At 60.4% G+C, this 47,750-nt stretch carries 46 protein-coding genes and 1 pseudogene; 22 read left to right on the plus strand and 25 right to left on the minus strand.

Annotation, left to right across the window (positions count from 1 at the left end):
• Positions 1 to 90 precede the first annotated feature (90 nt).
• Together VGU61_RS11975 and VGU61_RS11980 are read left to right on the plus strand one after the other, a co-directional pair.
• Positions 91 to 636, plus strand: coding sequence for an SRPBCC family protein (locus VGU61_RS11975; protein ID WP_326859357.1), 546 nt, complete (start codon positions 91 to 93; stop codon positions 634 to 636).
• A 165-nt stretch (positions 637 to 801) separates the two neighbouring features.
• Entirely contained in the window at positions 802 to 1,548 is a 747-nt protein-coding gene (locus VGU61_RS11980; RefSeq protein WP_326859358.1) for a type 1 glutamine amidotransferase domain-containing protein, read from the plus strand.
• A gap of 52 nt (positions 1,549 to 1,600) precedes the next feature.
• Here VGU61_RS11980 and VGU61_RS11985 read toward each other — a convergent pair whose 3' ends face one another.
• Positions 1,601 to 2,221, minus strand: a complete 621-nt coding sequence (locus VGU61_RS11985; protein ID WP_326859359.1) for an LON peptidase substrate-binding domain-containing protein — start codon at positions 2,219 to 2,221, stop codon at positions 1,601 to 1,603.
• Positions 2,222 to 2,275: 54 nt separating this feature from the next.
• Positions 2,276 to 2,809, minus strand: a complete 534-nt coding sequence (locus VGU61_RS11990; RefSeq protein ID WP_326859360.1) for a PadR family transcriptional regulator — start codon at positions 2,807 to 2,809, stop codon at positions 2,276 to 2,278.
• A gap of 139 nt (positions 2,810 to 2,948) precedes the next feature.
• Between VGU61_RS11990 and VGU61_RS11995 the strand changes: the two genes are divergently transcribed.
• The 6 genes from VGU61_RS11995 to VGU61_RS12020 all read left to right on the plus strand — a co-directional run bounded on the left by VGU61_RS11995 (position 2,949) and on the right by VGU61_RS12020 (position 8,402).
• Positions 2,949 to 3,797, plus strand: coding sequence for an NAD(P)-dependent oxidoreductase (locus VGU61_RS11995; RefSeq protein WP_326859361.1), 849 nt, complete (start codon positions 2,949 to 2,951; stop codon positions 3,795 to 3,797).
• Positions 3,798 to 3,828: 31 nt separating this feature from the next.
• The gene (locus VGU61_RS12000; protein WP_326859362.1) at positions 3,829 to 4,251 is read left to right on the plus strand and encodes a nuclear transport factor 2 family protein; all 423 of its coding nucleotides are present in this window, start codon (positions 3,829 to 3,831) and stop codon (positions 4,249 to 4,251) included.
• Positions 4,252 to 4,312: 61 nt separating this feature from the next.
• Entirely contained in the window at positions 4,313 to 4,702 is a 390-nt protein-coding gene (locus tag VGU61_RS12005; RefSeq protein WP_326859363.1) for a hypothetical protein, read from the plus strand.
• On the plus strand, positions 4,699 to 5,568 hold the full coding sequence (locus VGU61_RS12010) for an alpha/beta hydrolase (protein ID WP_326859364.1): 870 nt from the start codon (positions 4,699 to 4,701) through the stop codon (positions 5,566 to 5,568). The genes VGU61_RS12005 and VGU61_RS12010 overlap by 4 nt, the downstream gene beginning before the upstream one ends.
• Before the next feature lie 469 nt (positions 5,569 to 6,037).
• Complete coding sequence (locus VGU61_RS12015) at positions 6,038 to 7,639, plus strand: sensor histidine kinase (RefSeq protein ID WP_326859365.1); 1,602 nt, start codon at positions 6,038 to 6,040, stop codon at positions 7,637 to 7,639.
• Between the two features lie 16 nt (positions 7,640 to 7,655).
• Entirely contained in the window at positions 7,656 to 8,402 is a 747-nt protein-coding gene (locus VGU61_RS12020; RefSeq protein WP_326859366.1) for a response regulator transcription factor, read from the plus strand.
• A 75-nt stretch (positions 8,403 to 8,477) separates the two neighbouring features.
• Here VGU61_RS12020 and VGU61_RS12025 read toward each other — a convergent pair whose 3' ends face one another.
• The 20 genes from VGU61_RS12025 to uraH all read right to left on the minus strand — a co-directional run bounded on the left by VGU61_RS12025 (position 8,478) and on the right by uraH (position 23,809).
• Positions 8,478 to 9,404 carry a type II secretion system F family protein gene (locus tag VGU61_RS12025; RefSeq protein WP_326859367.1) on the minus strand — a complete coding sequence of 309 codons (927 nt, stop codon included), beginning with the start codon at positions 9,402 to 9,404 and terminating at the stop codon, positions 8,478 to 8,480.
• 12 nt (positions 9,405 to 9,416) lie between these two features.
• On the minus strand, positions 9,417 to 10,409 hold the full coding sequence (locus VGU61_RS12030; protein WP_326859368.1) for a type II secretion system F family protein: 993 nt from the start codon (positions 10,407 to 10,409) through the stop codon (positions 9,417 to 9,419).
• 10 nt (positions 10,410 to 10,419) lie between these two features.
• Complete coding sequence (locus VGU61_RS12035; protein ID WP_326859369.1) at positions 10,420 to 11,766, minus strand: CpaF family protein; 1,347 nt, start codon at positions 11,764 to 11,766, stop codon at positions 10,420 to 10,422.
• 64 nt (positions 11,767 to 11,830) lie between these two features.
• Positions 11,831 to 12,982, minus strand: coding sequence for an AAA family ATPase (locus tag VGU61_RS12040; protein ID WP_326859370.1), 1,152 nt, complete (start codon positions 12,980 to 12,982; stop codon positions 11,831 to 11,833).
• Positions 12,983 to 13,001: 19 nt separating this feature from the next.
• Entirely contained in the window at positions 13,002 to 13,436 is a 435-nt protein-coding gene (locus VGU61_RS12045; RefSeq protein WP_414691630.1) for a TadE/TadG family type IV pilus assembly protein, read from the minus strand.
• 11 nt (positions 13,437 to 13,447) lie between these two features.
• On the minus strand, positions 13,448 to 13,918 hold the full coding sequence (locus VGU61_RS12050; RefSeq protein ID WP_326859372.1) for a TadE/TadG family type IV pilus assembly protein: 471 nt from the start codon (positions 13,916 to 13,918) through the stop codon (positions 13,448 to 13,450).
• Between the two features lie 8 nt (positions 13,919 to 13,926).
• Positions 13,927 to 15,273, minus strand: a complete 1,347-nt coding sequence (locus VGU61_RS12055) for a Tad domain-containing protein (RefSeq protein WP_326859373.1) — start codon at positions 15,271 to 15,273, stop codon at positions 13,927 to 13,929.
• Positions 15,274 to 15,333: 60 nt separating this feature from the next.
• The gene (locus tag VGU61_RS12060; RefSeq protein ID WP_326859401.1) at positions 15,334 to 15,510 is read right to left on the minus strand and encodes a Flp family type IVb pilin; all 177 of its coding nucleotides are present in this window, start codon (positions 15,508 to 15,510) and stop codon (positions 15,334 to 15,336) included.
• A 152-nt stretch (positions 15,511 to 15,662) separates the two neighbouring features.
• Entirely contained in the window at positions 15,663 to 15,890 is a 228-nt protein-coding gene (locus VGU61_RS12065; protein ID WP_326859374.1) for a Flp family type IVb pilin, read from the minus strand.
• Between the two features lie 163 nt (positions 15,891 to 16,053).
• Positions 16,054 to 16,326 (minus strand): hypothetical protein, encoded by a 273-nt coding sequence (locus tag VGU61_RS12070; protein WP_326859375.1) that lies wholly within the window; start codon positions 16,324 to 16,326, stop codon positions 16,054 to 16,056.
• A gap of 12 nt (positions 16,327 to 16,338) precedes the next feature.
• Positions 16,339 to 17,874, minus strand: a complete 1,536-nt coding sequence (locus VGU61_RS12075; RefSeq protein WP_326859402.1) for a type II and III secretion system protein family protein — start codon at positions 17,872 to 17,874, stop codon at positions 16,339 to 16,341.
• Positions 17,875 to 17,930: 56 nt separating this feature from the next.
• Complete coding sequence (cpaB, locus tag VGU61_RS12080) at positions 17,931 to 18,806, minus strand: Flp pilus assembly protein CpaB (RefSeq protein WP_326859376.1); 876 nt, start codon at positions 18,804 to 18,806, stop codon at positions 17,931 to 17,933.
• Between the two features lie 30 nt (positions 18,807 to 18,836).
• Positions 18,837 to 19,424 carry an A24 family peptidase gene (locus VGU61_RS12085; RefSeq protein WP_326859377.1) on the minus strand — a complete coding sequence of 196 codons (588 nt, stop codon included), beginning with the start codon at positions 19,422 to 19,424 and terminating at the stop codon, positions 18,837 to 18,839.
• A gap of 62 nt (positions 19,425 to 19,486) precedes the next feature.
• Complete coding sequence (locus VGU61_RS12090; RefSeq protein ID WP_326859378.1) at positions 19,487 to 19,633, minus strand: hypothetical protein; 147 nt, start codon at positions 19,631 to 19,633, stop codon at positions 19,487 to 19,489.
• A gap of 426 nt (positions 19,634 to 20,059) precedes the next feature.
• Positions 20,060 to 20,590 carry an ATP-binding cassette domain-containing protein gene (locus VGU61_RS12095; RefSeq protein WP_326859379.1) on the minus strand — a complete coding sequence of 177 codons (531 nt, stop codon included), beginning with the start codon at positions 20,588 to 20,590 and terminating at the stop codon, positions 20,060 to 20,062.
• Positions 20,591 to 20,597: 7 nt separating this feature from the next.
• Positions 20,598 to 20,969 (minus strand): hypothetical protein, encoded by a 372-nt coding sequence (locus VGU61_RS12100; RefSeq protein WP_326859380.1) that lies wholly within the window; start codon positions 20,967 to 20,969, stop codon positions 20,598 to 20,600.
• A 223-nt stretch (positions 20,970 to 21,192) separates the two neighbouring features.
• The gene (locus tag VGU61_RS12105) at positions 21,193 to 21,489 is read right to left on the minus strand and encodes an AraC family ligand binding domain-containing protein (RefSeq protein WP_326859381.1); all 297 of its coding nucleotides are present in this window, start codon (positions 21,487 to 21,489) and stop codon (positions 21,193 to 21,195) included.
• A 149-nt stretch (positions 21,490 to 21,638) separates the two neighbouring features.
• Positions 21,639 to 22,763, minus strand: coding sequence for a DUF3616 domain-containing protein (locus VGU61_RS12110; RefSeq protein WP_326859382.1), 1,125 nt, complete (start codon positions 22,761 to 22,763; stop codon positions 21,639 to 21,641).
• 14 nt (positions 22,764 to 22,777) lie between these two features.
• Positions 22,778 to 23,431, minus strand: a complete 654-nt coding sequence (locus VGU61_RS12115; RefSeq protein WP_326859383.1) for a Coq4 family protein — start codon at positions 23,429 to 23,431, stop codon at positions 22,778 to 22,780.
• Between the two features lie 24 nt (positions 23,432 to 23,455).
• A complete protein-coding gene (gene uraH / locus VGU61_RS12120) occupies positions 23,456 to 23,809 on the minus strand; it encodes a hydroxyisourate hydrolase (protein ID WP_326859384.1) in 354 nt (117 codons plus the stop codon).
• Positions 23,810 to 24,133: 324 nt separating this feature from the next.
• Between uraH and xdhA the strand changes: the two genes are divergently transcribed.
• Genes xdhA through guaD form a run of 4 tightly spaced genes read left to right on the plus strand, consistent with a single transcriptional unit; the run spans position 24,134 to position 30,312 of the window.
• Entirely contained in the window at positions 24,134 to 25,609 is a 1,476-nt protein-coding gene (gene xdhA, locus VGU61_RS12125) for a xanthine dehydrogenase small subunit (RefSeq protein WP_326859385.1), read from the plus strand.
• Positions 25,610 to 25,625: 16 nt separating this feature from the next.
• Positions 25,626 to 27,989, plus strand: a complete 2,364-nt coding sequence (xdhB, locus tag VGU61_RS12130) for a xanthine dehydrogenase molybdopterin binding subunit (RefSeq protein ID WP_326859386.1) — start codon at positions 25,626 to 25,628, stop codon at positions 27,987 to 27,989.
• A complete protein-coding gene (xdhC, locus tag VGU61_RS12135) occupies positions 27,986 to 29,005 on the plus strand; it encodes a xanthine dehydrogenase accessory protein XdhC (RefSeq protein WP_326859387.1) in 1,020 nt (339 codons plus the stop codon). The genes xdhB and xdhC overlap by 4 nt, the downstream gene beginning before the upstream one ends.
• The gene (gene guaD, locus VGU61_RS12140; protein WP_326859388.1) at positions 29,002 to 30,312 is read left to right on the plus strand and encodes a guanine deaminase; all 1,311 of its coding nucleotides are present in this window, start codon (positions 29,002 to 29,004) and stop codon (positions 30,310 to 30,312) included. The genes xdhC and guaD overlap by 4 nt, the downstream gene beginning before the upstream one ends.
• Positions 30,313 to 30,336: 24 nt before the next feature.
• Here guaD and VGU61_RS12145 read toward each other — a convergent pair whose 3' ends face one another.
• Both VGU61_RS12145 and VGU61_RS12150 read right to left on the minus strand, forming a co-directional pair.
• On the minus strand, positions 30,337 to 31,965 hold the full coding sequence (locus VGU61_RS12145) for an aromatic amino acid ammonia-lyase (RefSeq protein WP_326859389.1): 1,629 nt from the start codon (positions 31,963 to 31,965) through the stop codon (positions 30,337 to 30,339).
• A 161-nt stretch (positions 31,966 to 32,126) separates the two neighbouring features.
• Positions 32,127 to 33,335, minus strand: a complete 1,209-nt coding sequence (locus tag VGU61_RS12150) for a urate hydroxylase PuuD (RefSeq protein ID WP_326859390.1) — start codon at positions 33,333 to 33,335, stop codon at positions 32,127 to 32,129.
• Positions 33,336 to 33,519: 184 nt separating this feature from the next.
• Between VGU61_RS12150 and VGU61_RS12155 the strand changes: the two genes are divergently transcribed.
• The 5 genes from VGU61_RS12155 to VGU61_RS12175 all read left to right on the plus strand — a co-directional run bounded on the left by VGU61_RS12155 (position 33,520) and on the right by VGU61_RS12175 (position 39,902).
• On the plus strand, positions 33,520 to 34,452 hold the full coding sequence (locus VGU61_RS12155) for a LysR family transcriptional regulator (protein ID WP_326859391.1): 933 nt from the start codon (positions 33,520 to 33,522) through the stop codon (positions 34,450 to 34,452).
• A gap of 558 nt (positions 34,453 to 35,010) precedes the next feature.
• Positions 35,011 to 35,979: an allantoinase PuuE gene (gene puuE / locus VGU61_RS12160; protein WP_326859392.1), complete on the plus strand. Its 969-nt coding sequence runs from the start codon at positions 35,011 to 35,013 to the stop codon at positions 35,977 to 35,979.
• Positions 35,976 to 37,751: an allantoate amidohydrolase gene (locus VGU61_RS12165; protein WP_326859393.1), complete on the plus strand. Its 1,776-nt coding sequence runs from the start codon at positions 35,976 to 35,978 to the stop codon at positions 37,749 to 37,751. The genes puuE and VGU61_RS12165 overlap by 4 nt, the downstream gene beginning before the upstream one ends.
• Before the next feature lie 267 nt (positions 37,752 to 38,018).
• Positions 38,019 to 38,951 carry a triacylglycerol lipase gene (locus VGU61_RS12170; RefSeq protein WP_326859394.1) on the plus strand — a complete coding sequence of 311 codons (933 nt, stop codon included), beginning with the start codon at positions 38,019 to 38,021 and terminating at the stop codon, positions 38,949 to 38,951.
• A gap of 9 nt (positions 38,952 to 38,960) precedes the next feature.
• Positions 38,961 to 39,902: a lipase secretion chaperone gene (locus VGU61_RS12175; protein WP_326859395.1), complete on the plus strand. Its 942-nt coding sequence runs from the start codon at positions 38,961 to 38,963 to the stop codon at positions 39,900 to 39,902.
• A gap of 458 nt (positions 39,903 to 40,360) precedes the next feature.
• Here the strand turns inward: VGU61_RS12175 and VGU61_RS12180 are convergent, their stop codons facing one another.
• Entirely contained in the window at positions 40,361 to 41,257 is an 897-nt protein-coding gene (locus tag VGU61_RS12180) for a DMT family transporter (RefSeq protein ID WP_326859396.1), read from the minus strand.
• A gap of 222 nt (positions 41,258 to 41,479) precedes the next feature.
• Here VGU61_RS12180 and VGU61_RS12185 point away from each other — a divergent pair, with 222 nt between their 5' ends.
• From VGU61_RS12185 to VGU61_RS12205, 5 genes and pseudogenes are all read left to right on the plus strand, one after another.
• Positions 41,480 to 42,196: an ABC transporter ATP-binding protein gene (locus VGU61_RS12185; protein ID WP_326859397.1), complete on the plus strand. Its 717-nt coding sequence runs from the start codon at positions 41,480 to 41,482 to the stop codon at positions 42,194 to 42,196.
• Between the two features lie 67 nt (positions 42,197 to 42,263).
• Positions 42,264 to 43,766 (plus strand): ExeA family protein, encoded by a 1,503-nt coding sequence (locus VGU61_RS12190; RefSeq protein WP_326859398.1) that lies wholly within the window; start codon positions 42,264 to 42,266, stop codon positions 43,764 to 43,766.
• 216 nt (positions 43,767 to 43,982) lie between these two features.
• Positions 43,983 to 45,698, plus strand: coding sequence for a type II and III secretion system protein (locus VGU61_RS12195; RefSeq protein WP_326859399.1), 1,716 nt, complete (start codon positions 43,983 to 43,985; stop codon positions 45,696 to 45,698).
• The gene (locus VGU61_RS12200; protein ID WP_326859400.1) at positions 45,698 to 47,293 is read left to right on the plus strand and encodes a tetratricopeptide repeat protein; all 1,596 of its coding nucleotides are present in this window, start codon (positions 45,698 to 45,700) and stop codon (positions 47,291 to 47,293) included. Before VGU61_RS12195 ends, VGU61_RS12200 begins: the two co-directional genes overlap by 1 nt.
• 30 nt (positions 47,294 to 47,323) lie before the next feature.
• A pseudogene (locus VGU61_RS12205) lies at positions 47,324 to 47,750 on the plus strand (secretion system protein E); the annotation flags it as partial.

Here is a 47,750-nt window from a genome sequence, read left to right on the forward strand (position 1 = left end):
GTTTTTGGCAATAACAAAATGGTGGTGATGTACCGAAACATTCAGCTTGTTTCAGCTTGTTTAACCAGCACTTATACCAAGGAGAACTACATGAATAGATTTGTTAGCGTTGCCGCGCTTGCTGTAGGCGGTTTCCTCTTGTCGAAGACGCTCAAGAAGAACCGTAACGCATCCGGCTTATCGTCATCCGTGATCGAATCGATCGAACTCAATGTGCCGGTTAGCACTGCCTACAATCAATTCACGCAATTTGAAGAGTTCCCGCAATTCATGACCAGCGTGAAGGAGATTCGGCAACTGACGGATACACGTTTGCACTGGCGTGCCAACGTCGCCGGCGAAGAAAAGGAATGGGATTCCGAGATCACCGAGCAGATTCCTGACGAGCGTATCGCATGGCGCAGCACCACCGGCGTGAAGAATGCCGGCGTCGCGACCTTCCATCGCATTTCCGATACCGCATCGCGCATCACGCTGCAGATGGACTATGAACCGGAAAACATCGCCGAGCAGGTCGGTGACGCCATCGGCGCCGTCCGCATGGAACTGCGCGGCAATCTGCAGAAGTTCAAGGAACTGGTCGAAGCTCGCGGCAAGGAGACAGGCGCCTGGCGCGGCTCCGTCGCACAGCACTGATCCTGCTCCGGCATTGGAGGCGATGCCTCCATTCGCCTGTCCGGTTGTGCCGGCCCGCGCGGCAGCACGACCGGATTCCATTTGCTCCCTTGCATGCATGAACAAGGCGACGCAACGGTATCGTCACCTTCTCGCTTTTTCCTCATTTTCCTAGAAGGCAGCAGCATGAATATTTTGATGGTAATGACGTCGCACGACCAGCTCGGCGACACCGGCAAGAAGACCGGCCTGTGGCTGGAGGAATTCGCCGCTCCCTATTTCCTGTTCAAGGATGCCGGCGCGGAGGTCACGCTGGTGTCGCCCAAGGGCGGCCAGGTACCTCTCGATCCGAAGAGCGATGACCCTTCGTCGCAAACCGAAGCGATCAAGCGCTTCAAGCAGGATCCCGAGGCGCAGGAGGCACTGGCCAATACCCTGCCGCTCTCGTCCATTCATCCGGATGTCTACGATGGCGTGTTCTATCCCGGCGGGCATGGCCCGCTCTGGGATCTGGCCGACAACCGCGATTCCATCCTCGTCATCGAAACGATCTACAACCAGGACAAACCGGTCGCGGCGGTATGCCATGGCCCGGCCGTATTCAAGAATGCGCATCGCAATGACGGCAAGCCGCTGGTCGACGGCAAGCGCGTAACGGGCTTTTCCAACACCGAGGAAGAAGCCGCGCAGCTGACCAACGTCGTACCTTTCCTGGTCGAGGACGTGCTGAAGCAGAACGGCGGCCAATACTCGAAAGGTGCGGATTGGTCGGAGTACATTGTCGAAGACGGCAACCTGATCACCGGCCAGAATCCGGCATCCTCGGAAGCGGCGGCAAGAGCGGTGCTGGAACGCCTGCGGAACGAATCGGGCATCTCCATGCCGCATGCAGCCGGTGCAGAATCGCACCGCGGCGCGCCGCAGCGGCTCTGACGGCATTCGGGGACGGGTTTCGACCCGTTCTCCGGCAAGGCCATAAGGCGGGTCAGGTGAGCAATCCCTGCTCGCCGAGGATGTCCTGCACCAGTTCCAGGCGCAGCACGGGATTGTCGAGACTGAGAAGGCGCTGCTTCTGCGGCGCCGGTATCGGCAGCAATTCGCACCAGCGGTTGGCGACCCAGCCGCATTCGTCCAGCCGGTAGGGAGGTACGACCGGCATTTCATCCGCCGGAACACCCTCGTTGCGCAGCGACGTCAGCAGGTTGTCCAATGCAGTCGCGGTATTCTTCAATTCCTCCGGCACCGCGACGACCCGGTCATTGTCCAGCAGCGTGACCGACGCCACCCATAGTCCATGTTTCAATCGTTCGCTCGCATCGATGCGAAAGCGCGTCGTGCCCGTGCATCGGATCTGCAGCAAACCGGTCTGGGGCGCATGCCACTCGGTGATCGAAGCCAGCGTGCCGACGGGCGCGATGTTTTCCTCCACATCGGGCCGCCGCACTTCATGCCCATGCGTGAGCAGCACCACGCCGAACAGCGTGCCGTTGGCGATGCATTTGTTGACCATGTCGAGATACCGGACTTCGAAGATCTGCAGCGGCAGCAAGCCGCCTGGGAAGAGTACGGTATTGAGCGGAAACAGGGGTATGGATTGATCGGCCATGCGTCATGATGACATGAAGAGATGATGCTTGCAGGCTGCCCTGTTTGATTGCCTCTATGGAGCAAGCAGCTTGAGACTTTCATCGCACCATTTCACCCATCCTCGCTCATAGACGATGCCGGCGGCCAGGCTCAGGTACCTGCCGAGCGCGGCATCGTGCAGGCGGTCGGGATCGGGAAACACGCGCTCTTTTATTTTCAGAAAAAGGTCGAGCTTGGCCCTGTGAGCATTGCGCCGCTCGACGATCTGCGCATGCAGGGCCTCGCGGGGAACGACGCCGAGCGCACAGCATTTCACCAGCAGATCTTCCTTGATCTGGCCCGGCGCGGACGGTACCACGGCCCAGTCCAGCAGGTGCCGTCGTCCGGCCTCGGTAACGCTGTAGAGGATGCGGTTCGGCCTCGCCTGCTGCTCCACCACGGTCGGCCTGATGCTTCCCTGGGCATCGAGCCTGGCCAGCTCCTGGTAGATCTGCTGATGGGTGGCGCGCCAGAAATGGCCAATTGAAATATCGAATTGTTTCGCGAGGTCGTAGCCGGTCATCGGCTGCTCCAGCAGGGAGACGAGGATCGCGTGGGAGAGTGCCATGTTGAAATGATTTCCTGTTGGGTCGACGGATGGAATAGTAAAAGATTCTGCGGACGAAGCGTACTGCTTGACTTTTCACCCACGCTGCATGAATATGCAAATTCTTGCATATGACTCGAAACCAACCAAGGAGCTTCAGATGAGCCTCAAAGGAAAAACCCTGTTCATTTCCGGCGGCAGCCGCGGCATCGGCCTGGCGATCGCACTGCGCGCCGCCCGCGACGGCGCCAACGTCGCAATCGCCGCCAAGACCGCCGAACCGAACCCGCGTCTCGAAGGCACGATCTACACTGCCGCCGCGGCGATCGAAGAAGCCGGCGGCAAGGCACTGCCGCTGGTGGTCGACATTCGAGATGAGAAACGGGTTGCCGAGGCGGTGGCGGAAACGGCGGCTGCCTTCGGCGGCATCGACATTCTGATCAACAACGCCAGCGCGATCCGTCTCACCGGCACGCTCGACACGCCGGTCAACCGCTATGACCTGATGCACGGCGTCAACGGCCGCGGCACCTTTGTCTGCGCGCAGGCGTGCCTTCCATACCTGCTTAAAGCCGAAAACCCGCACATCCTCACGCTTTCGCCGCCGCTGGTGCAGGACGCGAAATGGTTCAAGGCATGGCCGCCCTACACGATCGCGAAGTACACCATGAGCCTCTTCACCCTCGCCTTCGCAGCCGAGTTCCGCGAACAGGGCGTGGCCGCCAATTCGCTATGGCCGCGTACCGCGATCGCCACCGCCGCCGTTGCCAACGAGATCGGCGGACAGGACATGATGAATGCATCCCGCAAGCCGGAGATCATGGCGGATGCGGCGCACTGGATCCTGTCGCAGCCGGCCAAGCGCTGCACCGGCAAATTCTTCATCGACGACGAGGTGCTGCTGGCAGCCGGCACGCGTGACTTCGCGCAATACGATGTGCAGCCTGGCGCGAAACTGCAGGCCGATTTCTTCATCGAAGCCTTGCCGGGCATGCTGCCTTCCGCCTGAAAATTGCCCATTCATTTCCAAGGAGATCAAGATGCAACTCGCACCGGCGGTACAAGCATCGCTCGACAAGTGGCACCACATGGTATCGATCGCCGACATGCGGTCGCTGAACGAGATCATTCATCCGGACGCCGTATTCCGGTCGCCGATGGCATTTCATCCGTATGCCGGCGGCGACACGCTCGCGACCGCGCTGCGGACGGTGCTCACCGTCTTCGAGGATTTTCGCTACCACCGGCAATTCAGCGCCGACCAGCATAACGTCGCGCTCGAATTCAGCGCCCGTGTCGGCACGCGCGATGTGAAAGGTATCGACCTCATCCGATTCAATGACGATGGCCTGATCACGGATTTCGAAGTGATGGTGCGCCCCGGCAGCGGACTGGCTGCATTGGGCGAACAGATGTCGGAAAAACTGGGAGCCTATCTGAAGGCGGCGAAGGCATCGAAATAAGCCGGGTGCCGAGCCACCGGTTCATTCCCTTCTTCAGCCCCTTACTTGCAGCGAGTCCGACATGATGCCCACCCTGCTTCTCTGTTCCGCCGCCATCCTTGTTTTTATCGGCTGCGCTCACTCCTATCTCGGTGAGCGCGTTGTCTTCAATCGGCTGTTTGCATTGCCCGACCTGCCTCTGCTTCATGGCGACCGCCGCTATACCGAGCAAGTCCTGCAGTTCGCGTGGCACCTGACCAGTCTCGCATGGTGGGGATTTGCGGCGGTCGTTGCCCTGCTTGCCGGCACGGTCGCCACGCCGCGACTGGTCGGCATGCTCATCGGCGCCACCGTCGCTCTCAGTGGCGCGGTGATCGTCGTGACGGCAGGCAGGCGTCATCCTGCATGGTGGATGTTCCTCGTCGCCGGCGCAGGCATCGTGGCCGGCAGCACATTCATCGGGCAGGCATGACGGCAACCGGCGATATCGGCGTGCGCCATGAACAGGTCCGGGCTGCCGGCGTGGAACTGCATGTGGCGCGCGCCGGTGAGGGACCGCCTGTCATCCTGCTGCATGGTTTTCCCGAGAACTGGACCTCATGGCGACACCAGATCGGTCCTCTCGCCGCCGCCGGATTCTCCGTCCTGGCGCCCGATCTGCGCGGTTACAACCTGTCCGACCGGCCCGCCGGGCGCGAGCTCTATCATCTGCGGCATCTGGTCAATGACCTCGCCGCGCTGGTGCGTCATACCGGCCATCCGCGCGCGCATATCGTCGGCCATGACTGGGGCGGCATCATCGCCTGGACCTTCGCCGGCGAATACCCGGAAATGCTGGACAAGCTCGTGATTCTCAACGCGCCGCATATGCAACGCTTCCTGGAGAAGGTACGGCGACCGCCCCAGATGCTGCGCAGTTCGTATATCGGCTTTTTTCAGTTGCCATTGCTTCCGGAACGCGCCCTGGCGGCACGCAACTTCATGTTGCTGCGGAGAATCTTCACTCACACTCCCGTCCGAAAGGACACTTACTCCGCCGACGCTATCGAAGAGTATGTCGCATCGATGGCGCGACCGGGTGCGCTCACAGCCAGCCTCAACTATTATCGGGCCAACATCGGCAGCGGATTCGCACTGGCACGCAAGGTGCGGACGCAAGCAACGACGCTGGTAATCTGGGGCGAACGCGATCCCGCATTGGGAACGGAATTGCTGGAAAGACTGGATGAATTTGCGCCGCGCGTGCGCATACACCGGATTCGCGATGTTGCACACTGGGTTCAGAATGAAGCGCCGCATGAGGTGAACCGGGCATTGCTAAGTTTTCTTGCGGAATGAATTGGAAGCACGCCGGTTTTTCAATTCAGACCAGTAGCACACATCCTTCCTATCCTGGGCCTTCCACTTTCGTACGTCGCAGGCCATTTCAATTTCCGGATCACATTAGTTACGTCGTTCAACCGTCCGGCTGCTCCAGAGCTGCACTGTTTTGGGCTGCGGTTCTCATGACATTTTGATGTGAGACAAAGAGGTACATACGTCTAACCATACACTGGCGTTTACCCAATTTAGTGATATGCACTTTGATTTATGTAGAAGTTGCATTACAAATAATTTATTTTTTGTTTATTCGAGCAACGTAGCAATCCCATAGTGAAAGTCGTTGTTTCACGTAAAAAGAATCGAGGGAAGCACCATGCTCAATAGTCGGGCGCAAGATCAGGAATCTTGCACGCTAGCTGGCCCTCATCATGAGGTTTATTCTGGAGTATCCGAAGACGCCACCGACGCATTGCTGATTGGCCGAATGCGCTTGCTTCTGGCAGTGTCGGGATTGCTGGCAATCTTCGTCGATCCGGAAGCGCTCGGCGCAATCGACACGGTCACACTAAGCGTCTTTATTTGTTATGTCGGTTATAGCGTCGTCATCTACGTCTGCACGACACTAAAGAAACCCGCTTTCTATGGCAAAGCCATACACTGGCTGGATGTTTTCTGGTTCGCTCTGATTATCCTGTTCACCGGCGGCATCAATAGTTTTTATTTCCTCCTCTTCTTTTTTGCGATCCTTACTTCTTCCTTTCGCTGGGGACTGGAAGAAGGCGCACGCGTTACGCTTGCTTCCACTTCATTGTTCACCGCCACCGGTTTGCTGCTGGAAACCGAGAACGAGTTGACACGATTGTTGCTGCGCACGATCTTTCTTCTCTCGCTCGGATATCTGAGCGCGCACTGGGGGGAATCGAAAGTGCGTCTCAAGCGCCGGCTGGCTATGCTGCGCGACGTGAGCCAGTTGTCGAATCCACGCTTTGGGGTGGACAACACCATCACATCCGTCCTCGAAAAGACGCAAAAATTCTTCAAGGCCGACTGCTGCATCGTCATCATGCGCGATAAGGAGACCGGAAGTCACACCTTGCGGTCAATAAAGAAAACCAAGCCCAGGACATCGGTCAGCGCCAGCCCGATCAACGCGGACGCGGCGGCACCGTTTAAGGCGTTCTCCCGGGAGCATATTCTGGTCCATGCGCTCCGGCGCTGGAAAATATCAGACACGCCGATCGGTTACCTGGCGTGTGACAGCGGGACAAACACCTGGGTCCATCACCCGGACAAGGCCGCCGACAGCCTGGCGGAACTCCTGGAAGCACGATCCTTTATCAGCGCGCCGCTGTCGATGAGGACAGAGGAAGGCCGTATCTTCGTCGCCTCATCGAAGTCCTCGCTCGGAAAATCCGATGCGCTGTTTCTTGCCCATATCGTTGCCCAGGCATTTCCCATGATCGAGAACATCGATCTCCTCGACAGGATGGCATCGGAGGCAGCATCGCTGGAACGCCGAAGAATGGCGATGGACCTCCACGATACAGCGCTGCAACCGTATATCGGTCTGAAGCTTGCACTGAGCGCGGTCCGAAAAAAAGCGTCCGAAGACAATCCCTTGAACGTCGACCTGGAAAGGCTGATGGCCATGGCGGCACAGGTCATTGGCGACTTAAGGCACTACGCCGGCGCAATCCGGAAGGACATGAACGAGGCCGAGCCGGCACTTCTGGCTGCGCTGCGCCGGCATGCGGCTCACATCATGAAGTTTTACGGCATCAAGATCGACATTGGCATGGATGGTGATCTGCATATGAACGATCGCCTGATGGCAGAGGTTTTGCAGCTTGTACGCGAAGGGTTGAGCAATATATGCAAGCACACCGTTGCCCAGAAAGGCGCGGTGAAACTTCAATGCATGAGCGGCCGGCTCAGAATCCGGATTGAAAACGAAAGCGGCGGCGAGAAAGCAGCCCGGTTCGTTCCGAAATCGATCTCGGAGCGGGTTGCCGCGCTGGGCGGCAACGTTGCCGTTATCAACGACCCGGACGGGAATACCGTAGTAGACATCGAAATACCTACCTAACTGAGAGAGCGACTAAATGACACTCGCGCACAATGGAATCCGTGTATTGCTTGTCGACGACCACCAGACGATGTTGTGGGGCTTGCAAAAACTGGTTGAAGGAGAAAGTCCGAAGATGGAAGTCGTAGGCACGGCCCGAAGCTGCGATGAAGCGGTTACCAAGGCCGGGCAACTTGTCCCGGATGTCATTCTGCTGGACCTGGACATGGGCGGCACCAGTTCGCTCGATATCCTTCCCGCACTGTTATCCAACTCGGTGTCGCGGGTACTGGTCCTCACCGGCGAACGGGAACGGGAGAAGCACGATAAGGCAGTCCTGCACGGCGCGAGGGGTGTGCTGATGAAGGACGCCTCCGCCGATCAGCTGCTGAAGGCCATTGAAAAGACCCATCAAGGGGAACTCTGGCTGGACCATGGCTCGCTCAGTCGTGTGTTCAGCGAGATGCTGGGTGCCAAAACGCCGAAGAAGCCGGACCCGGAAGCGGAACGAAAGGCAAGTCTCACGGCACGCGAGCGCAACATCATCCGCGCCATCGTTGCGGACAGCAGCGCCACCAACAAGGTCATTGCGCAAGGGCTGTTCATATCCGAGCATACGCTGCGCAACCACCTCACCTCCATCTATCACAAGCTGGACGTGATCAATCGCCTTGAACTCTACCTTTATGCAGTCAACCACAAGCTCGCCGATCCGCAGGAGGATCCGGTTCCGAAGGGCACGGTACGGCTGCATGCGTTTATAAGGCCTTGCAAGACAACGTAGCATTCATATGAAATGGCATGCCACGTTCACGTCACGCCGTGTTTCTCTCGCTGATCGTATTTGGGCGAGCCACATTCAAAGACGGCCATTTAACATCGGAAGTATGGTTCGAATGACTTGAATTGCCGCAGGACCCATGATCACCATGATGATTGAAGGAAAGACGCAAACCACGAGTGGAAACAACATTTTCGTCGGCACCTTGGATGCCATCTCTTCTGCGCGGCTCTGCCTTTTATGCCGAAGATCGTCGGAGAAAACCCGTAGCGATTCACCGATACTGGTTCCGAATCGATCCGCCTGGGTCAGCATGATTGCGAACGTACCGATCTCCTCGACGCCGGTTCGCGTGGCAAGGTTGCGCAAAGACTGTTCACGCGTTCCGCCGGCGCGCATCTCGAGATTGGTCAGGTGAAGTTCTTCTGCAAGCGCGACGCTCGTCACCTTCATTTCCTCGGCGACCTTGGTCAGCCCGGCGTCCAATCCGAGGCCAGCTTCCACGCACACCAGCATAAGGTCTGCGGCGTCCGCAAAGTTTTCAAAGATTTCCCGTTTGCGGCTCCTTACTTTCCAGTAAAGCACCACATTGGGCAGATAGCAGCCAACTAACGCGGCTAGCACCAGAAAGAAGATGAGCATCAGCCCATCCGCCTGACTTACTATCTGCAGAAAAAAAAATGCGATGCCGGCCAGCAGTATGGGCAGCAGGGTTTTTGCACCAAAATACACAAGCCGTGCGTCATCATGGCGTAATCCCGCCCGCAGCAGCTTGATTCGCAACGGCGATGTTTCCCAATCGCCGCTGGGCGTGGACAGTTTCGCGAATGGACCAACAACGGAAACCACAGTTTCGGCCCAATGCGCTTCACTCCCCTTATGTGCGGGAAAAAATACATTTTGCATGCGTTTCTGGGTTTTCGTCGGGACCATCAGAACAAGCAAACCCCATATTGCCAAGGTTACAGAAAGGAAGATGAGCGCGGAAAGTATGAGGATATTCATGGTAATGGATCCTTAAACGCGGATTTTGATAATTTTTCGCAGAATCAGGACGCCGAAAGCCATCAGAATCAGCATGTACTTGATGATGGCAATGCCGATTGGATCCGTCCACAGCGGTGACATGAAACCGGAATTCACCAGGTTCATCACTGCCGCCAATGCAAACGGCATCAAGCCAAGAATCCAGGCTGACAATCGACCTTCCGATGACAACACTTTGATCTTGGAAAAGAGCTTCAGCCGTTCTCGGATCAGGCGGCTAAGATTCCCGAGCACCTCGGTCAGGTTGCCGCCGGAGTCGCGCTGGATCAAAACAGCCACGACAAAGTAGCGCAGGTCGGTGATGGGCAGGCGCTCGCTCAGATTCATCAGTGCCTGCTGCAACGACACGCCATAATTCACCTCGTCGCTTACGATGCGGAACTCGTTACCGATCGGGTCCGGCATCTCCTCTCCGACCATTTGCAGCCCGGATGAAAATGCGTGGCCTGAACGTAGTGCCCTGGTGATGAGGTCGAGCGTATCCGGCAATTGATACTGGATCGTATTCAGTCGGCGGTTGCGCTTGTAAAGCACATAAAACATGGGCATGGCAGCCATTGCGGCGCCAACAAGGGCGCCGATAAACAGAGACTGGTGGGCGAATACGGTGATCACGCCGTAACTGGTGAACCCCAATGCGGCGCAGGAAAGCAAAAGTCGTGACACAGTCCACTTCAAGCCCGACTGAAACACAAGCCTGTCGAGCGAATGAGCTCTTGGTAGACGAAGCAACAGGCGCTCGATCTTGGGTACCTCGCTCAGCATCCGCTGTTTTAAAAGCTGCGCCTGTTTGCTTCTGTCGCGTGACGCGGATAGCGCCTGTAACCTTTCGCCAATTTTTTTCGCCGCGGCGCCCTTGTACGATTTCCAGAACAGGTAAAAGCCTTGCAACAGCAACATCACCGCAAGAAACACCATTACTGATATGATTAGAAAAGATTGACTTCCAATGGCTTCAAGCATGTCGTCGCCCCTATTGATAATGTTTTGTGGGGTCAAACATCGCGTCCGGCAGCATCACCCCAAACGAACGAAGTCGATCGGCGAACTTCGGCCGGACACCGGTTGCATGGAAGTATCCTTGTACATTGCCTTCCTCGCCAATGCCTGTCTGCTTGAATGCGAATATCTCCTGCATCGTTATGACGTCGCCTTCCATCCCGGTGATCTCCTGGATACTGGTGATTTTGCGCTTGCCGTCGATCAGCCTGAGACCCTGGATCACGACCGTGATGGCGGAAGCGATCTGCTGCCTGGCAGCCTTGTGCGGCAGATTCAGATTGGCCATACCGATCATGTTCTCCAGCCTCGACAACGCGTCACGCGGGGTATTGGCGTGGATGGTCGTGAGCGATCCTTCATGGCCGGTATTCATCGCCTGCAGCATATCGACCGCTTCCGCACCTCGTACCTCGCCAATGACGATCCGGTCGGGGCGCATCCGAAGCGCATTGCGCACCAGTGCGCGTTGCGTGATCTCGCCCTTCCCTTCGATATTCATCGGCCGTGTTTCCATGCGCACCACGTGCGGTTGCTGCATCTGAAGCTCGGCGGCGTCTTCGATGGTCACGACCCGCTCGGATGCCGGAATATACCCGGACAGGATGTTTAGCAACGTCGTCTTTCCGGCACCCGTGCCGCCGGATATAAGTATGTTTACCTTGGCCTTGCTTAAACCTTCCAGCATGAACGCCATTTCCGGCGTGAGGCTTTTCAGCTCGGACACCAGATTTTCCATCCGCAGCGGAATATGCGCGAACCGGCGGATGGACATCATCGGACCATCCAACGCGACCGGCGGGATGACAGCGTTCACCCGCGATCCGTCGGGCAACCTAGCATCGACCATCGGGCTGGATTCGTCGATGCGCCGGCCTACCAGCGATACGATCTTGTCGATGATCCGAAGCAGATGTTTTTCGTCGGTAAAGGTCACGCTGGTCAGTTCCAGACGCCCCTTCCGCTCGACGTAAATTTTCTTGTAGGAGTTCACCAGGATGTCGGATACCGTCGGATCGGCCATCAGCAGCTCAAGCGGCCCGAATCCGAGCATCTCATGCTGGATATCGCGGATAAGGGAACGGCGTTCGATGTCGTTGATCGCTGTCTGCTCATCCACCAGCAGCCGTTCGACCATCGCCGAGATTTCCTGCCTAAGCACTTCGGGCGCCAAGGTTTCCAATGCCGCAAGATCAAATTTATCCAGCAGCTTGATATGGATGCGACCTTTCATCAACTTATACGCTTCGCTGGTTCCGCGAACGTCTTCGCGCTCAAGCAGCGGCATCGCGCTTGCATTTAATTTATCTCGAAAAGACATGTCTTTGATACTCCTTATGGCCTTGCCGATTCACGCTGGCAAGTGCGCCCTGCATGGAAGATGCTTAAGCCCGTTTAAAGAAGCGGTTAAACAAACCGCGGTTTTCCTCCGGCTTGGGATTGAGCACCAACGCAAACTCGGCCAGGTTTTTTGCGACAGCATTCGAGCGCGAGGCCGCCATCAACGGATTGCCATGGTTGATGGCCGTATTGACGTCCTTGTAGGAATTCGGCACGGCATGAAGACGTGTTACCTGAAGAGTACGCCGCATGTCATCAAGGCTGATTTCACTGCCCTTTTCGAAGCGATTGACAATCAATTCAATCCTTTCTGCCGGATATCCGAGCGACTTGCACACCGCAAGCAATTTGCTGGCGTTCCGGAGATGCGGCAAGCCCGCCTGCAATACCGGAAAGATCCGGTAGGCCCGGTCCAGCGCCCTGATCGACAGCGTATCCAGGCTGCGGCCGATATCCAGCAGGATGAAGTCATACTGCGTTACCGCCAGGCTGAGAATGGCATCGATATGTTCGGGCTTGATTTCCATCGCCTGTGACGGGTCCTCCGGCGCGGCCAATATGCTGAAACTCGGCGTTATCCTTACCGTGCTCGCCGCCAGGAACGTGGCATCGAGCCGGCGAATGTCGTGGGCTACGTCGGCCAACGTCGATGGCGGCGTTCCGTCATGCACAAACGATAACGCATCACCGAACTGCAAGTTGAGGTCAACCAGGAGAACGCTTTTGGATTCGGCCAGCTGGTAGCCGAGATTGGTCGCCAGAAATGTCGCACCGCTTCCGCCCTTGCAGGGGATGAATGCAAAAATCTTTCCAGGGCTGCGCGCATGCCCGCCGGCGAGCTTGGCAGCAACCCGGCCGACCGCCCCCTCCAGCGCGCCGGACGGCGCTGGCGACGGCAGCACCTCGCGCACGCCCGCGCGCATCGAATTGATGAGGAACTCGGGCGTATGCGTGGCGCAGAGAAGAACGACGGCAATTTTCGGAAAATGCATGGTGATGTATTCGACCTGCTCCAGCTCGCCCGGATCGCAGCACATGCCTTCCACCAGCATTAAGTCCGGCGCTTCCTGCTCGGCGACAGTGCGCATCTTGCTTTTCCCGCCGTCGACCCGCACGACAGAATGGGAGAGTGCTTCAAGTACCCCACCCATCTCCTGCAGGTGGTTCTTGTTGGGGGAAATGATGGCGATTTTCATGTATCGACTCTCCTGAACGTTATATGCAGATGGCGTTGCTGTTCGGGTCCTGGCGCATGATTTCCCGGGGCAGGAACGTCGAAAATGTAGGCATCGGGATAGGGGCCCTTGCTACCAGACCCGCAATCGGCGATATCCATTGGTAATTCAGATTGGCAATCTCCACTGTGACGCCTTCGCAGTCCGCAGACGTACAACCGGCAGGTACCCACGTCATGTTGATGTCGGCGATCTGGGGCAGCATCGCTTGCATCTTCGCCAGGACCTGGGCATCGTCGCCGGTGTTGTCGTCGCACACCACCGCAAAGCGAGCACCGGCACGGGTGGCTTCGTTCGCTGCATTCCAAGTGAACAGCATGCGGGAAAAATCCGTAATGCCAAGCAGAAAAGTCAGGAAGATAAGCAACGCCAGGGAGAATTCGATCGTTGCCGAGCCGGATGAGACTTTGTGCATTCGGTGCATGTTCATAGCTGAGTTCGCATGGTTGCAGTGATGTCGCCGTAGGGAATGCCAACACCGTTGCCGCAGGCGGCCGTGCCGAAGCTGACGCCAAAGGCGGAGGTGAACAGTGGCTGAAAACAATAGCCCGTGACTGTTACGGTCACAATATTGATCAATGGACCTGGCGCCCCTGGTGAGCCCGTAATTACGGTTTCCCATACTGGGGCCGCCACGTTGGCCGCGGTGAGGCCGAGCACCAGCGGCGTCCCGGTGTTGGCGGTACTGCCATACACGATCAGGTTCTCTGCTTCTGGCGCACCGGTGCCTGGAGTCTGCACGGTGAGAAACCGGACCGCGTCCCGTACCGACTTGGTAATCGTGTTGTACTGGTACATCGCCCGTCCGAATTCAGTGGTGATGAACGTCATCAGCAGGAGAAGCGGAAGGATGAGTGCAAGCTCTATCAGGGCTGCACCGCGCTGTCTGGTACGCATGCTCGTTCTCATCTGACTAGGACCGGCACCAGCGGGCCGGCTGTACCGCCTGCTAATCCGCTGGTCGTACATGGGCTGTTAGTCGCACCGGCATTGCCTATAAATTCCAGCTGCACGTCGTTGATCGCGCCACCCCCCCCGCCCGGGCCACCACCGCCCGGGCCACCACCGCCCGGGCCACCACCGCCTGGACCGCCACCGCCTGGACTACCACCGCCTGGACTACCACCGCCACCACCAATGGTAATTGGCTGTAGCATGAGCATGCATGCGAAATTGATGACGTTGTTGGCGGCATTGATGATTGGCACTGTAACAATCCTGCGATTGGACCCATATTGAAAGTGCTCGCCGTTCAAACCCGCCGACGCGAACCTTTGGAAACCGCCCGGATTTAAATTCAAACCCGTTATGGTCTGACAAGCGGTGGTACTTCCACCACAGGAAGCATACTGAGCCCGTCTGAGAACAAAATCACTGAACGCATTTGCTTGAGCTGGCCAGTTGGTCGCGGTATATGAATAACCAGTAAAATCCGGATTCCGGTACTGGGTGGCCGGACCGGCACTACCCCTATATATACCGAAGCGGGAATTCCATGCGTCCGCTACACCAGCCTGGACGCCGGGGGTTCCGAGGGTATCGCCGACCGTTGTTCCGCAAAATCCGTTCATCTCGGCTTCCGTCTCGGCTGCGTTGTTCGAGCCGTCTAGGTTGGCCCATCCGATATTGCTCACCATCGCCGCGTTTGCAGGACCTAACAACGTAACCCACTCTCCAGCGGCAAATCCATAATTTGGCGACGTACCGCCGGGTTTGGGTCTAAGCGCAATCGGAACCGGACAGGTGGACTGTGCGCTAGCGCGAGTAGCAACAGCCGACGCCATCACGGTTTGCGTGTTTGCGTATGCAGGGGAAGGTCCCGAGAATGCGGCCATGGTGTGCAATAGCCACATCTGGATGTTGGCTTGCGTATGCTGGCACTCGGCGTAACGCGCCGCGACCGGATTAGTTGTTGGATTATATGTGCTATCCCTGAAAGTAATATCTGCGTCGATGATAGCGCCCTGCCCGCCCCATGTAACCGACTGAATATTTACGCGGTTCTGATTACCGGCAGTCCGACCAGCCTGTCTGGCCCGATCGATAGAGTTGTTCGCTCCGCCCATCCCATCAAGCTCCTGTGCAGCCGCCAGCGCGCAACTATCCATCGCTGTCTGCAACTCCGTCTTCACAATAAACAGGTGGCCGAAATCCAATGCAATTCCCATGAATCCGAGCAGGAACAACATCACCAGCGACACAGTCACTATCACTGCCCCGTTCTGGTATCGGTGACTGACAATGCGGCGCATACGAACTCCTGTTTATCGTCCTGTATTCAAAGCCATGTAAACCCGTTGGGGATAACCAGACTACACGCACACTGCCGTAGTAAGGCAGGTGGCTACCCTGCCGATGAAAGTGCCAAAACTGCCGCCAAGCGTGAGGGGCTGCAGCGCCAACACCAGTCCGATCGACACAACCGCGATGATCAATGCATATTCCACGACCTGCGCACCGTCTTCTTCCTTCAAAAATTGACTGAGCATGATGCGTTCCTTTTTAATGTCGGGCCAATCAACATTACAGCCGGGCCGATTGCGGCGCTCTGCGGTTTCAATTGAAAACATGGTCAGGCGGGCGATCATGTGACCGGAAACCGGTTACGAACCGACCGCCTTTCCGTTGCCGTTACCTCGCTCTATACACAGACCGCGGTAGTTAGGCAGGTGGTGACTCGGGTAATGAAAGTTGCAAAGCCGCCCCCAGCTGCAGTGAGCGCTTGCAGCGCGATGACAAGTGCGATTGAGACCACCGCAATAATCAGCGCATATTCGACGACTTGTGCACCTTCCTCTTCCTTTGCAAAGGCCCGGATGGAATTTTTGAATGCATCGAGGAGTTGGAGCTGGAGTTGGAGCTGGTTCATTTGATTTACCTCTTGAAATGGATGTGGAAAAGAGTACGACAACTACAAACTACAGGGCACTGCTTGCTTCATCTTGCAACTTGCATTTACATTCCCCATGCATGTGGATAAATTTCGTTATCCGTTGCATGGATCATTTCGGTCGGCCCAGTCGAGACCGCCACTACTTCGAACTACCAACACCGCCGCCGATATTGATGACGTTGACTGCCGGCGGCGGCGCCTTGAACGTTTTCTGATAAAGAACTACCGCATCTGCTGCCGCCTTGCCATCCATGCCGGCAACGGGATCCGGATTTTTTCCGGCTTCCGGGTTGATCGTCATGTTCGTTTTTGCCTGCCGCACGGCGTCGCCGAAGCGGGCGTCGTAGTGCGGCGTTACCGATGCACAGCCTGCAATCAGGACGAGCCCTAGTACGAATGCCTGCTTTTCCATGAGATGTCCTTTTCAATAATCAGCGGGAGAGGAAGATGCCGGGGTGGCGCTTTCCAGCGCGCCGTTGAAATACACTTCGCTACGCGTCGGCACCACATGATTGTCGGTAGGCAGCCGTGGTACTTCCGCCAGGGGCTTCACAAGGCGAGGCGTGATCACGAAAAGCAGTTCCGACTGCTCGTTCTGAAACTCCGAACTGCGGAACAGGGCGCCGAAGACAGGCACTTCGCCGAGCCCCGGGAAACGCTTGATCGTTTCGGTGACGTTGTTCTTGATCAGTCCGGCGATGACGAAACTCTGTCCATCGTTGAGCTGCACCGTGGTATCGGCCCGCCGCACCGTCAGCGAAGGCAGCACCGATGTCACGCCGCTCACCGTGGTAAAGGGCGATCCGGTCTGCGACAAGTCCGACACCTCCGATACCATCTTCAGGTTGATACGGCTTCCATCCAGCACGGTCGGCATGAATTTCACGCCGACGCCGAACTCTTTTTCTTCCAGCGTAATGGTGGGAATGCCAAGGTTGTTGGTCTGTGCGACGGGAATGAAGATCTTGCCGCCTGACAGGAAGCTTGCATTCTGGCCGCTGATCGCCATCACGTTCGGCTCGGCAAGCACCCTGACAAGACCGTCATCCTTCTGTCCATCGATTCCCAGCGAGGTCCTGCCGCGCCTGAGCAGTTCCAGGAAGCCGCCGCCATTGGTCAGGAAGTTGGAGAGCACCGAATAGACATTGTCGCCACCGCCCACGGTCCGGTTCAAACCGACGCTCGATCCGAGCTTGTCGAGCAGCGTCTTGCTTATCTCGGCGATCTTTACCTCCAGCATGACTTGCTGCGGGTTGGTTACCTGCAGCAGGTTGACCACCTTCTTGCCGTCGCCGTAGGACGTGGCGAGGCTCATGATGCTGTCGAGCTTGATCGAATCGCTCACCTTGCCGGTCAGCACCAGCGCATTCTCCGCGCCCCTGATCTTGATGCCGGTTTCCTCGGGCATCAGTTCCGCCAGCTTTGCCTGCAGGGTTTGCGGATCTATCGTGACGATAATGTCCTTGACGACGCAACGTCCGTCCGCATTCTGCAGGATCACGTTCATCGATCCTGACCGTTTCCCGAGGAAGAACAATTCGGTCGGACTGAGCAACGTGATATCGACATCCGCCACGCCGTCTGAAGCTGCGGCAGCGCCCGCCGGAGGTACTGCCGCTTGCGCAGCCACCTGGCCTGCGCCTGCAGCGGGTGCTCCTGCCGCGTTCGCGCCGCCTTGATCGACCGGCTTTCCGGCACGGTTTGACGGATTGCCGCCCACGACCATTCGTGTCGCCGGCATACTCAATTTGATGACGCTTGATTTCCCGAGCGTGACGACAGTGGCCGGATCGACCGTCACCGATGTGCAGGGCTTGAGGCCGGCTGCCGCTCCCTGCGGCTGGCCGGTAGCCGGCCTCCTTGCCGGCCGGGGCTGGGCCGGCGTCGCCGTGTCGCCGGCTTGCGCCACCGTTCCTGCAGGCTGCGCCACTGCGAGGATCGGCGCCTGGAGTGCAAGCATGAGTACCGCCGACAGGTAGGTGTTTTTATTGTCCACTGAAATGCTCTCCGTCTCTGTTATTGAATTGCAGCTGACTTGTTTTTGTCGAAGCAATGCATTACCCGGGTGCCGCTCTGGATGACCTCGACGCAATCCCGTGCCGGGAGCGGCGCCGGCTTTCTACGCTGGACCACGGGTGCCGCCACGGGAGTGGCGACCGCCATCGCGACGGGTGCGGGCTCCGGCTCCTTCTCGCCGAAAAGCTGGCGCTTGGTGATGCCCGCCGTGGCAACGGTCTGCTTGTCCACCTGGTTGCGCAGGACCAGCGACAAGGTGCCGACACTGCGCGCAAGATCCAGCTTCTCGGAGTCTTTCAATGACAGCTCAAGCGTGACCGCGCTGACCACCTTCGGCTTGGTATCGTCGCGCCCCGCTTCCTGGGCGACCGCCAATACGAGGACGTTCTCAAGCACGGTTTTGCTTATCTGGCGGTTTTCTTCGCCCTGCCTAATTTCCTGCTGGGCGTTGACCATGACGTCCACATAATTACCGGGCAGCGCGAATCCAGCCACGCCCACCACGTCGTTGACCCTGACCGTCATTGCCCGCTTTCCCTCCGCGATGACCGCCGACAGTCCGCCCTTGGTGCCCGGTGGCGCGAGCTTGCCGTCCAGGACCGCTTCGCCGCGCAATACGCCCATCTTCACGACGCGATCGTGCAGATCCTTCGCATCCTTGAAGGTCCCCGCCGGTATGGATCCGCTCGGCCAGTCGACCGTGGTCAGCATCTGCGGCGTGATCTTGCTGCCGAGTTCGATGTCGACCGTTGCCACCACCACTTTGTTGGATGCGATCGTGCCTTGTTTTGACAGCCATCCCGCCGCGTATACCGCGGCGACCAGTCCGATGACCATCGCCAGGAAAATCAATCCGATTGCTTTAACGTTTTTCATATCAGACCTTCATTTGGCAAGTTGAGGCGCTTATGCAAAACCCAGATGCTTCGCCACGACGTACAGGATCGTCCCGACGCTGATGCTGACGCCATACGGCAGCTTTCCTACCGACGCGCGGGACGCGATGCGGCCATCGGGCGTGATGCCGGCCATCGCCGATATCACCATGGTCTCGGCGACGTCCTTGATGTTGCTCATCATGCGGCCGAAGGCCCGGTGAAAAACCGCGAATGCCAGTGCGGCGACGCCGCCGACGATGAACGTGAATACGACCGCATAAAGGACGTCCGACAAACCGAGAAACGCGCCAACCATCGCCATCAGTTTGGCGTCGCCCGCGCCCATGACCCTGAAGACATACAAGGGCAACATGGTCGCCAGGCCGACCAGCAAGCCCCCGAAGGACCATAGAAAGCCGGCGTGGGGGACCGCCGGATAAGCGGTGTTGTAAACGAGTGCGAAGATCACACCTGTCAGCGTCAGCCAGTTCGGAATTCGGTATGTGCGATAGTCCAGCACTGCGGCGAGCATAAGCAGGACAAACAGCACTGCGGTACGCGGATCCATGATCATCATGGCGAGCAGTTCAAGCAGGGAATCCAGTTCGTTCGTCATTACTAAGCCTGTATCGAAAATTGCACTCGCCTCAAACAGAAATGCTTACCCACACCAACACTTCAATTGCTTTTGCCCAATGCCAGCAGTACCAGTATTCCTACGACCACGACCAGTAATCCGATAAGCGCATACTCCATGTTCGATTCGCCGGCCTCTCCTTGCAGAAACAAGGTTGTTGCATGCGACTTGCACTTTGTAGATCGCATACTTATCTCCGGGTGATAAATCATTCGCTGATTCGGTCTGTTTCGAATGGATGCAACGGTGTTGACGTTGAAAAAAGTATAGAAAGGCGACGACGCAGGCACATGAGCGCATCGTCCTGATCGAAGCAGGACATACCAACTGTTTTGGCACGGAACTCATAGGACAAACCAACTAGGCGCCGCAAAGCTTGCGCTGTGGAACCAGAGAGTCTATCGAGGGGAAAAGGGACAGTTCGTGGTCAGCAAACGACCCGAACCCATTGAACGAAGTGGTACCAGGGAAGTGAAGAAGCGCGGCGATTCTCGGGCCGGGATGATTTCCGGAAAGAGAAGGCGTTATTCCTGCATTGGAAACGAATTGCCGGAAGTGCTGAATCAATGACTGCCGGAATTATCGGGACGGACGCTTTGGGGCAGGTGCACCGCTCAAGTCTCGATACGGTTGGGCGGATTTACGGCCATCAGTACTGCTTGCTCAATGTCAGACCATCCTGTCAGGTGCATTTTCTGTCCTTTATAGGCCATGAATTGCGCCTGGTGTCCGGACAGCGACATGTCTCCGGGCCGACGATAGTAATCTTCGACCCAGGCAAGCAGAAAACCCAACTTCCGGTTCTGCTCCTCGAGGCTGCCGTATTTATGCGGTTCCCATGGCCTGGACCGGCAGTTCGAAACGCATTGTTCCAGGCCGGGATCCAGGAATAACAAAAAAGGTTTGTATTCCAGAGATGTAGCAATCAGGGCTGCGTAACAGCCTTCGACGATCCAGCGCAGATGCTGCGAGCAGAACGTGATGACGTCCGCGCGGGCCAGCAAAGGGTCGCGTTGTTCGGCAATTTTCCCCGGCTCCCATGCGATGGTATCTAGGTCGAGTATGGGCGCATCGATCGCTCCGGCCAGGCGCTTTGCCAGCGTTGATTTTCCCGAGCCCGAGTTGCCAATGATTGCAAATCGCATGATCCGCTTAGCCGGGTGCGGCACGCCTGAACAGCCAGGCGGAGCCGCCGAACATCGCAACGAAAAAGGCATTGAGAATCAGGATTTCCGCCGGCCCGCTCCATGGCAGCCCCAGTTCCGCGGTCACCGCAATCATGGCCACCATTGCCTGCACAAGCGCCGCAGCGGCCAATGCGCGCGCCATTCCCCGTGGCTGGAAGCGTGCGACCGAGGCGCCGACGATGCCGACCGCGATCACCCCGAAATACATCATGTTGGCGGGATCGCCATCCTTTCCAATGATCCCGACACCGAGACTCAGCCATATGAGAAAAATTGCCGTCACAACGGCCATGCCGGCGGCGCAACGGTACGCGGTCGTTTTGCTTGCAGGATGCATGGGCATGTCTCCAGATGGGATGGCGGTGCAACGCGAGAAACCAAAAGAGTAAACCGTCATGGACGTTTTGCCCAGCGAGGGCGAAGCAGGCGTACAACACCCTGCCCTTGCCGGTCCGTTGTGAAGCTTTGTTCATGCATCACGGCATGGATGCAGTCGTTGCCCGTGAAAAATTCTGTTGAACCATGTACTGCGGATCGGTTGCCGCCGTGGTTGCCAGAAGTCAAACCGGAGTGATTTCCGATTCAATATCCTGCGCCGTACTTTGGCGGGCCAGCAGGACGCCAGCCTGTTCCACGACCAGGGCGGGAGAAAAGTACATGATCTTCCATGCCCTCGCGGCACCGCCGAGCGGCGCGCCGTCATGGACCTCTCCCGGATTGACGGTGATCGTATCGCCCATCCCGGCTTCCACGATCCCATGGCCGCTCAATGAGCTTTGCGCGCCGTGAATCATCACGCCGATCCCGAGTTGATCATGGGTGTGGCGGGGGAAGGCATGCTTGGTTCTTGCTTTCACGGCTTACACGCCCGCGACCGCGCAACGATGGATTTTGAAATGTTCTTTGATCATTTTCCAGGGTTTGGACAAGGACTTTTCACGACAAGTCGCACACTTTCAACCCGGGAAACTATACCTCCGGTCTTCCACTGACGGCGATCGTTGCCCTACGGCAAATGAAAGACATCCGCCGCAAGCGAACATTCACCCACCTGGCGGCTTACGCATGCGGCGTCGTAGACGACCAGCAGGGATTTCGCCTTGCCGCCGTCGGCCGAGAACAGGCAGATTCCTTCCGCATGGTCGACGCCCTGGCCGAACGGCACGTCGATGACCCGCTTCATATCCTTTTCGTCCAGCATGCATTCGCCCTTCGGCTCGGTACCGTCCACCCACCGGAAAACCGTCACGGGTCCATCCAGGTCCATGGAGGGCCCGGCAAGAATCAGCAGGTCGGAGCCCTGCACGGCGAGGTCCCGGATACCCAGGCCGCCGAGATTGAGGAAATGCTTGCGGTACCGGCGCCCATCCGGCCCGATACGCTTGAGTTTCAGGATCGAAGGATCTTCCTTGTCCTCCTTCAGCGCCAGTTCGAGAATGATTGCCCAGCCCCGCAACACCGGTCCGCGCAACCCGACGAAGACGCGCTTGCCGGCCACTGCCAGACCTTCGATATCGAAGCCGTTGTCCTTGCCGGGAATCGACAGGAAGGACGCAAGGTGCTCGTCTTCCACGAGGACGTCCATCAGGTCGTTGCGTTCGCTCCGGGCGCGAAGCTGGGCGGCGCATTGCCTGTTGCCTTTGCGCACCGATTCCTTGGCCAGCGTGAAGGTACCGTCGCTTTCCACGACGGGAATGCGGGCGAGCAGGTAACGGTTGTTCTCGGCAGATAAGCGGGCCAGTTGCTTCTGCGCCTTCCTGACGCCCTCACCCACGTCCGGCTTGCTGCGCTTCAAACTGTGCGACCCGACCAGCCAGAGATAACCGTCATCGTATGCCAGCCCTTCGATGTCGACTTCCTGCAGGTCGGCGGGATCACCGGTGGGCGGCACCGGCAGCCGCAGGTAGTCATCGAGCGCAAATTGCATGTGGTCGCGGGCGTAGCGGTAGTCGCCGCCGTCATCGCCCTTTTCGAGGGTTAGCCGTTCCAGGCTGATGGTCTCGTCGTTCGCGACCCATAGGGTATTCCCGATCTGCAAGGCGACCGACAGCCCGTCGCGCATCTCCTTTCCCTTTCCAAGATCATGCCTTTCGGGATGGAATTCCAGCAGGAGGATGCTGTTCGGGGTCATGGCTGCGCCTTTGATCAATGGGGGTGGTTTGCTCCATTGTGCACCTCGATGCCAAGGTGCTTGCGGACGGAAATCAAAGGTTCATCCCAATACGCATCGATAGGCTGGGCGATGAGGCACGGTGCCGAACGCGCCATGGCTGCGCCGGCAAGGCGCGCCGCCCGCAGCTCGCGAATCTGCGAGGGCGCGATAACCGGATAGAAAAGGCGGGCGTATGTCGCGGCGCGGTCAAAGGACGGGCTGTAATGCTGCCCGGCGACAAATGACCATACGCCTAATTCACCGGGAAGGCTGATGCCGAATCCGAGCAGCACATGAAAGGCGTCGTGCAGGAGCAGGTAGCGGACCGCAAGCGGATTCGCATGGGCGGCGATGTCGGCGTATGTATCTGTTGATACGACGAGCGGCTGCAGCTTGTTGCCGTCGATGAATTGCGCATAGGCATGACCAAATGTGCCGTTCTTCAAACGGCGAAGCGCGGGAAGATCGATGACCGGGTAGAAGCGCTCCAGCGCGCGCAGCCTGCGTTCGACCTCAGGATAGGCGGATGCGCCGAGCGCCGCCGATTTGTAAACCGCCGCGTCGCCTATCCGCCCGGCGCGGTAGGCCCGGAATGCTTTCCCGAGAAGCGTGAGCTGCATGGAAAGAGAATGTATTCGTTCGGTCATGAACGTTAGATGCCGCCGGTCATGCTAGCTGCCGCGATAGGTGGAATATGCCCAGGGCGACACCACCAGCGGCACATGGTAATTCTGCCGCGGTTCGGCAATGCCGAAGGCGATGCTGACACGATCGATGAAGCGGGGAGAAGGCAGCGATATGCCTTTTGCAGCGAAGTAATCGCCGGCGGCAAATACCAGCTCATACATGCCGGCGCGCATTGCCTCGCCTTCCAGCAATGGTGCGGCGCACCGCCCGTCGGCGTTGGTGACGTCGGTTTTCAGCAAGGTCCTGCCGCTGGCATCGATCGCGTACAGTTCGATGCCGACTCCCTCGCCGGGCTTGCCGTGCAGGATGTCGAGGACATGGGTCGTGAGCTTGGCCATGGCGGGTCCTTGGTTCGTGGGGGAATGCCGGTGCTATCTTATCCCGACATGGCGGAAAACGAATATCGTGCATGTTGATGAAATATGCGGATTCCGATATCAGGCATCTGCGATTTTATATATCAAGGGTGGTGCGCGGTGCTAACCTGTGACAGAGTTGCTTACTTATGGGGGGTGGTGCGGTCGTGCCACTGCATACAGTTGATCAACCTCACTACCCCTGCCCTAATCCTCCCGCTGCAAGGGAGGCAACCTTACAGTGAAGGTTCGAGCGATTTTACTTAACTCGGCTTTTTGCAACAGATAGCAGATAAGCCTCATCCCATGCCCAACACCATCCGCTTTTACCATCAAGGCACCATCCGCACCATCGAATCCGGTGCGCCGACCCGCACCGTGCTGCAGCACCTGCGCGAGGATCTGCATTGCACCGGCACGAAGGAAGGCTGCGCCGAGGGTGACTGCGGTGCCTGCACGGTGGTCGTCGGTGAACTGCGCGACGATCGGCTGGAGTTGAAAACCGTCAATTCCTGCATTCAGTTCATGCCGACGCTCGACGGCAAGGCGCTGTTCACCGTCGAAGACGTCAAGCCCGACGGCGCGGCGCTGCATCCGGTGCAGCAGGCGATGGTCGAATGCCACGGCTCCCAGTGCGGTTTCTGCACACCGGGTTTCGTGATGTCGCTGTGGGGCTTGTATGTCAACCAGGAAGACGGTGCCGCATCGCCCCGGCGCAGGGAGATCGACGCAGCGCTGTCGGGCAACCTCTGCCGCTGCACCGGTTACCGCCCGATCATCGATGCCGCCCGCCGCATGTTTGAACTGCCGCCGGTCATGTTTGACAGAGCCGCGATTGCCGATGCGCTGCGTCCTCTGCAACGCGACCGTTCGCTCGGTTACAGCCATCAAGGCAGCCGCTTCGCCGCGCCGCTTTCCCTCGACGAAGCGCTTGCATTGCGCGCCGACCGTCCGCAAGCCTGCCTGCTCGCCGGTTCGACGGACGTCGGCCTGTGGGTGACCAAGCAGATGCGCGAGCTAAAGGACATCATCTATCTTGGCGAAGTCAAGGAGCTGAAATCCGTTGCGTCGACGGGCATCCACCTGGAAATCGGCGCCGGCGTGCCGCTGGAGGAGGCCTACCGCGCGCTTTCCGCGCTGTACCCGGCGGAACTGCCGGAGATGTGGCAGCGCTTTGCCTCGCTGCCGGTGCGCAATGCCGGCACGCTGGGCGGCAACGTGGCGAACGGATCGCCGATCGGCGACTCGATGCCCTGGCTGATCGCCCTCGGCGCACAGGTCGTGCTGCGCAGCCGCTCCGATGAACGGGCGCTGGCACTGGAGGATTTCTATCTCGGGTATCAGAAAAAGGATCTGCGCCCGGACGAACTCGTCGCCGCAATCCGCGTACCCTTGCCGGAAAGCGGTTTGCGTTTCCGCACCTACAAGCTGGCGAAGCGGTACGACCAGGATATTTCCGCCGTCTGCGCCGCCTTCAGCATCACCATTGAAAGCGATCGTATTGCCACCTGCCGGATCGCCTACGGCGGCATGGCGGCGACACCGAAACGTGCGCGCGCAACCGAGACCGCCCTGCTCGGCCAGCCATGGAACGAACCCGCGCTGGAAGCGGCGACTGTCATGCTGGAACAGGATTTTTCACCGTTGTCCGATATGCGGGCATCGGCCGCGTACCGCATGACGGCGGCGAAGAACCTGCTGCGGCGTTTCTGGCTCGAGACCCGCGCCGATGCGCCGCTGCCTTCTTCGGCGCTTGATGTGTTTGCGCTCAGGGCGGTATGAAAGGAGGAAGGACGCGATGAACAAGCCGGCTGAACCCGTCGGAGCCGCCACCGCCGCCTGGAGCGAAGTGGGTCGGCAGCATCCGCATGAATCGGCGCTATTGCATGTGCTGGGCGAAGCGACCTATACCGACGATATCCCTGAGCTGCAAGGCACGCTGCATGCGGCATTCGGGTTGTCGCAGCAGGCGCATGCCCGCATCTCGGACATCGACTTCGATGCGGTTCGACATGCGCCGGGCGTTGTTGCCGTGCTGACCGCGGCCGACATTCCCGGCGTGAACGATTGCGGGCCCATCGTGCATGATGATCCCATTCTCGCCGACGGACTGGTGCAGTATGTCGGGCAGCCGGTCTTCCTGGTGATCGCCGACAGCCACGACAACGCCCGCCGTGCCGCGCGACTTGCGCGCATCGGGTACGATCCGCTGCCCGCCGTCCTGACGCCGGAGGCGGCGCGTGACGCCCGCTCGTTCGTGGTTCCGCCGATGCGGTTGCAGCGCGGCGACGCACAGCGTGCGCTGGCACAGGCGCCTTACCGCATGCGGGGTGTGCTGAACGTCGGCGGCCAGGAGCAGTTTTACCTGGAAGGCCAGGTCGCCTATGCGATCCCGAAGGAAAACCGCGGCATGCTGGTGTTCAGCTCGACCCAGCATCCTTCCGAGATGCAGCATGTGGTGGCCCATGCGCTCGGCCTGCATTCGCACCACGTCACGGTGGAATGCCGGCGCATGGGCGGTGGCTTCGGCGGCAAGGAATCGCAGTCGGCGGCATGGGCGGCGGCCGCGGCGATTGCCGCTGCGCATTTGAAGCGTCCGGTCAAGCTGCGCGCCGACCGCGACGACGACATGATGGCCACCGGCAAGCGCCATTGCTTCCACTATGAATACGAGGCCGGCTACGACGACGAGGGCCGCATTCACGCCGTGCGCCTGGAAATGGTGACGCGCGCCGGTTATTCCGCCGACCTTTCCGGTCCGGTCGCGACACGCGCGGTATGCCATGTCGATAATGCGTATTACCTGTCGGATGTCGATATTTCGGCGCTGAGCGGCAAGACCAATACGCAGTCGAACACCGCCTTCCGCGGCTTCGGCGGGCCGCAGGGCGCAATCGTGATGGAATACATCATCGATGATATTGCACGCAACCTGGGACGCGATCCGCTCGATGTCCGCAGGGTGAATTTTTACGGTAACGGCAACGATGCGGACGGCCGCGATCTGACTCCCTACGGCCAGCGTGTTGCCGACAATGTGCTGCATGAACTCGTCGCCGAGCTGGAGGGCAGCGGCGAGTACCGCCGGCGGCGTGCAGCGGCGCGCGGCTTCAATGCATCGAGCCCGGTGCTGAAGAAAGGCATCGCGATCACCCCGGTCAAGTTCGGCATTGCATTCAATGTCACTCACCTGAACCAGGCCGGTGCGCTTGTGCACATCTATGTCGACGGCTCCGTACTGGTCAGCCACGGCGGCACTGAAATGGGCCAGGGCGTGCACACCAAGGTGATGCAGGTGGTGGCGCATGAACTCGGCATATCGCTCGACCGGGTGCGCATCGCGGCGACCGATACCGCCAAGGTTGCGAACACGTCCGCCACCGCGGCATCCACCGGCGCCGATCTGAACGGCAAGGCGGCGCAGGACGCCGCCCGCCGGATACGCCTGCGGCTCGCCGAATTTGCCAGTGGCCGCTATGGCGGCAGCGCGGAGGATGTGGTGTTTGCCGACAACATGGTCCATGTGAACGGCAATGCCTATGAATTTACGGTGCTCGTCGGGATGGCCTATCTGTCGAGGGTGCAGCTGTGGTCGGACGGCTTCTACGCCACGCCGGACCTGCACTGGAACACAGCCGCCATGACAGGCAGCCCGTTCTCGTATTTTGCCTATGGCGCGGCGATATCGGAGGTGGTCATCGACACGCTGACCGGCGAATGGAAACTGCTGCGGGTCGACGCGCTGTACGACGCCGGCCGCTCATTGAATCCCGCCATCGATATCGGCCAGGTGGAAGGCGGGTTCATTCAGGGCATGGGCTGGCTGACCACCGAGGAGCTGTGGTGGAACGACGCCGGCAAGCTGATGACTCACGCGCCATCCACCTACAAGATTCCGGCCGTGTCGGATTGTCCGGCGGATTTCAGGGTGAAGCTGTTCGAGAACCGCAATATCGCGGACAGTATTCATCGCTCGAAAGCGGTGGGTGAACCGCCGCTGCTGCTGGCCTTCTCGGTATTCTTCGCCATCCGCGACGCGATAGCGTCGGTCGGTGAATACCGCTTCAATCCGCCGCTGAATGCCCCCGCCACCAGTGAACAAATCCTGCACGCGGTGGACCGGGTGCGTGCGACGTCCGCCGGAAAGGGAGAGCAAGCATGAACGAATGGCTTTCGGCGCTGCTTGCACAGGAATCTCCGACCGTTCTGGTGACGGTGGCCAGGTCCGAAGGCTCGGTGCCCCGCGAAGCCGGTGCGAAGATGCTGGTCACCGCCGCCCGCTGCTTCGACACCATCGGCGGCGGCCATCTGGAATATTCGGCCATCGCGTTCGCGCGGCGCATGCTTGCCGAAGAAGAAAGTGCCACGCCGCGCATCGAACGTTTTGCGCTCGGGCCGACGCTCGGCCAATGCTGTGGTGGCGTGGTACATCTTGCCTTCGAGCGCATCGATACCGCCGCGCATGCCGGCTTCGCCATGCTGGATGCCGCTCTGCGTGCGCAGGAAGATCGCTGGCGGCTGGTTCCGCTTGCGGGGCGGAATCGGGCACGGACCGTCGTCGCCGCAGACGCACCGCCGGGCATCGATCTGCATGCGGTCAGGGAATGCCGCATCCTTGCCGATGCATCGGGGCACAACTGGCTCATCGATCCCTGCCCCGGAGCCAGGCCGCATCTCTACCTGTTCGGCGCCGGCCATGTCGGCGCGGCGATCGTGCGGGTGCTGGAAGGTATTCCCTGCCGGATCACCTGGGTGGATGAACGGGGGGAGTTGTTCCCACCGTCGTTGCCGCCGCATGTGACGGTGGAAGCCACCGATACGCCGGAAGCGTTGATCGATACGGCGCCGCAAGGCGCCAGCTTTCTTGTCATGACGCACAGTCATTCGCTCGATCAGCGTCTGGCCGAATGCATCCTGCGCCGCGCCGATATCGGCGACGGCACGGGCTGGTTCGGCTTGATCGGATCACGGACCAAGCGCATCCAGTTTGAACGGCGGCTGCGCAGTACCGGCGTCGCGCCGCAGGTGATGGCGCGAATGGCATGCCCGATCGGCATACCGGGCATCGAAGGCAAGGCGCCGGCAGTCATCGCGGTAGCCGTCGCGGCACAATTGCTGCAGGTATGGGAAAAGCGGATCGCCGCCACACCCGCGCTGGATAATGAGCGGACAGGATGAACAAGGAATTGCAGATATACCGGGGCAGCGTGCTGCACTTCACCGGCGACCCGGGGGTGGACGAAAAGGCGATCCAATGGCATGAGGATGGATTGCTTGCGGTCGCCGAGGGGCAGGTCGTCGTCGCCGGCGACTATGACGTGCTGCGACGCACCCTGCCACCGGACGCGCCGGAGGATGATTACCGCGGCAGGATCATCATGCCGGGGTTCATCGACACGCACATCCATTACCCGCAGACCGACATCATCGCTTCGCCCGCGCCGGGCCTGCTGCCCTGGCTGGAAACCTACACCTTTCCGGCCGAGCGCAGGTTCGACGATCCGCAGCATGCGCGCGAGGTGGCCGCTTTCTTCCTCGATGAGCTGATGCGTTGCGGCACCACGACTGCGATGGTGTACTGCACCGTGCATCCAACCTCGGTGGATGCCTTCTTCTCGGAGAGCGAATCGCGCAACCTGCGCATGGCTGCCGGCAAGATCATGATGGACCGCAATTGCCCGGATTTTCTGCAGGACACCGCCGAAGCCGGCGCGCGGGACTGCGAACAGCTTATCCAGCGCTGGCACAAGCGCGGGCGCCAGTTGTATGCGATCACGCCGCGTTTCGCGCCAACCTCGACACCGGCGCAATTGCAGCTTGCCGGCGAACTGGCGCGCACTTATCCCGATACCTTCGTGCAGACCCATGTGGCGGAAAATACCGACGAAGTCGCCTGGATGAAAACGCTGTATCCGGACTCGCGCAGCTATCTCGATGTCTACGATCACTACGGCCTGATGCGCGAACGCGCCATGTATGCGCATTGCATCTGGCTCGACGATATCGACCGCAAGCGCATGGCGGAGACCGGATCGGCGGCGGCGCTGTGCCCCACATCCAACCTGTTCCTCGGCAGCGGCCTGTTCGATTTCAATGCGGCCGATGCCGCCGGCATGCCGCTTTCACTGGCAACCGACGTCGGCGGCGGCACATCGTTTTCGATGCTGCGGACGATGAATGAGCTCTACAAGGTGGCGCGCATGGGAGGCACCCACCTTCCGGCCAGCCGGCTGTTCTACATGGCGACGCTCGGCAATGCGCGCAGCATGCGGCTCGATGGAACGATCGGCAGCTTCGTCCCCGGCGCGGAAGCCGACTTCATCCTGCTCGATCCGAAGGCAACACCCCTGCTGGCCCGCCGCACCGTACAGGCGAACAGCCTGGAGGAACTGCTGTTTGCCCTTGCGATACTGGGCGACGATCGGGCAATTGCCGCCACCTTCATCGCGGGACAAGCCGCCCATCGCCGGGCAGCCGGTCCATAGAAACCGTCACGACGAAAACAGCCCTTACAGGAACGCGCCGATCTTTTGCACGACAGCGTCCCGCACCGAACCGCTGGTGACGAAGGATCGCGCAATCGCGATGTCGTCATGGAACCAGCGGTCGCCATCGAGGCATGCCGGAATCTGCCGCCGCACTTCGTCATAGGCCGCCTGCGTGCCCTTGCCCAGCACGAATCCCTCCAGCGCCTCCTCGGTCATCGTCAGTGCCTGTGCCGCCAGCAGCATTTCGACGCCGACGATGTATTGCGTATTCGCCACCACGGTGGCCGCCTTCCGTACGCACCAGGTGGAATTCGATATATGGTCTTCGCTGTTGCCCTTGGCGGGAATACTGTCGACACTGCCCGGCATGCAGAGCGTGCGGTTCTCCATCACCAGCGCGCTCATCGAGCACTGCACCACCGGATAACCGGTGTTCACGCCGCGAATGCCCGACATCAGGTTGCGCGGCAATCCCCAGGACATGCCCGGGTCGATCAGCCGCGCGATGCGGCGCTCGCAGATGCTGCCGAGGTCGGCGATCGCCATCGCCAGCAGGTCGGCCGCCTGCGCGAGGTACTGTCCATGGAAATTGCCGCCCGAGATGATTTCGAAACCGCCGCCTTCCCTGGAAAAGATCAGCGGATTGTCTGTGGCGGAATTGATCTCCCGGGCGATGATGCCGTCGATATAGTCGAGCGCGTCGAACACCGGGCCGTACACCTGCGGCGCGCAGCGCAGCGAATACACATCCTGGATGCGCGGCGTGTAGGCGATGTCGGCACGGCGGATTTCCTCCGGCAACTGCACCGCGCGTGCCGCGTGGGTCGTGCGGGTGGACCCGGCGAGCAGGGCGCGGATGACGGAGGCCGCCTTGATCTGGCCCGGATGCGGACGCGCAAGGTGGATGCGTTCGTCGAAAGCCGACATCTCGACCCGCATCGCTTCCAGCGACAGCCCGAGGGACACGCAGGCGTCGGTGAGCAGATTGCGCGCGTCGCGGGCGGCGAGCAATGCAACCGCGAGGGACACGGTGCAGCCATTGATCAATGCGGACGCATCCTTCGCCTGCAACTCGAACTTCACCTCGCCGATGCCGGCCTGCAGGATGGCGTCCGGCGCCCGCATGCGCGCGCCCTTGTACATCACTTCCGCTTCGTCGAAACCGGCGATGGCCGCCGCGAGATAGGCCAGCGGCGCGAGGTCGCCGGACGCACCCACCGATCCCTTCTGCGGCATCAGCGGATGGATGCCGGCATTGATGAAGGCGAGCAGCCGGTCCACCACCTCGACGCGCGGTGCGGAATAGTTGCTGGCGAAGGCGTTGGCCCGCAGCAGCATGGTTGCGCGGCTGACCTGTTCATCGAACGGCTCGCCCATGCCGGCGGCGTGCGCCTTGATCAGTTGCGTCTGAAACAGGCCGATATGCTCAACCTTGACGCGGGTGTCTTTCAGCAACCCGACGCCGGTGTTGAAGCTGTACATCATCGGCGCGTCGTCGTGCATCCAGTTGGCTTCGATGTAGTCGCGGCTCTGCTTCAGTGCGGTGCGGGCGCTCTCGGCGAGCGTGACGGTGAAGGTGCTGTCGCGGGCGACGGCGGCGACTTGTTCGGCGGTGAGGGTGAAGCCGTCGATGGTGAGTGTGGTGGACATGGGTTTGTCTTCCGATTCTATGGAGCGCGCAGCAGGAGGGAACTGTGTTGTGAGATTTGAAGAAGGCTAGAAGTCATTTTATATATGACTAATGCAACATATTTGTCATTCCCGCGAAAGCGGGGACGACAAGACTCAATATATGAAATAAGTTTTAACGATCATTTTCCTCCCGCCCTGAACCATTCCCCGATCATCCCCCGTTCCTCTTCGGTCATCCCCGTCATATTCCCTATCGGCATCGCCCTCAACTGCACCGCCTGCTGGTAAATCTTCTCGCCATGCCGGCGGATCAGCTCCGGGCTGTCCAGCGCGATGCCCGCAGGCGCCGCTGCGAATCCAGGCTGAGTGGGTTGCTGCGCATGACAGGATACGCATCGTTGCCCGATGATCGCCTGCACTTTTTCAAAGCCCGGCGCGCTGCCCTGCGCTGTTGGCGCCGCGACGGGGCGCGGTGCAATCGCCATCGCGGTTGCAAGTATCAGCGCCACACCCGCCGCCGGGTAGCCCCATGCGATCCTGCCCTTGTGTTTCAGATTGAAGAAATGCCGGATCAGCACGCCCGCCGCCATGACGGCCGCGAGCACCAGCCAGTTATAGGCATGGTTGTAAGTCATCGCATAGTGGTTGCTGATCATGATGAACAGCACCGGCAGCGTGAAGTAATTGTTGTGCACGCTGCGCTGCTTGCCGCGCTTGCCGTGGACGGGGTCGGGCGGCTGGCCGGCCCGCATCGCGGTCACCATCTTGCGCTGGCCGGGGATAATGACCATCAGCACATTGGCAACCATGATGGTGCCGATCATCGCGCCGACATGCAGGTAGGCCGCCCGGCCGCTCAACAGCCTCGACAGCACGAAGGCAACGGCGACGATGAACAGGAAGACCACCACGCCGAACAGGAGGTCGCGCTCACCGAGCGGGGAACGGCACAGCAGGTCGTATACCGTCCAGCCGACGACAAGACTAAGGATACCGATCCCGATCGCCTGCCAGCCGGCAAGATCGGCGACGGCGCGATCAATCATCATCGCCTGCGGATTGAGGTAATACACCACCAGCAGCAGCGCGAAACCGGACAGCCAGGTGGTATAGGCTTCCCATTTGAACCAGTGCAGTTCGGGCGGCAACTCGGGCGGCGCCACAAGGTACTTCTGCGGATTGTAGAAGCCGCCGCCGTGAACCGCCCATAGTTCGCCGGAAACGCCCTTCTTCGCGAGTTCGGAGCCCGGCTTCGGCGGCCTGATGCTGTTATCCAGCCAGACGAAATAGAAGGATGCGCCGATCCATGCGATGCCGGTGATCAGGTGCAGCCAGCGCAACAGCAGGTTCAGCCAGTCGGCCGCATACGGAAACAGGGAAGCGTCCATCCGATCCTTATCAACAAACCCGCCTGCCGCCACGGGCACTGCGGACGAAGGGAGCGTAGCCCGAAAGACCGCGCTCTCCGCCATGCTCCATTGCGGCAGGTCGACGATAAACTTTTTCGCAGTCGCAAACTATGCGGCTTACAGTATATTTGACATACGCCAGTCGATATACCGATACCACACCATGGCAAAACTACCTACCCATATCGATATCCATCTGATCCGCATCCTCTACATGCTGTTGTCGGAAAAAAACGTTTCCCGCGTGGCGCTCAAGCTGAACCAGCCGCAGCCGTCGATCTCCGCATCGCTGCGCAAGCTGCGCGAACTGACCGGCGACCCGCTTTTGGTGCGCGGCTCGCGCGGCATGGTGCCGACCCAGCATGGCGAGAGTTTGCTGCGTCCGGCGAAGCGCATTCTCGACGAGACCGAGCGGCTGTTCGTTCAGAAGATGCCCTTCGTCGCCGAAGAGGAAGCGCGCACCTTCAACATCGCGGCGCCGGATTATCTCGACAGCCAGTTCCTGCCCAACATCATCGCCAGGGTCCGGCGCCAGTCGCCGAAAAGCCGCATCGTCATCCATCACATCGGACGCGACGTCGACTACAGCCGCCTGCTGTCCGACGGCGAGCTCGACCTGGTGATCGCCAACTGGGATGAACCGCCGCCCCACTTGCACCTGTCCAAGCTGTTCCAGGACCCGATCGCCTGCTGCATGCGCGCCGACAGCCCCTACGCGAAACGTACCGCGCCGGACGGGATGACGGTTGAAGACTATCTGTCGCTGCCCCATGTGGCACCGTCGCAGATGCTGCCCGGTTACCACGGCGTCATCGAGGCATTCCTTGCGCGGCACAACATGAAACGCAATGTGGTGGTCGAATCAGCATACTTCAGCCAGATGCCGTACATGTTGATGCAGTCGGACCTGGCGCTGACGACCGGTCGGCAGTTTCTTCGCTTCTTTGAGAAAACCCTTCCGCTGAAGACGTTCAACGTGCCGATCAAGTTTCCGGCGATGCGGTTCTATCAGCTGTGGCATGACAGGGTGCACCATGCGAGCGAGCATAAGTGGTTAAGAGAGTTGGTGGGGGCGGTGGCGAAGGAGTTGAAGTGAGGGGTGCAAAGAAAATTGGCCAAGGTTCTTTTTTACGATTTTTTCAATCGTATCTACTTCTCTAGGACAGAAGAAGAATGTTCGGTACATTGTTTGCTATGGTGAACAGACGTTGCAGAAAGTATTAAAACTGCCCTCGATGACACATAAAGTCTGTGGCCGTTGAATTCCGCTTGGACGGCTGCCGGAGAAGAGCGGGCCAAAGCGGACAAAGAAGCGAAACCTGTCTGAGCCGCAGGCGAGTTTGTTTCGCTTCCCGCTTTGGCCCGCTCTTTTCCGGGCACCCGAAGGGCAGCGTCCCTGCGGTCGCCTTTCTTTGCTTACTTTCTTTGGCGAAGCAAAGAAAGTAAGTGGCCCGCCGGGGCCAGTCCCGGCTAATCTCTTCGGAGAGCCGCATGCGTTGCATCACCGGAGACACTCCGTAATACTGGATTCCCGCCTGCGCGGGAATGACGGAGGTGATGGATCACCGGAGACACTTCGTCGCCCCGGATTTCCCTCTGCAAAACCCTGTGCGGGAATGACATCAAAGAGATATATTAACCACCCACCGCCACCATGCCCGACACTTACCAAAACTACCCCCGCGACATGATCGGCTACGGCCGCAACGTCCCCCACGCGCAATGGCCCCATGGCGCACGGATCGCGCTGCAGTTCGTCCTGAACTACGAAGAAGGCGCAGAAAACAGCGTACTGCACGGCGATCCGGCATCGGAGACATTTCTGTCGGAAATCATCGGTGCACAGGCATTTCCGATGCGCCACATGAGCATGGAATCCTTGTATGAATACGGATCCCGCGCCGGCCTGTGGCGACTGCTGCGGATGTTCGAGGAACGGCGGCTGCCGCTCACCATCTTCGGCGTCGCGATGGCCCTGAAACGCCATCCGGAAGCAACCGCCGCCTTCGTTGAACTGGGTCACGAAATCGCCTGCCACGGACTGCGCTGGATCAGCTACCAGAACATCGATGAGGCGACTGAGCGCGCTCACATGGCGGAAGCGGTGGACATCATCCGCGACCTCACCGGCAGCCCGCCCGCCGGGTGGTACACCGGCCGGGATTCGCCGAATACCCGACGGCTGGTGGTGGAACATGGCGGCTTTGCCTATGATGCCGATCACTACGGTGACGACTTGCCATTCTGGCAGGAGGTGGAGGCACGTGGTCACGATGGGGTAATGCGCAGGAGGCCGCACCTCGTGGTGCCCTATACGCTCGATACCAACGACATGCGCTTCGCCGCCATGCAGGGCTTCAACTCGGGCACCCAGTTTTTCGATTATCTGAAGGACGCGTTCGACGTGCTGTACCGCGAAGGCGATCCCTCCGGCCTGGACCGGCCGAAGATGCTGTCCATCGGATTGCATTGCCGCATCGTCGGACGGCCGGCGCGCGCCGCCGCGCTGGCGCGCTTCCTGGACTATGTGCAAATGCACGATAAGGTATGGATCACGCGCCGCATCGACATCGCCAACCACTGGCGCGCCACCCATCCATTCACTCCACGGGATATTGCATGACCATCACGCTCGACTTCCTGAACCGCTGTGATGCCGATGCGTTCGTCCAGGCGCTGCAAGGCATCTATGAGCATTCGCCGTGGATCGCGGCACGTGCCGCCGGCGGGCGACCATACGGGCAAGCCGCTGCGCTGAAGCTGGCCCTGCAGCAGGTGGTCGCCACCGCTACCGGGGATGAACAGCTTGGACTGATCCGTGCCCATCCGGAACTCGCCGGCAAGGCGGCCGTGGCCGGCGCGCTTACGAAAGAATCGACCGATGAGCAGGCGCGCGCCGGTCTGCGCAATTGCAGCGAGCAGGAATTTGCGAAGCTGCAGGCGCTGAACACCGAGTACAACCGGAAATTCGGCTTCCCATTCATTCTTGCCGTGAAAGGCCCGGATGGCAACGGACTGGGCCGCAGCGCCATCATTGACACATTTTCCCGCCGGCTGAAAAACCGGCGCAGCGACGAGATCGCGGAAAACCTGCGGCAGATCGGCCGCATCGCGGAGCTGCGCCTGAACGACCTGCTCGGCGTCAGGCCGGAATTCGGCGGCGAAATCCTGGCCCGGGCCGACATGCTCGCGCAGTGGAGCGATGACGAAAGCGCCCTCACCTGCGCCTACATGACCGAGGCGCATCGCCGCGTCGCCGCGCAACTGGCGCAATGGATGCGCGACGCCGGCATGCAGGTTGCCGTCGATGCGGTCGGCAATGTAGTCGGCCGCTACCTGTCGGACGATCCGGATGCGAAGACACTCATCACCGGTTCCCATTACGACACGGTGCGCAACGCCGGCAAGTACGATGGCCGCGAGGGCATCCTGCTGCCGATCACAGCGGTGCGGCACCTGTACGAGCGTGGCGAGAAGCTGCCGTTCCACCTGGAAGTCATCGGTTTCGCCGAAGAGGAAGGCGTACGTTTTCAAAGCACCTTCCTCGGCAGCAGCGCCGTTGCCGGCCTTTTCGACATGGCCTTGCTGGACAGGAGCGATGCGGCAGGCATCACCATGCGCGATGCGCTGCAGGCGGCCGGCCACGAGCCAGGCGCCATCCCTGCCCTCGCCCGCGACCCGTCCGGCCTGCTCGGCTTCATCGAGGTGCATATCGAGCAGGGACCGGTGCTGCTTGAGCAGGGCTTGCCGGTCGGGGTGGTGACGTCGATTGCGGGCAGCAACCGCTATCTGCTGGACCTCGCCGGCACGGCAGGACATGCCGGCACGACGCCGATGACAATGCGCAAGGATGCGGCAGCGGCAGCAGCCGAAATCGTGTTGTACGTGGAGCGCCGCTGCAGCCGTGAACCGGCGCTGGTCGGAACGGTCGGCCAGTTGCAGGTGCCGGAGGGCTCGGTGAATGTGATCCCCGGCGCTTGCCGCCTGTCGCTCGACATCCGTGCCGCGGACGATGCAGTGCGCGAGGCGGCGGTAGCCGATGTACTGAAGGAAATCGAGGCCGTTTGTGCGCGCCGCCGGATCGACTTCGAGCTGACGCCCATCGTATCGGCGCAGGCGGCGCCCTGCGCGCCGTGGCTGATGGAGCAACTGGAAGCGGCGGTCGCAAGGCATGGGGTCCCGCCCCTGCGCCTTCCTTCGGGCGCCGGTCATGACGCGATGATGATGGCGCGCATCACTGATGTCGCGATGCTTTTTACCCGCTGCGGCAATGGCGGTATCAGTCATCATCCGCTGGAAACCATGACCGCCGACGATGCCGATCTCTCGTGCCGCGTGTTTCTCGATTTTCTTCGCAACTTCATGCCAAGCATGTCCGCGCCTGCGACACCGTAGAAATTTCCGTTAAAAGGCGCAATAACATTGCCATCACGCAACATCTTTGACTAAATCAAAAGATGTTGCAGTGCATCTTGTTAATTTAAAACTCTCATTCTATGATGCAAAACCGAACGACGTTAGTTTTGTTCGAAAGCACTATTCACCACCTGTTTTCTGATCAGGCAGACCAACTTACCCAGAAGGAGCCCACCAGCCGTCCATCATTCTTCCCGCACCCTCGCAAGAAGCACACTGCAAAAAAAATAATTCACAGGAGACAACATGCAAAACCGCTTCATGAAGTGGATCGTCGCTGCTTTGGTGACGATCGTCGCACTGCCGGCCCCGTCCTGGGCTGCCGGTTATACCCAGACCAAATACCCCATCGTGCTGGTGCACGGCCTGTTCGGCTTCGACCGCATCGGCCTGGTCGAGTACTGGTACGGCATTCCCGCCGCGCTGCGCAGCGATGGCGCACGCGTCTATGTGGCGCAGGTGTCCGCCACCAACAGCACCGAAGTGCGCGGCGAGCAATTGCTCAGCCAGGTCAAGCAGATCATCGCCGCGACCGGCGCCGGCAAGGTCAATCTGATCGGCCACAGCCATGGCGGCCCGACCGCGCGTTATGTCGCATCGGTGCGGCCCGACCTGGTCGCGTCGGTCACCAGCGTCGGCGGTGTCAACAAGGGTTCGAAAGTCGCTGACATCCTGATCGGTGTCGCACCGGACGGCTCGCTGTCGAACGCGGTGCTGGCCTCGATCACCAACGGCCTGTCGCAGATCATCAGCTTCCTGTCTGGTGGATCGGGCCTGCCGCAGAACGCCAACGCGGCCAACGTATCGCTCAGCACCGCCGGTTCGCTGCGCTTCAACCAGACGCATCCCTACGGCGTGCCGACCACCGCCTGCGGCGAAGGCGCATACCAGGCGCGCGGCGTGCATTATTTCTCGTGGAGCGGCGCAAAGCCCTATACCAACGCGCTCGACATCGTCGACCCGGCGCTGGCCCTGACCGGCCTGGCATTCGGCTTCGCGAAGAACGACGGCCTGGTGAGCAGCTGCTCCAGCCGTCTCGGCCGCGTGATCCGTGACGACTATGCGATGAACCACCTGGATGAAGTCAACCAGACCATTGGCCTGACCAACATCTTCGAAACCAATCCGGTTACGGTGTACCGTCAGCAGGCAAACCGCCTGAGAAACCTCGGCTTGTAATCCATTCGAATGATAAAAAAATCCACATCCGTGTGGCTTGGGGCGGCGGCTGCGGCCGCCGCCGTTTTCATCTACCTGCTGTCGCCCTCCGGTGAACCACCCGCCGCACCCGCAGCGTCGACCGAGCAAAACCTGTTTCCCTTCGTCCGCTCTTTCGAGGGCACGCGGCCCGACGGCCGGATCGAGGTCGACGGCGAAGACCTGGTGGTCAGCGCGGAACTGGTGCGCCTGTTCGACTACTACCTCGCCGCCATTGGAGAAAAACCGCTGGACGCCATCCGCAAGGAAATCGAACTGGAACTGGACCGCCGACTGAAAGCACGTGCCGCCGGACAGGCAAAGGAACTCCTGGCGCGCTATCTCGATTACAAGCGCGAACTGGTGGAAGTGGAAAAGAACAGCCAGCTGGCCGGCGGCACGCTGCAAGCCATCCGCGGCCGCCAGGCGGCGCTGATGCAGACCCGCGCCCGCTTCTTCAGCGACAAGGAAAGCCAGGCGATGTTCGGTCTCGAAGACGCCTACGACAACGATGCGCTGGCAAGGCTGGAGATCGGCCTCGACACATCCCTGACGGCCGAGCAAAAGCAGCAAAAGCTCGCGGCGCTCGATGCCGCATTGCCGCCTGCACTGCGGGAAGCCCGGGAAGAACCCTTCAAAATCGTGCGGCTGGAGGAATCGGCAAACAAGATGCGTGCCGAAGGCGCCACCGAAGACGATATCTACCGCATGCGCGCCGCCGCGCTGACGCCGGAAGCAGCGGCTCGCATGGCGGAAGTCGATCAGGAGGAATCCGCCTGGAAGGCGCGCATCGCCGCCTACCTCGCGCAGCGCAACCAGTTCATCGCCAGCAATCCGCGGCTGCCGGAATCGGAGCGGGAGGCGTATCTGGACCAATTGCGGCAGGCGCAATTCAGTGAGGATGAGCGGAAGCGGCTGGGGGCGTATGAGTGAGCTGAGCGTAGTCAAAGCTGACAGGCGTAAGGCTTCACAAAAAAATTGAGACGCGACCAGGTTAGTGCAAAGAGGCTGTGGCCGTTGAATTCCGCTTGGACGGCTGCCGGAAAAGAGCGCACCAAAGCGGATAAAGAAGCGAAACCTGTCTGAGCCGAAGGCGAGTTTGTTTCGCTTCCCGCTTTGGTGCGCTCTTTTTCGGGAACCCGAAAAGCAGCGTCCCCGCGGTCGCCTTTTTTGCTTACTTTTTTGGCGAAGCAAAAAAGTAAGTGGCCCGCCGGGGCCAGTCCCGGCTAGTCTCTTCGGAGAGTCGCACGCGTCGCAGCACCGGAGAATCTCCGTCGCCCTGGATTCCCGCCTTCGCGGGAATGACAGGCTGATGTATTACGAGAGACTCTCCGTAGTCTTAAACTCCCCCTTTGCAAAACCCTACGCGGGAATGACAAAAACGATCATCCCTACCGCCTCCTCCCCAACCAAGCCGTAGCCCCACCACACACCGCAATGATCCCCATCCCCACCCACGCCCAGAAATCCGGCGCATGCCGAAACACCATCCAGCTCATCACCGCCGCAAACCCGATCTGGGTATAAGTAAACGGCATCAGCGACGCCGCCCCCATCCTGCTGAACGCCATGATCAATAACAGATGGCCGGTAGTGCCGATCAGCCCGAGCGCGCAAAGAAGACCGATCTGCGCCGCAGACAGGCTCGCGAACGTCGCCGGCAGCGCGTCTCCCTGCGACAACAGCAAGGGCGCCAGAAGGACTGTCCCGATGACGCCGGTATAGAACTGCGTGGTATGCGGATTCTCCAGCGCGGCCAGACGGCTGGTCAGCAGACTGTAGGCGGAAGCAGCCACCATCGTCACCAGCGCTACCAGGGCGGAGGCGCCGAACAAGCCGCTGCCGGGCCGTATCACCACCAGCGTGCCAATGAAGCCGCCGCACACCAGCAGCCAGCGTACTTTCCCCACCGGCTCGTTGAGGAACCATGCCGAGATCGCGGTCACCAGCACCGGCGACAGCATGACGATGGCGGTGAATTCCGCCAGCGGCAGCAGCTTCAATCCGAAAAACGCCAGTGCGCTGATGGACAGAAGGAGCACGCCGCGCAACAGCTGGAAACCCGGATGCCCGGTGCGGAACCCGCGTACGCCATATTTGCGCCATACCCACAGCGTCATCACGCCGGCCTGCAAGGTATAACGCGACCACAACACCATCACCACCGACATGAAAGCACTGAGATATTTGGTGCCGGCATCCATCGTCGCAAACAGCAGCGCGGACAGGACGATCATGCCGATGGCGGAAGTGGAATGGCGTGCGGGAGACTGAGGCATGGCCGTCATGATAACGGAGGACGGCCCGTGGCGATGCGGACGTAAGGCTGTCGATTGCACCTCTGATCGCTGCATTGCCGACACGATAACCGGTCGCGGATGACGGAATGACAAGAGGCGCGGGAACGGCCGTTATCAACGATGACACAGGCGCCGATTCATTCCTATACACCCGCATTGCCTGTGGTTACAATCTGCCCGATATCCTGAGCGCGAACCCGCAACCAAGACATGACAGCCGTTGCACTGAAATTCCAACACATCGTCAAACGCTACGGAAAAAAGACCGCGCTGCGCGGCGTCAGCCTCGACATCGGCAGCGGAGAATTTTTCGGCCTGGTCGGCATGAACGGCGCCGGCAAGACGACACTCATCAAATGCCTGTTCGACTTCTGCGCCGTCGACCAGGGCGAGATCGATATCTTCGGCGTCAGCAACCGCCGCACCGAATCGCGCCGCCCGATCGCCTTCCTGCCCGAACGCTTCATGCCGCCCTATTACCTGACCGGCCGCGATTTTCTCGGCTATGCGCTGAAGCTGCAGGGCATCGCTTACGACCAGGCGGAAGCGGAAGCGACGCTGCGTTCGCTCGACCTCGATCCTTCTGCGCTGACCCGCCCCGTGCGGTCTTATTCAAAAGGCATGACGCAGAAGCTCGGCCTGTCGGCCTGCTTCATGGCGCGCAAGGATCTGTACATCCTCGATGAACCGATGAGCGGGCTCGACCCGAAGGCGCGCGCGCTGCTCAAGGCGCGCCTGCAAGCGATGCGCTCGTCCAACCGCACCCTGTTTTTCAGCTCCCACGCCCTCGCCGATGTCGAGGAAATCTGCGACCGCATGGCGATCCTGCATGACGGCGAACTGCGCTTTGTCGGCTCGCCGGCGCAGTGTCGGGCCGAGTTCGGCGCCGATACGCTGGAGCAGGCATTCATGAAATGCATCGCATGACCGAATCGCAAGCCGGGCTCGCGCGCCATGCGGCGTTGACGAACTTCCATCTGAAAGCCAGACACCCATGTACCTTTCCCACTTCGGCCTGAACCAATCCCCGTTCGGCATCACGCCCAATCCGGCGTTCTTCTATGCCGGAAGCAAGCGCGGCGAAATCCTCGAAGCGCTGATCTACGCCGTCTGCCACGGCGAAGGCATCGTCAAGGTGACGGGCGAAGTCGGCAGCGGCAAGACCATGCTGTGCCGGATGCTGGAAAGCCTGCTTCCCGCCAACGTGGATGTGATCTATCTCGTCAACCCCACGCTGGCGCGCGACGAAGTGGTGTATGCGATCGCCTCCGAGCTTGGTATCGCCACCAGCGGCCTGCGCCCGGATGAAGTGATCCGCCTGCTGCAGAGCGATCTGATCACACGGCATGGGGCGGGACGGCAGGTGGTGCTGCTGGTGGAGGAGGCGCAGGCGATGCCGCTCGAAACGCTGGAAGAAATCCGGCTGTTTTCCAATCTCGAAACCGCGCATCACAAGCTGCTGCAGATCGTGCTGTTCGGCCAGCCGGAACTGGAAGACAGCCTGAACCTGCCGAGCATGCGGCAGCTGAAGGAACGCATCACCCACAGCTTCAAGGTGCCGCCGCTGCCGCTGGACGTGATCCCGGAATTCCTGATGTTCCGCATGCGGGCCGCCGGCTACCGCGGTCCGGATGTATTCAGCAAGGGCGCGGTGCAGCTGATCGCGTCGGTATCGGAAGGGATCGTGCGGCGCATCAGCATCCTCGCCGACAAATCGCTGCTCGCCGCGTTTTCCGACAACAGCCATGCCATCCTGCCGCAGCATGTGAAGGCCGCGATCCAGGACAGCGAGTTTTCCAACACCGCGTCGCGGAAATGGCGGCGCAACGCAGCGCTCGGTGCGGCGATGTTCGCCGGACTGGTGGCCGCCGCGACGGCCGGCTGGAGCCTGCGCCCGGTGGCGGCACCGGCGCCCGTGGCTTCGGCATCCGTGCCCGTTCCTTCAGTATCCGCAGCGCCGGCTGCGACCGCTTCATCCGCGCCGTCGCCTGCGACACCGCCGGTAACAGCAGTGGCGCAGGATGAAGCGCCGGTTTCCGCACCGGCTGCCCCCGCCCCACCACCCCTTGCTTCCAACCCATCCGCCAGCGCGCCGCCCGCAACGCCGGCACCGCCGGCACCGCTTGCCCCCTCCGCGGCGTCGCTGCTGCAGCAGCGCCTCGCCGCGACCCGCGCCCTTCTCGGCAAGGACGGGCAGGACAGGATGTACACGGTACAGATTGCGCTGATGGCCACCGACAGCCCCGCGCAGGTAGAGCGCTTCCTGCGCAAGGCGGAAGGCAAACTCGGCGCGGACCGCCTGTTCGTGTACCCGACCCGGATCGGCGAAGAAACACGTTACGGCGTTGCCTACGACAGCCTGGCTTCCCGCTCGCAGACGATGGACGCCATCGCGAGCCTGTCGAAGGAATTCGGCTACCGCCCGCAGTTGCGCACCTTCGGCGGCATCCGGGCGGAGATCGAGCGGTCGAAGGCGGAATCGTTGTGGGATAGATAAGTATTCCTGTGGCTTAGCCGCACAGGCGTGCGAATTCATTCTGCCGGGAAAGGTTTTCTGACATAGAATTGGCTGGCTGCAACAGTTTGTTACAGCGTTCCGCCTACAAGAACCAACGACAAAACGCGAATGATCAAAGCGGCCACCTCTCTTTGCGGATGCCTCCTGCTGACGGCTTGCGGAACGCAGCCGGCGGCACCGTCTGCCGGCCATCTGATGCAGGCACCCCAGGCAGCCGGGAGCATTCCACAGCCGGTGCAGCAAAGCCCGGCCCTCAGGCCACCCAAACCGGCGCCGAAAGCGGAAACCTATAGCGTCACGGTGCACAAGGTGCCGGTCCAGTCGCTGCTGTTCGCGCTGGCACGGGATGCGAAGCTGAATATCGATATCCATCCGGACATCGAAGGCTATGTCACCCTCAATGCGCTGGACCAGACCCTGCCACAGCTGCTGAACCGGATTTCCAGGCAGGTGGACATGCGATACGAACTGGACGGCCCGAACCTGGCGGTGCTGCCGGACGCGCCGTTCCTGCGCAACTACCGGATCGATTACGTCAACATTTCGCGCGACAGCAGCAGCAACGTCAGCATCGCGACCCAGATCAGCTCCACCGGCACCGACAATGGCATCGGGACCGGCGCCGGGGCGGGTGGTGGTGGCGGCAACAATAATTCCACCACCTCGGTGACCAACAGGTCGAACAACCGTTTCTGGGAAACGCTGGTCCAGAACATCAAGGACACGCTGCGCGAAACGGACAAGATTCTTCCTGACGGCGATGCGCCGGCGGAACAGGACGCCGCGGCGCCCGCCCCCGGAGCTGCAGGTGCGCCGGCACGGGGCACGGCACCGAAGGCCGGCACCACGCCGCGTCGCAACACCTTCCGGGAAGCCGCATCGGTGATCGCGAATCCGGAAACCGGCCTAATCGCGGTACGGGCCACCGGCCGCCAGCATGAGAAAATCCAGGAATTCCTCGACCTCGTGATGTCGAGCGCCAAGCGGCAGGTACTGATCGAAGCGACCGTGGTCGAAGTGCAATTGAACGATCAGTACCAGCAAGGCATCAACTGGTCGCGCGTGGGTTCCTACGGCGGCAGCCCCGCTTCCATGACGGAGACGATAGGCGGCAGCGTCAACCTGCCGTCCGGCGTGATCACCGGCACCACGCCCGGCCTGCTGACCCTGCGCTATGCGAATCCCACGTCCAGCCTCGGCAACATCGCCGCCACCATCCAGCTCCTGGAGTCCTTCGGCAAGGTGAAGGTACTGTCGAGCCCGAAGATCAGCGTGCTGAACAACCAGACCGCCCTGCTGAAAGTCGTCGACAACCGGGTCTATTTCACCTTCAGCTCTGTCACCACCTCGGGGCAGGTCGGCATCGCGCCGCTGACCACCTATACATCCGAAGTGCATACGGTGCCGGTCGGTTTCGTGATGAGCGTGACGCCGCAGATCGCCGAAAGCGACGAAGTGACGCTGAATGTGCGGCCGACGATCTCGCGCATCATCGGCTATGTGCAGGACCCGAATCCGGCGCTGACCACCGCATCGACACCGGTGGTCAGCAATGTGCCCGTGATCCAGACGCGGGAGATGGAATCCGTGCTGAAGGTATCGAGCGGCCAGATCGCCGTCATGGGCGGACTCATGCAAGATTCGATCAACAATGCCAAGGACGCCATTCCCGGTGTGAACAATGTGCCGCTGCTGAGCGATGTGCTGGCCTACCGGAATGAGAACGCAAGCAAGACCGAGCTGGTGATTTTCATGCGGCCGGTCGTGGTGAAGGACGCCAGCCTGAACGGCGACTATCGCGAGTTCCGGGATTACCTGCCCAACCGCGACCGGCCGCTGAACAATCCGCCCTACGGAACACCAGCGCCCGTACCCTCGCTTGCGCCGCCCGCGGCAAATGGAGCCGGCTGATGAGCTTGTTGATGCAGGCGCTCAAGAAAGCCGAGCACGCGAAGCAGAACCAGGACGTGCCGCGCGACCCCTTGCCGGTTGCGGAGCCAGTGGTTGCCGGGAAGTTGGCGGAAATGTCGCTGTTTCCGATGGAGGCCCCGCCGCTGCAGCATCAGCAACCGGAACCGGCGCTGGAACCGGTCATCGACATCGCACCGCCTCTTTCCGCCGCCGGACTGGCTGCGGAACCGGCATTAGCGCCGGTCGTACCGCCTTCCGCCGGGCTTCAGGTGCAGGATGCTCTCGCCGCGCCAGGCATGAACGAAGCCGCGCAAGCGATACCTGCCGCCGCTGCCATGCAGCACGACCCCCTTGTTTCGACCCCGGCTGCAAGAACCGAACCGGTGCAGCCCGCAAGGAGTCCTGCCAACAGGGTCACGCAGCAGGACGCCGCGGAACGGCAGCAGGCACTCGACGACAGCAAGAAAGTACTGCTCGCCCAGCAACAGGCAAAGGCGGTGTTTTCATCGAAACAGACAGGAAAAAAGCGGCGCGCCGGCACCCTGGCAGGATTGGGACTGGCAGCCATCGGGCTGTTCGGCGGTGTCTTCGCCTATTACTACTGGCAGCTCTCCGGGACCGCCATGAACCAGTATCCCGCCGTCGTGGCCAGCCCGGCACCCGCCTCCGCGCCGCCGGTAGAGAACACCGTTCCGCCAGCGGGCGGCGAAACCCCCGAAGCGGCCGCGCCGGTGCCTGCGGTTGCTGCGGTTGCCACGGCAGCGCAGCCCGGACAGCCGGATGTGCCCGCCAGGATGCCGCCGTCCGGGACGCCAACCCCGCAAGCCGCCGCAGCGATGGACAACGCGGTGCGCAACGACGCCAGGGCGTCAGCCGCCCTTCCTGCGATTGCAGCCGCTGCAGCACCTGCTGCCGCCCCCGCGCCCGCAGGTACGGCAGCCAGGGAAAAACGCGCTCCGGCCGAGGATGTCGCTGCCGAGCAAGCGCTGATCCAGTTCAAGCCGGGCGCCAGGGTTAGTACGGCCAATCCCGGCCTGGATCAGGCCTATCAAGCCTTCATCGCCGGAGACCTCGGTGCGGCCCAGCAGCAATACGAGCGGGTGGTGCAGCGCGAGCCGAACAATCGCGACGCCCTGCTCGGTCTTGCAGCGATTGCCGTCAAGCGCCAGCAACCGGAACAGGCCGCATCCCATTACGTCAGGCTGCTGGACGCCGACCCCGCGGACGGCGAAGCGATCGCCGGGCTGGTCAGCCTGAACCAGGGCGACCCGAACCAGAACGAAAGCCGGCTGAAGAAAGTGCTGGCGCAGAATCCGCAGTCCGGCGCGGTGCTGTTCGCGCTCGGCAACCTGTATGCCCAGCAATCGCGATGGGCGGATGCGCAGCAAACCTATTTCCGCGCCTACACGACCGCGCCAAACAACCCGGATTACGCATTCAACCTCGCCGTCAGCCTGGACCGGCTGAACCAAGGCAAGCTGGCACTCGATTACTATCGGCGCGCCCTGGCGCTGCATTCGGCAAGCCAGGGCAACTTCAGCCCGGCATCGGTCCAGGGACGGATCGCCGAATTGCGCGCCGCGGCGGATCAATAATCATGCATTCAAGCCGTTCGTAACCCCACCATGGCAGACAAACCGAAGCTGCCCCTGGGCACCCTGCTGATCCAGAAGGGCGTGATCACCGAGGACCAGCTGCGCATCGCGCTGACCGAGCAGAAGCGCAGCGGCATCCCGCTGGGCAAGCTGCTGACCCAGCTCGGCTTCGTGACCGAAGCGATCGTGCGCGAAGCGCTGAGTGAAAACCTCAACCAGCAAAGCACCGACCTCAACAACATCGTCGTCGACGCCGCCGCGATCAAGCTGATTTCCAAGGAAGTCGCCAAGCGCTACCGCGTCTTCCCGATGGTGTACGACAAGCAGCAGCGCACGCTGATGCTGGCGATGGCCGATACCAGCAACATCGTGGCGCTGGACCAGATCAGCGCGATGCTCGGCAAGGACATCGGCGTCAAGCCGATGCTGGCCGGCGACTCCGAGATCACGCGGGCGA

Origin of the sequence: Noviherbaspirillum sp. (assembly GCF_035944575.1) — a bacterium.
Classification (GTDB): Bacteria; Pseudomonadota; Gammaproteobacteria; order Burkholderiales; family Burkholderiaceae_D; genus Noviherbaspirillum.

Excerpts from the sequence above, each read along its gene's own strand:
- VGU61_RS11975 (WP_326859357.1), top strand. The coding sequence starts at position 91 with ATGAATAGATTTGTTAGCGTTGCCGCGCTTGCTGTAGGCGGTTTCCTC.
- VGU61_RS11980 (WP_326859358.1), top strand. The coding sequence starts at position 802 with ATGAATATTTTGATGGTAATGACGTCGCACGACCAGCTCGGCGACACC.
- VGU61_RS11985 (WP_326859359.1), bottom strand. The coding sequence starts at position 2,221 with ATGGCCGATCAATCCATACCCCTGTTTCCGCTCAATACCGTACTCTTC.
- VGU61_RS11990 (WP_326859360.1), bottom strand. The coding sequence starts at position 2,809 with ATGGCACTCTCCCACGCGATCCTCGTCTCCCTGCTGGAGCAGCCGATG.
- VGU61_RS11995 (WP_326859361.1), top strand. The coding sequence starts at position 2,949 with ATGAGCCTCAAAGGAAAAACCCTGTTCATTTCCGGCGGCAGCCGCGGC.
- VGU61_RS12000 (WP_326859362.1), top strand. The coding sequence starts at position 3,829 with ATGCAACTCGCACCGGCGGTACAAGCATCGCTCGACAAGTGGCACCAC.
- VGU61_RS12005 (WP_326859363.1), top strand. The coding sequence starts at position 4,313 with ATGATGCCCACCCTGCTTCTCTGTTCCGCCGCCATCCTTGTTTTTATC.
- VGU61_RS12010 (WP_326859364.1), top strand. The coding sequence starts at position 4,699 with ATGACGGCAACCGGCGATATCGGCGTGCGCCATGAACAGGTCCGGGCT.
- VGU61_RS12015 (WP_326859365.1), top strand. The coding sequence starts at position 6,038 with ATGCGCTTGCTTCTGGCAGTGTCGGGATTGCTGGCAATCTTCGTCGAT.
- VGU61_RS12020 (WP_326859366.1), top strand. The coding sequence starts at position 7,656 with ATGACACTCGCGCACAATGGAATCCGTGTATTGCTTGTCGACGACCAC.
- VGU61_RS12025 (WP_326859367.1), bottom strand. The coding sequence starts at position 9,404 with ATGAATATCCTCATACTTTCCGCGCTCATCTTCCTTTCTGTAACCTTG.
- VGU61_RS12030 (WP_326859368.1), bottom strand. The coding sequence starts at position 10,409 with ATGCTTGAAGCCATTGGAAGTCAATCTTTTCTAATCATATCAGTAATG.
- VGU61_RS12035 (WP_326859369.1), bottom strand. The coding sequence starts at position 11,766 with ATGTCTTTTCGAGATAAATTAAATGCAAGCGCGATGCCGCTGCTTGAG.
- VGU61_RS12040 (WP_326859370.1), bottom strand. The coding sequence starts at position 12,982 with ATGAAAATCGCCATCATTTCCCCCAACAAGAACCACCTGCAGGAGATG.
- VGU61_RS12045 (WP_414691630.1), bottom strand. The coding sequence starts at position 13,436 with ATGCACAAAGTCTCATCCGGCTCGGCAACGATCGAATTCTCCCTGGCG.
- VGU61_RS12050 (WP_326859372.1), bottom strand. The coding sequence starts at position 13,918 with ATGCGTACCAGACAGCGCGGTGCAGCCCTGATAGAGCTTGCACTCATC.
- VGU61_RS12055 (WP_326859373.1), bottom strand. The coding sequence starts at position 15,273 with ATGCGCCGCATTGTCAGTCACCGATACCAGAACGGGGCAGTGATAGTG.
- VGU61_RS12060 (WP_326859401.1), bottom strand. The coding sequence starts at position 15,510 with ATGCTCAGTCAATTTTTGAAGGAAGAAGACGGTGCGCAGGTCGTGGAA.
- VGU61_RS12065 (WP_326859374.1), bottom strand. The coding sequence starts at position 15,890 with ATGAACCAGCTCCAACTCCAGCTCCAACTCCTCGATGCATTCAAAAAT.
- VGU61_RS12070 (WP_326859375.1), bottom strand. The coding sequence starts at position 16,326 with ATGGAAAAGCAGGCATTCGTACTAGGGCTCGTCCTGATTGCAGGCTGT.
- VGU61_RS12075 (WP_326859402.1), bottom strand. The coding sequence starts at position 17,874 with ATGCTTGCACTCCAGGCGCCGATCCTCGCAGTGGCGCAGCCTGCAGGA.
- cpaB (WP_326859376.1), bottom strand. The coding sequence starts at position 18,806 with ATGAAAAACGTTAAAGCAATCGGATTGATTTTCCTGGCGATGGTCATC.
- VGU61_RS12085 (WP_326859377.1), bottom strand. The coding sequence starts at position 19,424 with ATGACGAACGAACTGGATTCCCTGCTTGAACTGCTCGCCATGATGATC.
- VGU61_RS12090 (WP_326859378.1), bottom strand. The coding sequence starts at position 19,633 with ATGCGATCTACAAAGTGCAAGTCGCATGCAACAACCTTGTTTCTGCAA.
- VGU61_RS12095 (WP_326859379.1), bottom strand. The coding sequence starts at position 20,590 with ATGCGATTTGCAATCATTGGCAACTCGGGCTCGGGAAAATCAACGCTG.
- VGU61_RS12100 (WP_326859380.1), bottom strand. The coding sequence starts at position 20,969 with ATGCATCCTGCAAGCAAAACGACCGCGTACCGTTGCGCCGCCGGCATG.
- VGU61_RS12110 (WP_326859382.1), bottom strand. The coding sequence starts at position 22,763 with ATGACCCCGAACAGCATCCTCCTGCTGGAATTCCATCCCGAAAGGCAT.
- VGU61_RS12115 (WP_326859383.1), bottom strand. The coding sequence starts at position 23,431 with ATGACCGAACGAATACATTCTCTTTCCATGCAGCTCACGCTTCTCGGG.
- uraH (WP_326859384.1), bottom strand. The coding sequence starts at position 23,809 with ATGGCCAAGCTCACGACCCATGTCCTCGACATCCTGCACGGCAAGCCC.
- xdhA (WP_326859385.1), top strand. The coding sequence starts at position 24,134 with ATGCCCAACACCATCCGCTTTTACCATCAAGGCACCATCCGCACCATC.
- xdhB (WP_326859386.1), top strand. The coding sequence starts at position 25,626 with ATGAACAAGCCGGCTGAACCCGTCGGAGCCGCCACCGCCGCCTGGAGC.
- xdhC (WP_326859387.1), top strand. The coding sequence starts at position 27,986 with ATGAACGAATGGCTTTCGGCGCTGCTTGCACAGGAATCTCCGACCGTT.
- guaD (WP_326859388.1), top strand. The coding sequence starts at position 29,002 with ATGAACAAGGAATTGCAGATATACCGGGGCAGCGTGCTGCACTTCACC.
- VGU61_RS12145 (WP_326859389.1), bottom strand. The coding sequence starts at position 31,965 with ATGTCCACCACACTCACCATCGACGGCTTCACCCTCACCGCCGAACAA.
- VGU61_RS12150 (WP_326859390.1), bottom strand. The coding sequence starts at position 33,335 with ATGGACGCTTCCCTGTTTCCGTATGCGGCCGACTGGCTGAACCTGCTG.
- VGU61_RS12155 (WP_326859391.1), top strand. The coding sequence starts at position 33,520 with ATGGCAAAACTACCTACCCATATCGATATCCATCTGATCCGCATCCTC.
- puuE (WP_326859392.1), top strand. The coding sequence starts at position 35,011 with ATGCCCGACACTTACCAAAACTACCCCCGCGACATGATCGGCTACGGC.
- VGU61_RS12165 (WP_326859393.1), top strand. The coding sequence starts at position 35,976 with ATGACCATCACGCTCGACTTCCTGAACCGCTGTGATGCCGATGCGTTC.
- VGU61_RS12170 (WP_326859394.1), top strand. The coding sequence starts at position 38,019 with ATGCAAAACCGCTTCATGAAGTGGATCGTCGCTGCTTTGGTGACGATC.
- VGU61_RS12175 (WP_326859395.1), top strand. The coding sequence starts at position 38,961 with ATGATAAAAAAATCCACATCCGTGTGGCTTGGGGCGGCGGCTGCGGCC.
- VGU61_RS12180 (WP_326859396.1), bottom strand. The coding sequence starts at position 41,257 with ATGACGGCCATGCCTCAGTCTCCCGCACGCCATTCCACTTCCGCCATC.
- VGU61_RS12185 (WP_326859397.1), top strand. The coding sequence starts at position 41,480 with ATGACAGCCGTTGCACTGAAATTCCAACACATCGTCAAACGCTACGGA.
- VGU61_RS12190 (WP_326859398.1), top strand. The coding sequence starts at position 42,264 with ATGTACCTTTCCCACTTCGGCCTGAACCAATCCCCGTTCGGCATCACG.
- VGU61_RS12195 (WP_326859399.1), top strand. The coding sequence starts at position 43,983 with ATGCAGGCACCCCAGGCAGCCGGGAGCATTCCACAGCCGGTGCAGCAA.
- VGU61_RS12200 (WP_326859400.1), top strand. The coding sequence starts at position 45,698 with ATGAGCTTGTTGATGCAGGCGCTCAAGAAAGCCGAGCACGCGAAGCAG.